Consider the following 53306-nt stretch of genomic DNA (forward strand, 5'->3'; position numbering starts at 1 on the left):
CATGCACAACCTCGCCCTCACCGGATAAACCGGCGGTCCGCACAACGGCCTCCCCCATACCCGAGGCGACCCGAAGATCATTTGCGGGACAACCCTTAGCTCAGCAAACTTCACGACGCGAGCAAATCCGGCGATTTCGCGCCACCCCTCGTACGCGGAGACGATTTTCTCCGCGTGCTGAGCCTCCAGCAGGTTCTGTGTGCGTCCGGCGGTGACCTCCCGATCCGCGTTGATGAAGAGCACGCCGTCGCGTCGACCCTCAGGCGCGCCATCACGGCCACGCAGGACAAGGATGCATGCCGGAATCCCAGTCCCGTAGAAAACATTGGGGCCGATGCTGATGACGGCTTCCAGCCGGCCTTCCTCGACGATCTGTCGGCGGATCTTCTGCTCTTCACCGCCCCGGAACAACACCCCGTGCGGCATGACGGAGGCCGCGATGCCGTCCGCCTCCAGCACTGCCAGCACGTGCTGGATGAACATGAGGTCAGCCTTCTTGCCCGACTCAGGCGTCCAGCCGTACCCCATCCGCTCGGCGAACTTCATGCCCGTCCGCCGGTAGTTCTGCGCGAACGGCGGATTGGTAAGAATGCGGTCGAAGCGCTGGAGCTGCCCGCCCTGCACATGCTGTGGATCGGTGAGGGTGTCGCCGTGGTGGATGACGCCATCGGCTACGCCATGCATAAGCAGATTCATCCGGGCCATCGCCCAGGCGCTGCCGTTATCTTCCTGTCCGTACACCGACAGGTGAGACTCGTCGCCGCCGTGATCCTGCACATACTCCTTGGCGAGGATCAGCATGCCGGCCGAACCGCAGCACGGGTCGTAGACGGACATGCCTGACTGTGGCTTGACCAATTGGTTCATCATGCGAATGACCGAGCGCGGGGTGTAGAACTGGCCGCCCTTCTTACCACCCCCGTCGGCGAACTCGCCGATCAGGTACTCGTAGGCGTAGCCCAGGAGATCGGGGAACTCGAAGTCTTCGTTGCTGAGCCGGTACTCGCTGAAGTGGTCGATGAGCTGCTGGATGACTGGCTTGGTCAGCTTGGTGTTGCCACCGCGGGACTCGGTGAAGCTGATGTACGAGAGCACCCCGTCGAGCGCCTGGTGGTTGTGATTCTCCAGCTGAGCAAGCGCCACGTTCAGGGCCTCGGCCGGCTCAGTCCGAGACTTGCCGACGATCGTGGACCAGCGGGACTCCTCCGGGACGTAGAACTCATGCGCCTTGTAGGCGCCTCGAGCCTCGGAGATCCGTTCCGCCTGCTCCTCGCTTTTCCCTTCCGCAACCAGCTTCTTAACCAGTGCCGCCTGTGCCACATCGAACTGGTCGGAGGCGCGCTTCAGGAACAGCATCCCGAAGATGTAGTCCTGGTACTGCGCCGCGTCCATCTTGCCGCGCAAGATATCTGCGGCGGCGTACAGATGCCGCTCCAGCTGCGGCAACGTGAGCTGCGCCACTCTCGTTTCTCCTCTTACTGCACGTCCCACAAGACATGCGTCCCGTGACAACCAGCCCACCCTAGGGCCTGGCTGTGACATCCGGCTTACGAAGCGAGCTTCGGGCCCCTCCTACATGCAGCGCACCGGTCGGCAGTGAGACAGGCGCACCCAAGACTCGGCTTCTTGTGAAGTGCCTCGCTTGTGGGAACCCCCCAACCGCCACGCCGTCGGTGACTCAAAGCGCACCGTCATCCAGCCCTACCTTCACCGACTCGATGGCCCGCTTCCCGCACGCTCGCCCGCCCACCGTCCAGCACACCCACTGCACGCGTGTCCACCGATTGTCCACCGGCGACCTCAGCCACGGTTCTCGTACTGAGCCGCCACTGCAGCACAAGGCAAAGGGAAAGAAAAAACCCCAGGTCACGGCGAGTGAGTCCTGGGGTAATTCCGAGCCGCCTTCGGGATTCGAACCCGAGACCTACGCATTACGAGTGCGTTGCTCTGGCCATCTGAGCTAAGGCGGCAAGCTGCGGAAGAAGAACCCCTTCGGGTCCCGTCTCCGGGGAAGAGGTTCGCATCTGCAGCGACGTTCAGTCTACAGGGTTCCGGGGAGTGCGACGGACCGGGCCCGGGGCCGGGTCAGCAGCGGGTGCCGTTGTCGGGCGGGGTGCCTTCGAGGAGGTAGGCGTTGATGGCGGTGTCGATGCAGTCGCTGCCCCGGCCGAAGGCGGTGTGGCCGTCGCCGTCGTAGGTGAGGAGGGTGGCGGAGTCGAGCTGGGAGGCGAGGCCGCGGGCCCAGCGGTACGGGGTGGCCGGGTCGCGGGTGGTGCCGACGACGACGATGGGGGCGGCGCCGTTCGCCTCGATGCGGTGCGGGCCCGAGGTGGCGGGGGTGGGCCACTGGGCACAGTTCAGGGAGGCCCAGGCGAAGCCCTCGCCGAAGACGGGGGACGCCTTGCGGAACTCGGGCAGGGCTGCCTCGACCTCCTCGGGGTCGGCGAAGGCCGGGGGGAGGTCGAGGCAGTTGACGGCGGCGTTGGCGGACATGAGGTTCTGGTAGCCGCCGTCGGCGTCGCGCTCGTAGTAGAGGTCGGAGAGGGCGAGCAGGGCGTTGCCGTCGCGGTCCTTGACGGCGCTGGTCAGGGCGGTGCGGAGCTGGGGCCAGCCGGCCTCGTCGTAGAGGGCGGCGACCACGCCCATGGCGGCGAGGGACTCGGTGAGGGCGCGGCCCTGTCCGGCGGGGAGCGGGGCGGCGTCGAGCTTGTCGAAGAACGCGGTGAGGTTCCGCCCGGCGTCCTGGGGGTCGCCGGTGCCCAGGGGGCAGTCCTTCCGCTGTGCGCAGTCCTTGGCGAAGGCGGTGAAGGCGGTGTCGAACCCGGCGGTCTGCTCCAGGTTGAGCCGGCGGGCGTCGAGGGTGGGGTCCATGGCGCCGTCGAGGACCAGGCGGCCGACGCGGTGCGGGTACAGCCCGGCGTAGGTCGCGCCGAGGAAGGTCCCGTACGAGGCGCCGACGTAGGTCAGCTTCTCGTCGCCGAGGGCGGAGCGGGCGAGGTCCAGGTCGCGGGCGGACTCGACGGTGGAGACGTGGCCGAGCGTCTTGCCCGCGTCGGCCTGGCAGCCCTTGCCGTACTTCTGGAAGGCGGAGACCAGGGCCTGCCGCTCGGCCGGGGTGTCCGGGGTGGTGTCGGTGGCGGTGTGCGCGTCCATCGCGGGGCCGTCGAGGCAGGTGACGGGCTCGCTGTCGGCGACGCCGCGCGGGTCGACGGCCACCATGTCGTACCGGGCGCGGACCGGCGCCGGGTAGCCGAGGGCGGCGTACGACTGGAGGTAGCCGATGGCGGAGCCGCCGGGGCCGCCCGGGTTGACGAGGAGGGAGCCGAGGCGGGAGCCGGGGCCGGTCGCCTTCTTGCGGGAGAGGGCCAGGTCGAGGGTGCCGACCGTCGGGTTGTCGTAGTCCAGGGGCGCCTTGAGCCGGGCGCACTCGAACTCCTCCTTGCCGACGCCCTCGCAGGTCCGCCAGGCCGGACGCTGCCCGTAGAAGGGGGTGAGCGCTTCGGGGACCGCCTTGGGGAGGGCCGCGAGGACCTTGTCGCCGGCGGCGTCCGCCGTGGTGCTCTCCGCGCTGCACGCCGGCACGAGGGCGACGGCCGCGGCGAGGAGCGCGGCCGTCAGGGGGCGGCGCGGTGAGCGGCGGACAGGGGGACGGGGTCGGCGGTTCTCCATGCAGCCGACTCTAACGCTTAGGCGCGAGATGACTACTATGCGTGACGAAGGGTGGACGGGAGAAGCCCTTCAGCTCGGGCCCGTGGTCAGCCAAACCACTCGTTCAGGGGACGCGGGGGACGCGTCAGCCGGCTCGTAGCGCCATGGCCATCGCCTCGACGGCGAGGAGGGGCGCGACGTTCCGGTCGAGGGCCTCGCGGCAGGCGGCGATGGCCTCGATCCGGCGGAGGGTGGCCGCCGCGGTGCTGTCCTCGGCGATCCGCTCCAGGGCGTCGCGCAGCTCGACGTTGGCGACGGTCTCCGGGGAGGAGCCGAACTGGAGGGCGAGGACGTCGCGGTAGAAGCTGGTGAGGTCGACCAGGGCCAGGTCGAGGCTGTCGCGCTGGGAACGGGTGCGCCGGCGCTTCTGCTTCTCCTCCAGCTCCTTCATGGCACCCGCCGTGCCGCGCGGCATCCGGCCGCCGCTCTGTCCGCCGAGTGCCGCCCGCAGCGCCTCGGTCTCCTTCTCGTCGGTCTCCGTGGCCGCCTGCTTGGAGTCCTCGCTGGCCGCGTCGATCAGCTCCTGCGCGGCGCGCAGCCCCGCGCCCACGTCACCGACGCGCAGCGGCAGCTTGAGGACGGCGGCCCGGCGCTCACGGGCCCGCTCGTCGGTGGCGAGGCGGCGGGCCCGGTCGATGTGCCCCTGCGTGGACCGCGCGACGGAGGCGGCCAGCGCCGGGTCGACCCCGTCGTGCCGGACCAGGATGTCGGCGACGGCCGCCACCGGGGGCGTACGCAGCGAGAGGTGCCGCGAACGGGACCGGATCGTCGGCAGCACGTCCTCCAGCGAAGGAGCGCAGAGCAGCCAGACCGTGCGCGAGGCCGGCTCCTCGACCGCCTTGAGCAGGACGTTCCCGGCGCCCTCGGTGAGGCGGTCGGCGTCCTCCAGGACGATCACCTGCCACCGCCCGTTGGCCGGCGACATCTGGGAGCGCCGGACCAGGTCGCGGGTCTCCTTCACGCCGATGGAGAGCAGGTCGGTACGGACGACGTCCACGTCCGCGTGGGTGCCGATGAGGCTGGTGTGGCAGCCGTCGCAGAAGCCGCAGCCGGGGGTGCCGCCCGGCAGGGCCCGGTCCGGGCTGGTGCACTGGAGGGCGGCGGCGAAGGCCCGCGCCGCGTCGGCCCTGCCCGCTCCGGGCGGCCCGGTGAACAGCCAGGCGTGCGTCATCCGGGACGCCTCGGGCAGCGGATTCCCCGAGGCCGCCGCCGTCACGTAGGCGTCGGCGTCCCGGGCGGCCGCGTCGAGCTGCCCGACCACCCGCTCCTGGCCCACCAGGTCGTCCCACACCGACATCGGCACGCCTCCATCCACATCCGCCCCGCCGAGCGAGCCCGCCACCGGACTCACCCGCCCCATTCTCCGCGACGCGACTGACAGGGCCCAAATGCCGGGGCGCCGACATGCCCGCACGAGGCGGGAGGGGGGCCGCCACTCCGGAACGCGCCGGCCGGCGGCGCCCTGCCGGCCGGGCGAGGCCGAAACCCCACCCGTAGCGGGCAGGCCCGACGACAGCCGGACCAGCTCGGCAGCGGACTGCCCGCCACCAGGCCGGGACCGGCGGCGAGGCCGCAGGCTCAGCCGATGCGTTCAGCCCCCGCCCCGGTCATCCGGGCACCTGCGGCCCTCAGCCATTTCCAGGCCCGGGAAGCAGCACGCCGACGGCCTCGCCCCGACTCCGGGACGAGGCCGTGCGGACCAGGCCGAGCAGAGGTCGGCCTACCGCCGACCGCGCCCTCCGCGCGAGTCGTCCTCGTCACCCTCGTCGTGTGGTCCGAGCAGCTCGTCCGCCAGGCTGGGGAGGTCGTCCAGGGGAGTCTCCTCCGCCCAGTCGGGGCGCGGGCGCGGGGCGTTCGGGTCGATCTGGGGCATCTCCCGGGTGCGCTCGTTCTCGCCGGGGGCGGAGTCGCGGGCGTCGCGGGCCGGGCCCGTCGCGTCGTCCCGGAAGTAGCCCGGCGGCACGCGGTCGGCGGGCGCGTCCGTGCCGGGGCGGCCGCCCTCGGTGACGCGCGGGAACACCGTGGTCTCCTCGTCGTCCCCGGTGCCCGGCTGCGGGACCTGGGGGATGACGGCGGTCTCCTCGGCGTCGGACGGGGCGGGGGCGGGGGCCTGCGGCAGGACCGCCGTCTCCTCGTTGTCCGAGGGCGAGGGCGCCCGGCCGGTGTGCCGGTCGTCGTCCTTGGTGAAGGAGTAGGAGCCTCGGTCCTCGCTCCGGTCGTCCTTGGTGAGGGAGTGGGCCGGGCCCTGCTCCCCTTCCCCGGGCGACTCGGGCTCGGGCGACTCGGGCTTGCGGAGGGAGTGGACCGGGGTGGGGACGGTCGTCTCGCTGTCGGCCGGGGGCGCTTCGGCGCGCAGCGCCGCTTCCCGCTCGGCCGCGCGGCGGGCCTCCTCCGCCCGGGCCTCGGCCTCCTCCTCGGCACGCAGGCGCGCCTCCTCCTCGGCCTTGCGGCGTGCCTCCTCGGCGCGGAGCAGGGCCTCCTCGGCCTGGCGCTGCTTCTCGCGGCGGCGCTCCTCGGCCTCCTTGCGGAGCCGCTCCTCCTCGACCTTGCGCAGGCGCAACCGTTCCTGCTCGGCGGCGCGCAGCTCCTCCTCGGCACGGAGCCGGGCGCGCTCCTCCTCGGCGCGACGCTCGGCCTCCTCGGCGCGGCGGCGGGCCTCCTCGGCCTGGCGCTCGGCCTGCCGCTCCGCCTCCAGGCGCTTGGCCTCCTCCAGCTCGCGCTTCTTGCGCTCCTCCTCCTCGGCGCGCAGCCGGGCGAGCTGCTCCTGGCGCTCCCGCTCCAGGCGCTCCTCCTCGACCTTGCGCGCGGCCTCCTCCTCGGCCTTGCGGCGGGCCTCCTCCTCGGCGGCGCGACGGGCCTCCTCCTGGGCCTTGATCTCGGCCTCGGAGAGGGGAAGCAGCTGGTCCAGGCGGTGCCGGACGACGGTGGTGACCTCCTCGGGCTGCTGACCGGCGTCGACCACGAGGTAACGGTCCTGGTCGGCGGCGGCGAGGGTGAGGAACCCGGCCCGGACGCGCTGGTGGAAGGCGGCCGGCTCGGACTCCAGCCGGTCCGGTGCCTCGGTGAACCGCTCGCGGGCCGTCTCCGGGGAGACGTCGAGCAGGACCGTGAGGTGCGGGACGAGGCCGCCGGTGGCCCAGCGGGAGATCCGGGCGATCTCGGTGGGCGCGAGATCGCGCCCGGCGCCCTGGTAGGCGACCGAGGAGTCGATGTAGCGGTCGGAGATGACGACGGCGCCGCGCTCCAGTGCGGGGCGGACGACGGTGTCGACGTGCTCGGCGCGGTCCGCGGCGTACAGCAGGGCCTCGGCGCGGTGCGAGAGGCCGGCGCTGGAGACGTCGAGGAGGATCGCGCGCAGCCGCTTGCCGATCGGGGTCGCCCCCGGCTCGCGGGTCACGACGACCTCGTGGCCCTTGGCCCTGATCCACTCGGCCAGCGCCTCGGCCTGGGTGGACTTGCCGGCCCCGTCGCCGCCCTCCAGGGCGATGAAGAAGCCGGTCGCGGCGGGCGCGGTGGCCGGGTCGTCGCCGCGCAGCGCGTCCCGCAGGTCGCGGCGGAGCGGGACGCCCTGCCGGTCGTCGGCCTTGGCGAGGAGGATGGCGGCGACCGGCAGCAGCAGGGCGCCGAGCAGCATCAGGGTGAAGGCGGCGCCCCCGTGGGCGAAGACGAACTTGCCGGCCTCGACCCGGTGGCGGCCGATGCCGCCCGCGATGAGCGGGGCGGCGAGCACGGAGACGGCGAGGGTCAGCCGGACCACGGCCTGGAGGTGCTCGCCCTGGCGCGCCCTGCGGAACTCCTCCGTCTCCTGGTCGATCAGGGTGTGCCCGGCCTGGGCCGCGACGCCCGCCGCGACTCCGGCGAGCAGCAGCAGGAGCAGCACGGTCGTGACGTCGGGGACGAGCCCGGCGGCGAGCAGGGCCACACCGGTCAGCGCGACGGCGAGCGCCAGCAGCCGGCGCCGGGAGAGCCCGGGCAGCACGCGCTGGGCGGAGCGGACGCCGATCCCCGTACCGCCGGTGAGGGCGAGGACGAAGAGGCCGAAGAGGACGGGGCCGCCGTCGAGGTCCTTGGCGTGGATCACGGAGACGGCGACAGCGCCGGAGACGGCGGCGGTGACCGCGGCACAGCCGACGATCAGCAGGCGAATGGCGCCGGTGCGGCCCCGGTCGGCGCCGGCGCCCGTCTTCGGACGGCGCAGCCCTTCGAGCGGGGAGCGGGGACGCGGCGTGCGGGTGCCGGGCAGCGTCAGGAAGTAGACGACGGAGAGCGAGGCGGCGAAGAGGCCGGCCGCGACGTACGAGGCGAGCGCGACCTGGTGGGTGGCGAACCAGTCGATGCCGGTGGCCAGCAGGTTCCCCACCAGGGTGACCGCGACCAGCACGGCGGCGGCCAGCGGCACCCCGGCGAAGGTGGTGCGCAGGAAGAGCCGGTGCAGGGCGTCGGAGCGGTCCGGCAGGGGGCGCACGGCGTCCGCGCCGGCGGCCGGGGCGGGCAGCAGCGCGGGGGCCGCGCTCTCCCGGCAGACCGTCCAGAAGCGTTCGGCGACGCCGAGGACGAAGACCGTCACCAGGAGGGTGGCCAGCGCCGTGTCCGGGGTCCAGTCGATCCAGAGCGGCGCGACGATCAGCAGGGCGGCCCGCAGGCCGTCGGCGACCACCATCGTCCAGCGCCGGTCGAGCGGGCCGCCGGGTGCGGTCAGCGAGCTGACCGGGCCGAGCAGGACCGCGCCGAAGAGCAGGGTCGCGAGGACGCGGACGCCCAGGACGACGCTGACGGTGAAGGCCGCGCCCTGGTACCCGCCGCCGAACGCCCCTTGCGTCAGGGAGGTCTGGAAGGCCAGCACCACCAGGACGAAGAGGGCAAGGACATCGCCGACACCCCCCACCAGCTGGGCGCTCCACAGCTGCTTGAGGGGGCGGAAACGCAGCAGGGCGCGCACGGCGCGCTCTCGGGAATCTGCGACCAGGGCGTCGTCGGGGGCCGGGTTCACGACCGTTGGCTGCTCGGCTCGCGTCATCCCGCCAGCCTAGCCCGCTCGTTCGTCACCCGGTCGGCCCGCCCGAACATACGACCGTCCGGCCTGGTCCAAAACCGCCCGACGCCGACAAACGGCGTCACCCTCGCACTCCACGCCACCCGCGCACACCTCCGCACTCCGGGGGACCGCTGTCCGCCCGTACGACCGCACTTCACCGCTTCACCCCTGTCACCCGTCGCCGCCTCACATGGGCCCCAGCCCCTCCCTCACGCTCCGTGACCACTTGCTGGTGGGCACCTGCCCCTCGTACGCCTGAACGAAAACCGCCCCGCTCCGAAAGATCGCGGAGCGGGGCGGCGCACGAGCGCACTCAACCCGTGGAGGCGCGCACCGCACGCCTCGTAGAACAACAGTTCGCGCCCCGCGCGCCTCCCCCGGCCGGCCGAGCACGGCGCGGTCGCCAGAAGGGGCGGGACGTTTCCGCTCCCGGAGGGGGCGGCGGGAGCGAGGTCGCCCGGACCTCAGCCCCCGCCCGGGAGGCTCACTCCTCGCCGGAGCCGGCCCCGTCCCCGCTCGTGGTGCTCTTCTTCGTCGTCGTCTTCTTCGCGGTCGCGGTGGTCTTCTTGGCCGTCGTCTTCTTGGCGGCCGTCTTGGTCGCCCCCGCGGTCTTCTTCGCGGCGGCGGTCTTGGCGGGTGCCTTCTTGGCCGGGGCCTTCTTGGCGGCCGACTTCTTCGCCGGGGCCTTCTTCGCGGTCTTCTTCTTGACCGGGCCGCGCGCCCGCTTCTCGGCCAGCAGCTCGTAGCCGCGCTCGGGCGTGATCTCCTCGACGCTGTCGGCCACCCGCAGCGTCGCGTTGGTCTCGCCGTCGGTCACATACGCACCGAAACGACCGTCCTTGACCACCACGGGACGCTTGCTGACCGGGTCCTCGCCCAGTTCCTTCAGCGGCGGCTTGGCGGCGGCCCGCCCGCGCTGCTTGGGCTGCGCGTAGATCGCGAGGGCCTCGTCCACCGTGATGGTGAAGAGCTGCTCCTCGTTCTCCAGCGACCGCGAGTCCGTCCCCTTCTTCAGGTACGGGCCGTAGCGGCCGTTCTGCGCGGTGATCTCGACGCCCTCGGGGTCGGTGCCGACGACGCGCGGCAGCGACATCAGCTTCAGCGCGTCCGCCAGCGTCACCGTGTCCAGGCTCATCGACTTGAAGAGCGAGGCGGTGCGCGGCTTGACCGCGTTCTTGCCGGTCTTCGGCGTGCCCTCGGGCAGCACCTCGGTGACGTACGGCCCGTACCGCCCGTCCTTGGCGACGATCTCGTGGCCGGTCTCCGGGTCGGTGCCCAGCTCGAAGTCGCCGCTCGGCTTGGCCAGCAGCTCCTCGGCCAGCTCGACCGTCAGCTCGTCGGGCGCCAGGTCCTCGGGGATGTCGGCGCGCTGGTGGTTCTCGGAGTCCTTCTCACCGCGCTCGATGTACGGCCCGTACCGGCCGACGCGCAGCTTGATGTCGTCGCTGACCGGGAAGGAGGAGATCTCCCGCGCGTCGATGGCGCCGAGGTCGGTGACGAGTTCCTTGAGGCCGCCGAGGTGGTCGCCGTCGCCGTTGCCCGCGGCGGAGGCGGTGCCGGCGGCGGCGTCGCCCTCACCGAAGTAGAAGCGGCGCAGCCACGGCACGGCCTGGGCCTCGCCGCGTGCGATGCGGTCGAGGTCGTCCTCCATGCGGGCGGTGAAGTCGTAGTCGACGAGCCGGCCGAAGTGCTTCTCCAGCAGGTTGACCACGGCGAAGGAGAGGAAGGAGGGGACGAGCGCCGTCCCCTTCTTGAAGACGTACCCGCGGTCGAGAATCGTCCCGAGGATCGACGCGTACGTCGACGGGCGGCCGATCTCGCGCTCCTCCAGCTCCTTGACCAGCGACGCCTCGGTGTAGCGGGCGGGCGGCTTGGTGGAGTGGCCGTCGACGCTCATCGCGTCCGCCGCCAGCGGGTCGCCCTCGCTGACCTGCGGCAGCCTGCGCTCGCGGTCGTCCAGCTCGGCGTTGGGGTCGTCGGCGCCCTCGACGTACGCCTTGAGGAAGCCGTGGAAGGTGATGGTCTTGCCGGAGGCGGAGAACTCGGCGTCGCGTCCGTCGGAGGAGCGGCCGCCGATCTTCACGGTGACCGAGTTGCCGACGGCGTCCTTCATCTGGGAGGCGACGGTCCGCTTCCAGATCAGCTCGTAGAGGCGGAACTGGTCACCGGTCAGACCCGTTTCGGCAGGCGTGCGGAAGCGGTCGCCGGAGGGGCGGATCGCCTCGTGCGCCTCCTGCGCGTTCTTCACCTTGCCGGCGTAGGTGCGCGGCTTGTCGGGCAGGTAGTCCGCCCCGTACAACTGCGTGACCTGCGCCCGGGCCGCGCCGACCGCCGTGTCGGAGAGCGTGGTGGAGTCCGTACGCATGTAGGTGATGAAGCCGTTCTCGTACAGCTTCTGGGCGATCTGCATGGTCGCCTTGGCGCCGAAGCCGAGCTTGCGGCTCGCCTCCTGCTGGAGCGTCGTCGTCCGGAACGGCGCGTACGGCGAGCGGCGGTACGGCTTCGACTCGACCGAGCGGACCGCGAAGGCGGAGTCGGCGAGGGCGGCGGCCAGCGTGCGGGCGCCCGCCTCGTCGAGGTGGAGGGTGTCGGACTTGAGCTGCCCGACGGAGTTGAAGTCGCGGCCCTGCGCGATGCGCTTGCCGTCGACGGCGCTGAGACGGGCGACGAGCTGCGCGGGATCGCTGCTGTCACCGCCCCGGCCGGTGCCGAAGGTGCCGGTCAGGTCCCAGTACTCGGCGGTGCGGAAGGCGATGCGCTCGCGCTCCCGCTCGACGACGAGACGGGTGGCCACCGACTGGACGCGGCCGGCCGACAGGCGCGGCATGACCTTCTTCCACAGGACCGGCGAGACCTCGTAGCCGTAGAGGCGGTCGAGGATGCGGCGGGTCTCCTGGGCGTCGACCAGCTTCTTGTTCAGCTCGCGCGGGTTGGCGACGGCGGCACGGATCGCGTCCTTGGTGATCTCGTGGAAGACCATGCGGTGGACGGGGATCTTCGGCTTCAGCACTTCCTGGAGGTGCCACGCGATGGCCTCGCCCTCGCGGTCCTCATCGGTGGCGAGGAAGAGTTCGTCGGACTCGGCCATCAGCTCTTTGAGCTTCCTGACCTGCGCCTTCTTGTCCGCGTTGACCACGTAGACGGGCTGGAAGTCGTGGTCGACGTCGACGCCGAGCCGGCGGACCTCGCCCGTGTACTTCTCCGGCACCTCGGCGGCGCCGTTCGGAAGGTCACGGATGTGTCCGACGCTCGCCTCGACGATGTAGCCGGGGCCGAGGTAGCCCTTGATCGTCTTCGCCTTGGCGGGCGACTCGACGATGACGAGGCGGCGGCCGCCCTCTGCGGTCTCGCTGGTCGGGGACAACGTGGCTCTTCTCTCCGGTCGACACTGAATCCTTCCCGAGCCCGTGGTTCCGGGATGGGGGCCGGGTTTGCGCTGCGGAGTGTGACGGTACATCCCGCCCCCGTGTCACACGGGAAAAGCCCACCCCGGCCACTGGAACGGTAACCCGACTCCGTCCGTTCCTGCCGCCCGGAGTACCGACCTGGCCATTCACCGCAGATCGGGACGGGGCCGACGGGTATGCTTCCGCGCCGCCGCGAGGACGGGGCACGGCCCGTGGGGGTACGGAACGGGCGGTGCGGGCGGTACGGGTACGCGCCGGTCCCGGCTCAGCCGGCGAAGGCGCCGCCCCGGCCGGTGTCTTCCGGCGCAGGGCCTGCGGTCAGACGCGGCTGAAGCACCACAGACCGAGCGCCAGCGAGGCCACCGCGACCGAGGCCGCGACCGTCGCCGACCTCCCCGGGGCCGCGCCCTCGTAGACCGGCCGGCGGTGCCGCGCCCGCACGGCCGTCCAGACCAGCAGCCCCAGCCCGAACAGGGCGAACACCGCTCCCGCGAAGACGGCCGGGGTGGCCTCGACCAGGTTCCCGAGCGACTGGGCGACCCCGCTCTCCCCGGGCGTGGCGAGCGGCGCGCCCGGCCCCTGCCCGCCCGCCCGCACGACGACGCCGACGGCCCCCTCCGACACCCCGGCTGCCCCGTCCATGACCCGCTCCCCCTCGTCCACGGGGCCGTCCGAGCGGCTCCGGGACCAGGAGGCTGACACCCCGGTACGACGCCCGGGGGAACCCGGGGTGAACTCCCGGCCGGTACCGCGTGTCGCCCGGGCGCGCGGCACGCCAGGACACCCCGGACGTACGACATGGGCGTACGGCATCCGGCGCAAGCGGTCCGCGCGCCCGGACGGACCGGGCGGCTACGCCTGGGCCCGCGTCCCCTCCTCCACCGGCTCCAGGAAGCCCTGCTCCACCAGGAGCCGGATCTGGGCGGGGGTCTGGTCGCGCAGGCGCACCGGGTCCTCGCCGACGAGCTGGGCGATGGCGTCGAGGATGCGCCCGGCGCTCAGCGAGCCGTCGCAGACCCCGGCGAACCCGGCGCCGACCGTGTCGACCTGGGTGGCCCGGCGCATGCCGCGGTGCTGGCGCAGGACCACGTGCTCGGGGTCCTCGGCGCCGGGCAGGCCGATCTGCTCCTGGACGACCTCTGGGGCGAGGGTGAAGTGCCCGGCGAGCAGGGCCGCGTCGTCGTGCGTGCGCAGGTAGTCCTGGCGGGCGAAGTGGGCGCGGACCGTCTCGCCGAGGGGCTGCTCGACGGGGTGCGGCCATTCCTCCACGACGACCGACGGCTCGGCCGCGCCACTGCGGCGCAGCGTGATCCAGCCGAAGCCGACCGCCTTGGTGTTCCGCGCCTCGAACTCGTCCAGCCACGCCTCGTACCTGGCCGCATAGGTCTCCGGGTCGGTGCGGTGGTCCCCGGAGTCGCGCAGCCACAGTTCGGCGTACTGGGTGATGTCCTGCACCTCGCGCTGCACGATCCAGGCGTCGCAGCCCTCCGGCACCCAGGAGCGGAGGCGGTCGCTCCACTCCTCACCGTCGACGTGCTGCCAATTGGCCAGGAAGTGCGCGTACCCCCCTTCGTTGAGCCGGTCCCCCGCCTGCTGAACGAGCGTGCGGCAGAGATTGTCCCCGCTCATGCCGCCGTCCCGGTAGGTGAGGCGGGCGCCCGGGGAGATGACGAAGGGCGGGTTGGAGACGATCAGGTCGTAGCGGTTCCCGTCGACCGGCTCGAAGAGGGAGCCTTCGAGGAGTTCGGCCTCGGGGGCGCCGGAGAGCGCGAGGGTCAGCGCGGTGAAGCTGAGGGCGCGCGGGTTGAGGTCGGTCGCGGTGACCCGGGTGGCGTCGACGGAGGCGTGCAGCGCCTGGATTCCGGAGCCGGTGCCCAGGTCGAGGGCGTCGCCCACGGGCCCGCGCACGGTGAGCCCGGCCAGCGTCGTGGAGGCGCCGCCCACGCCGAGGACGACGCCCTCGGCCGTGCTGCCGATCCCGCCGGCGCCGCCCACCGCGCAGCCGAGGTCCGAGGCGATGAACCAGTCCTGGCCGTCCGGCCCACCGTAGGGGCGTACGTCGATCACGGCGCGGATCGCCTCGTCCCCGGCCTCCCCGGCGGCCTCCCGGCGCAGCCACCCGCCCTCGACGGCGTCGTCGAGCAGCCCGCCGGGCAGCGCGGCCCCGGCCTCGGCGGGGGTGACGGGGCGCTGGAGGAGGAAGAGGCGGACCAGCGTGTCGAGCGGGGTCCCGCCGCGGGTCGCGCGCAACGCGGGCACCGTCTCCGCGCGGGCGAGGGCCGCGTACGCCGGGGCACCCAGCCGTTCCAGGAGCCCGTCGGCGGTGAAGTCGGCGTCGAGGAAGGCGGTCCGCAGGCGCGGGGCGAGGCCGGAGCGGTCGGTCAGGGGAAGGCTGGGGGTACTCACCCGCCCATTGTGGGGGCTGGGGGGTGTGGGGGACGGCAAGGGGCTGGAGGGCCCGGCTCCCGTGCGGCGAGGCCGGGGGCACGTCGTCGACCGGGCCGCACCGAGCGGCGTCAGGACCGGTCTGGGCGCGCCTTCATGACGGTGCGGAACCTGCCACTCCGTCCGACACGGCCGCGGGGCGGTTTCCCCGGGACACGGAGTCCCGGGGAAACCGCCCCGTGGTCACCCGGGGACTCGCCCCCGGGCGTCGGCTCAGGCCCCGGAGGGCGACGGTGCCGGTGACGTGGTGGAGCTCTTGCAGGACTCCTGGTTCTTCATCGCCTCGCCGACCTCGCCGGACTGGAGCTTCTCCAGCGCCTCGTTGCCGCTTTTGCTGATCTTCGACAGCTCGCCGGCGATGTCCTTGAGACCGTCCGCGAACTCGCCCTGGTCGCCCGTGTCGAGGTCGTCGACCTGCTTCTTCAGGTCGCCGTACGCGGTCGAGATGCCGTTGAGTTCCTTCACGGCGTCGTTCTTCGTCTTCTCGCCGTCGTCGACGGGCGGCGCGCCGGCCTTGCTCACCGCGGAACCGATCGCCTTGTAGGCGGCCGACATGTCCCCGAACGCCTTCGAGTCCGTCTTCTGGACATCCTCAGGACTGCTGTTGTCCGAGGTCTGCTCCTGGATCGCGGCGTTCGCGTCCGAGATCTTCTTGGCCTGCGGCTGCACGTCGTCGCAGACCTGCTTGGCCCACGCGTCGAGCTTCTCGGCCTTGTCGTCGCCGCATCCCGTCAGCGCCATCGCCAGTACCGCACCGCCGGACAGTGCGGCTGCGAGCTTCTTGTTCACCGGATTGGTCCCTTCCGTGGCTCTCGGCCCCGGAACTTACACGCCCCCCGGGTACCAACCCTCACGCGAGCGTCCGATACTTCCCCTTTTGAAGCCCTTTGGCCCAAGAGAGACAAGGCTCACGAACCCCGCACATTCCTTCCGGGAACCCTCACTCCGTCAACAACCGCCCGGACACCGGCGGTTGACCGTACGACCGGGACACCACGCAGGTCAGCGCGGGTACGGGGAGGTGCGCGGCGGGGATCAGGCGAGGGTGGTGGTCGGCCAGGACATGCGGATCAGGCCGCCGGACTCACCGGTCTTCACCTGGACGTCGTCGACGAGGCCGCTGATGACGGCGAGCCCCATCTCGTCCTCGCCCTCGGGGTCCTCGGTGACGGGCAGGCCGGCCGTACCGGCCTCGATGTCGGCGGGCACCGCGTGCGGCGCCTCGTCCACGACCTCGATGGAGAACTGCTTCTCGTCCTCGATGAGCCGCACCTGGACCGGCTCGGCCACCTCGTGGAGCTGGTGCAGTCCCACGGCCCGGGTGCACGCCTCGCCGACGGCGAGCCGCACCTCGTCGAGGGCCGCGTCCGCCACCCCGGCGCGGCGCGCCATCGCGGCCCCGACCAGACGTGCCGTCCGCACATGCTCGGGCAGCGGGGTGAAACGGAGCTCAACGGTGGCCATGCGTCCCCCTCGGATGTACGGGAGTGCTCTCCGGGAGAACCGGATCACCGAAGTCCGGCGACTCCCGTCTGCTGTGGGCCCGAGCCTGCCATGTGCCGGGTGAACGGCTGACGGCGGGCGCGGCGAACCACGTCCGCGCACAGCCGCGACCGGGCAGGGACGCGGACGCACCGGACCGGAGCCCCGTACGCGACGCGCGGGCATCGGGCGGGCGGCGGGCGGTCGCGACAGCGCACACCCGCCGACGACGGCGCGCACCGGGGCCTGCCCGGCGCGCGCTCCGCGTCTCAGTCGGTGGCCGCGATGGCCTCGTCGACCGACTGGTGGATCGGGAAGACCTTGGTGAGCCCCGTGATCCGGAAGATCTTGAGGATGCGCTCCTGGTTGCAGACCAGACGCAGGGAGCCCTCGTGGGCCCGCACACGCTTCAGTCCGCCCACCAGGACACCGAGGCCGGTCGAGTCGAGGAAGTCGACGTTCTCCATGTCGACGACCAGATGGAAATTGCCGTCGTTCACCAGCTCGACCAGCTGCTCCCGCAGCTTGGGCGCGGTGTACACATCGATTTCGCCACCGACCTCGACAACCGTACGATCATCGACGGTGTGGGTCGACAGGGACAGGTCCACGAATCCTCCAGCACCTTGCTATCGAGCGGTCATCCCTCGGGACACCTCGGCTTGATCCCCCGGGACGGTTCGCCAGCCGCGTGCGCATTCAATCACTTACCGGCAGGCGCGCACGACGCCTTCGCTCCATTGTCCGTCACGCCAGTGACAGACTCGGAGCCGATGACCGAGTTCTCCCGGCCGAGCCGTCCCGATGGGGGCGGAGCTCCTCGCCCCACGCCTCGCACGGTCCTGGACCGCCTGGTGGCCTCCCGACAGGGCAGCGGCCACGGTTCCGCCGTGCCTGCCGAAGGGGGCCACGAGGGCGGTGGACCGGCCACGACGCCGGAATCCCGCATCACTCATACGGAGCACCTGCCCCCGCGAGCCGCACGTCATGCCGTCTGGCCCGACCGGATTCGCCCGGAGGTGATCGCGGCGGTCCAGAAGGCGGGCATCCCGGACCCCTGGGCGCACCAGGCGGCCGTCGCAGAGCACGCGCTGGACGGGCAGTCGGTGATCGTCGCCACCGGCACCGCCTCCGGCAAGTCCCTCGCCTATCTGGTCCCGGTCCTCTCCAGCCTCCTCGACGGCGCCGAGGCCCCCAACGGGCGCGGCGCCACCGCGCTCTACCTCTCGCCCACCAAGGCCCTCGCCGCCGACCAGCTGCGCGCCGTCAAGGAACTCTCAGCCCCGCTCGGCAACGCCGTCCGGCCCGCCGTCTACGACGGCGACACCCCGGTCGAGGAGCGCGAATGGATCCGCCAGTACGCCAACCTCGTCCTCACCAACCCCGACATGCTGCACCGCGGCATCCTCCCGTCCCACCCGCGCTGGTCCTCCTTCCTGCGCGCCCTGCGCTACGTCGTCATCGACGAGAGCCACACCTACCGGGGGGTCTTCGGCTCGCACGTCGCCCAGGTGATCCGCCGCCTGCGCCGCCTCTGCGCCCGCTACGGCGCCGACCCCGTCTTCCTGCTCGCCTCGGCCACCGCCGCCGAGCCCGCGGTGGCGGCGGGACGGCTGACCGGGCTGCCGGTCAGCGCGGTGGACGACGACGCCTCGCCCCGGGGCGAACTGGTCTTCGCCCTGTGGGAGCCGCCGCTGACCGAGCACCACGGGGAGAACGGCGCGCCGGTCCGCCGTACCGCCACCGCCGAGACCGCCGGTCTCCTCACCGACCTCGCCGTGCAGTCGGTCCGCACGGTGGCCTTCGTCGGCTCGCGGCGCGGCGCCGAGCTGATCTCCGTCATCACCCAGGAGCGCCTGGCCGAGGTCGACCGCTCCCTCGCCCGGCGGGTCGCCGCGTACCGGGGCGGCTACCTCCCCGAGGAGCGCCGCGCCCTCGAACGCGCCCTGCACTCCGGCGACCTCCTCGGCCTCGCCGCCACCACCGCCCTGGAGCTGGGCGTCGACGTCTCCGGCCTCGACGCCGTCCTGATCTGCGGCTATCCCGGTACGCGCGCCTCCCTCTGGCAGCAGGCGGGCCGCGCGGGGCGCTCCGGGCAGGGCGCGCTGGCCGTCATGGTGGCCCGCGACGACCCGCTGGACACCTACCTCGTCCACCACCCGGAGGCGATCTTCGACCAGCCGGTGGAGTCGACCGTCCTCGACCCGGACAACCCGTACGTCCTCGCGCCCCACCTGTGCGCCGCCGCGGCCGAGCTGCCGCTCACCGAGGAGGACCTGGCCCTCTTCGGCCCGGCCACCCGCGAGCTGCTGCCACAGCTGGAGGCGGCCAAGCTGCTGCGCCGCCGGGCCCACGGATGGCACTGGACGCGGCGGGAGTCGGCGGCGGACCTCGCCGACATCCGGGGCGGCGGTGGCAGGCCCGTACAGATCGTCGAGGTGGGCACCGGCCGGCTGCTGGGCACCGTGGACGCCAACGCCGCCCACGGCTCGGTCCACACCGGCGCCGTCCACCTCCACCAGGGCCGCACCTATCTCGTCCGCGACCTGGACCTGGAGGACTCGGTGGCGCTGGTGGAGCAGGCCACGCCCTCCTACTCGACCACCGCCCGCGACACCACCGCCATCTCCGTGCTGGAGACCGACGCCGAGATCCCCTGGGGCGACGGGCGGCTCTGCTACGGCTCGGTGGAGGTCACCAACCAGGTCGTCTCCTTCCTGCGCCGCCGCCTGATCACCGGCGAGGTCCTCGGCGAGACCAAGCTCGACCTGCCGCCGCGCACCCTGCGCACCCGGGCCGTGTGGTGGACGGTCACCGAGGACCAGCTCGACGCCGCCCGGATCAACCCGGAGCAGCTCGGCGGGGCACTGCACGCCGCCGAACACGCCTCCATCGGCATGCTCCCGCTCTTCGCCACCTGCGACCGCCGCGACATCGGCGGCGTCTCCATACCGCTCCACCCGGACACCCTCCTTCCCACGGTCTTCGTCTACGACGGCCACCCGGGCGGCGCCGGATTCGCCGAACGGGGCTTCCACACCGCCCGCCAGTGGCTCGCCGCCACCCGCGAGGCCATCGACGCCTGCGAGTGCGAGGCGGGCTGCCCCTCCTGCATCCAGTCGCCCAAGTGCGGCAACGGCAACGAGCCCCTCCACAAGCGGGCCGCACTCCGGCTGCTCACGGTGCTGCTCCAGGGGGCCCCGCCCGCGCCCTGACCCGCACCGCGAACGGCCCCGCCCCCGCCTCGGCCGTCACGTCGGACACCTCCCCGACCAGGGCGCACCGCACCACCTCGGCCCCTTGCGCCGCCGCCACCCGCCGCGCCCGGGCGCAGGCTCCCTCCTCCCCTTCGCCCCAGTGGTCGGCCGCCGCGAGCGCGGCGAGATCGGCCACGCCGCCCGCCTGATGGCGTACGGCGACGGCATGACCCATCGCCAGCAGCGCGGCGAACACGGCGCAGAGCGCTGCCGAGGCCACCGCCGCCCAGACGGTGGCGGCACCCCGGTCCCGGTCCCGGCAGGACAGGGCTGTGCGGGTGCTGAGGGGGGCGCGTCCAAGGGGCCTCATTCGCCTTCCTCCCCGTTCCCGCCGGTGTCGCCGCCCGCCTGGGCCTCCTCGGTGGGCGGTCCCTCGACCGGGGTGCCCGTTCCGACCGTCTCCTCGGCCAAGGCGACGGCCCGTGCGTGCAGGCCGATCGTGAGCTCGCCCAGGCCGGGCGTCCTCGCCCGTACCTCGACCTGGACCAGGTCGCCGGTGCGGCCGACCGTCACCTCCGCTCCCTCGGGGGCCGCCTGGAGCGCGGCCTCGACGACCGCGGCGGGCGGGTCCTGCCGGGCCGCGGCGCGGGCACCGGCCCGCGCCGCGTCCACGCACTGGATGTGGGCGGCGACCGCCAGCAGGGCCCAGACCAGCGCCAGCAGGAAGACCACCAGTACCGGCAGCACGACCGCCGCCTCGGCGGTCACCGCCCCACGCTGGCCGTCCCTGCGCCGGCCGTCACCCGAGCGCCGGTACCGGCGCCAGCAGGCACCCCCGGCCCACCGGAGCCCCGGCGGCCCCGCCCGCTCAGAACGGCGCATCGAGAGCCTTCTCCACCGCCGACTGCAAGGCGGACGCCACCGCGTCACCCGTGACGATCTTGTACAGCACCCCGGCGAAGGCGACCGCCGCCAGCAGGGCCATCGCGTACTCCGACGTGGCCATCCCGGCGTCCCGGCGGGTCCGCGCCCGCGTCGTCCGCCGCCGGTGCCGCCGGGTCCCCTCGTCCCCGCGTGACCCGGGCCGGCGCCCCGCCGTCCTGCGCGGCCCGAACTCGTCGTCCGGCCTCGAAGAACGGCCGCGTGCTGACGGCTCCGGACCCTGGCCGCTCTCCACCACGACCAGCCGCACCGGCACCGCCTCGGACGACGCCCGCGCTCCGTGCCCGTTCCGGGCCGCCTCCCTGCGCCGGGCCCGATCCTGAGCCCGCAGCCGGGCCAGCGCCTTCCCGGGCACGAGGACGGGCAGAGCGGAGGGTGAGGCCGTCGGCGGGGCCGCTCCCCCTCGGGGCAGCGCCCCGGCCACCAGGTCGCCCGGCCCCTGCCCGGCCGACGCGGCTTCCTCGGCCGGGCGCTCCTCCGCGGCCTCGGGGGCCACTCCCTGACCACCCGTCACGATCGCCCCTTCCACAGCCGACCCCTTCGTCCCGGAACCGCTCATCCCTGCACCGCTCATCTCGGAACTCCTCACGTCAGCACTCCTCCTGTCAGAAACCGTTCGCCTTACTCCGGCGGGGCCATCGCCCCTGCCGTTCCGCACCGCCGACCGGACCGGCCGCCGACGCTCCTACTCCGCCGGACCGCGAGGGGCGGCCCCCGCGCGCCGGAGGCGCTCCCGCCCGTCACCTCAGCCCCCGCCCCTCAGCAGCCCGCTCGCCAGGCCGATCACCACCGGAGCGACTCCGAGAGCCAGGAAGGCGGGCAGGAAGCAGAGCCCCACCGGTGCCGTCACGGCGACCGCCGCCCGCCGGGCGCGTTCGGTGGCCGCTCGGTTCCCGTCGGCCCGTGCCTCGGCGGCGATCCGGGCCAGCGGTTCGGCGGCCGGAGCGCCGGAGGCGGCCGCGCGTCGCAGGCAGCGGGCGAGTGCCGAGGCCCCCGGGACCTCGGCGACGTGGCGCCAGGCCGCCTCCGGGTCCCCGCCGAGCCGGACGTCGGCCGCCGCCCGGGCGAGCCCCTGTCCCACCGCCCCGCCGACCGAGGCGCCGACCGCACGTGCCGCCTCCACCGGCCCCGCCCCGGCCGCGACACAGGCGGCGACCAGATCGGCGGCCAGGGGAAGCCGGGCGTCCACCGCCGGCCGGGCCGCGCCCCGCGCCCACGCCGGCCGCCCGGGCAACGATCGCCGTCCCTGACCAGGCATGCTCCGGGTGCCCCGTCCCGCCTCATGCCGGGCCATCCACCGGTGGGCCCACCAGCCCGCCGCACCCCCCGCGAGTACCTCCAGAACCCCACCGCCGACCAGCCACCCGGCGGCCGTTCCGGTGACCATGCAGGCACCGGCGGCCCGCCGCCCCTCGGCCCACGCCCGAGCCGGTGACGGCCCGCCCCGAGGCACGGCCCCGTACAGCCCGCGCCACCGCGCCCGCGTCGCACGGCGTGCCCTGGCCGACGCGGCCCAGCCCGCCAGCAGCACCAGGACCCACAGGGTTGCCCCCAGCCTGTGGACAAGGTCGGCGCTCATCGCGGCACCCCCGCCCGCCGCACGATCCCCAGCGCCCACCACAGCCCCGCCGACTCCAGGGCCGAGCCCATTAGCAGACAGGCCAGCCCCGCCGGCGTGTGGAGCAGCACCCGGAGCGGATCGGCCCCCATCGCCCAGCCCAGGACCAGGCCGAGCAGGGGCAGCGCCGCCAGCATCAGCACCGTCGATCGGGCCCCGGCCAGCTGTGCCGCCAGGTCGGCCGCCTGGTCCCGCTCGGCCCGGAGCGCCGCCGCCAGCCGTTCGACACCGGACGCCAGGCCCGCACCCCGGTCGACCGCCACCTCCCAGCAGGCGGCGAGCCCCGAGAGCCCCTCGGCGCCGGGCGCGCCCGCGGCCTCCCGCAGCGCGCCCGCGACATCCCCGCCGAACCGCGCGGCCGCCGTCACCCCGGCCTCGGCACCGCCCAGCCCCCGGGCCTCACCGACCGCGTGCAGCAGGGCCGCCACCGGCTGACGCCCGGACCGGACCTCCTGGGCCAGGGCTCCGCAGAGTTCCCGTACCGCCTCGGCCCGCCGCTCGCGGGCCCTCGTCGCCGCCCGGGCCGCCAGCCTCCGTCGCGCCAGCGGTACCGCCGCGCACCCGGCGGCCAGGGGCAGGAACGACTGGCCCGCGGCGGCCAGCACCGCCCCGGCCACCAGGCAGGCCCCTTCGGGCCGGGACGCGGCCCGGCGGCGTAACGCCTTTGCCGTCCACCGGTTCTCCGCCGGTGCCGCGCCCGCGATCCGGGCGGCCCGGCTCCGCAGCCTCGTCCGCCCGTGGACGCGGCGCGCGACCGCCTCCGTGCCCCAGAGCAACCCGCCCACCGTCACCGCACCGACCCCACTCACGCTCATCGCTCCGTCTCCTCGCTCACCCGCACTCGCCCGTCGTCAGATCCCCAGCAGTTCCCGCAGTCGTGGCCAGCCCTCCTCCCCGGCGAACCCGTCCGGGCCCCAGCGCAGCGCCGGGACCGTCACCACGAGCCCCGTCGACTCCCGGGCCAGTACGTGGATCGCGGCCAGCCGGCGCCTGCCGTCCCGGTCCCGGGCCAGGTGGAGGACGGCCGACAGGGCAGCCGCGACCTGGCTGTGGAGTGCGGCCCGGTCGAGCCCCGCCGCCGTCCCCAGCGCCTCCAGCCGGGCCGGGACGTCGGCGGCGGCGTTGGCGTGGACGGTGCCCGCGCCGCCCTGGTGACCGGTGTTGAGGGCGGCGAGGAGGTGCAGCACCTCGGCGCCGCGGACCTCGCCGACCACCAGCCGGTCGGGGCGCATCCGCAGGGCCTGGCGGACCAGGTCGTCGAGGGCGACGGCGCCCCGGCCCTCCTGGTTGGCGGGCCGGGTCTCCAGGCGGACCACGTGCGGGTGGTCCGGGCGCAGCTCCGCCGAGTCCTCGGCGAGGACGATCCGCTCGGCCGGTCCGACCAGCCCGAGCAGGGCCGAGAGCAGCGTCGTCTTGCCGCTGCCGGTCCCGCCGCTGATCAGGAAGGAGAGCCGGGCCTCGACCAGGGCCGCCAGCAGGCGGTCGCCGCCCGGCGGCAGGGTGCCCGCCGTCACCAGTTCGGCGAGCGTGAACGCCCGGGGGCGGACCACCCGCAGGGAGAGGCAGGTGCAGCCGACGGCGACCGGAGGCAGCACGGCGTGCAGCCGGGTGCCGTCGGGGAGCCGGGCGTCGACCCACGGCCGGGCGTCGTCCAGCCGCCGCCCGGCGACCGAGGCAAGCCGCCGGGCCAGTCCGCGCACCGCCTCGGCGTCGGCGAACCGCACCCCGCTGAGTTCCAGCCCGGCGCCCCGGTCGATCCACACCCGGTCGGGGGCGGAGACCAGGACGTCGGTGACCTGCGGGTCGGCGAGGAGGGGTTCGAGCGGGCCGGCCCCCGCGATCTCCGAGCGCAGCCGGGCCGCCGTCCGCAGGACCTCCGCCCCGCCGAGCATCCGGCCCTGTTCGCGCAGTGCCTGGGCCACGCGCGCCTCGGTGGGTTCCGCGCCTTCTTCGGCGAGGTGGCGCCGGACCGCGTCCAGCAGACCCGCCTCGGCGGCCATCGCGCTCATGCGGCCGCACCCCCGGGAGCCGGGGCCCACGCGTCACCGAGCGCGGCCCGGAACAGGTCGCCCCGGCGGACCGGCTCCTCCCGCCCCCGCGCCTCCGCCTCTCCCTCCGGCACCGGACCGGGGCTCGCGACGCGTCCCCACAGCTCGCGGCAGAACCGGGCCAGCGGGCCACGCGGCCCGCTCCCGGGCGGCGTGCCGGTCTCCTGTGCCTCGACGGCGGCCGGGTCGTACGGCACCACCCCGGCGAGGTCCAGGCCGAGCAGGGCGGCGACCGCGTCGGGCGCCAGTCCGCCACCGGGCGCCCCGGGCGTCCCCGCGGGCCGGACGGCGACCCGCAGGTCCCGCACCTCCGGAGCGAGCACGGCAGCCATGCGCCGGGCGGCCGCCACCGCGCGCAGCTCCGCCGGGACGACGAGCAGGGCCAGATCGAGCTGGGCCAGCGCCTCGGCCACCTCCCCGCCGGCCCGGCGCGGCAGGTCCACGACGACCGTGCCGCCGCCCCGCCGGGCCGCGCCGAGCACCGCCCGTACCGCTTGCGGCGGCACCTCGGCCGTGTCGCTCCGGTCCCAGCTGAGCAGCCGCAGGCCGTGCAGTTCCGGCAGCGCCTCCTCCAGCGCGCGGCGCGCCATCCTGCCCCGGGACCGGGCGAACGCCGGCCAGCGCAGCCCCTCGGCCTGTTCCCCGCCGAGCAGCACGTCGAGTCCGCCGCCCAGCGGATCGGCGTCGACCAGGACGGTGCGGCTGCCGCCGGCCGCCGCGGTCACGGCCAGCGCGCACGCCAGGGTCGACGCACCCGCCCCGCCGCGCCCGCCGACGACCCCCACGGTGCGGGCGCTGCGCCCCGCCCCCTCGACCACGTCGGCGATCCGGTCCACCAGCCACGCCTCGGCGTCGGGCAGCCGCAGCACGTGCTCGGCGCCGATCCGCACGGCCCACTGCCAGACGGCCGGCTCGCCCTGATTCCGCCCGACCAGGAGGACGCCCGGCCGGCGCGGAGCCCGCTCCGTCCGTGCCGCCGCGTCGTCCCCGACCAGCACCAGCGACGCGGCCTCCCACTCGCCCCGCCGCTCCGGCAGCGCGGCCAGGACCAGCGGCCGGGCCCCGGCCGCGGCGCACAGCCGCAGCAGGTCGTCCAGAAGCACGGGGTCCTCGGTCACGATGAGCGGCCCCACCGGCCCACCCGGTCCGTCGCCCGGCCCGCCACGCACTCCCTGGGCCCGGACGTCCCCACGGGCGCCCTCACCCCTCCCCTGCCACAGCTCCCGTTCCACGTCCGCGCCCTCTCCTCGCCGCCCTGCCGTCGCCGCCATACCGATGCCTCCTCGTCCCGCCCTCACGACCTCGTCCCGACCTCGCACCCCGCGCCTCCGCTCCCCGGCCAGGGCCCGTCCCGCGCACGCCACTTCCCGCCACGCGCCCGACCGGCGCCGCCAAGCCATCGCCCGTCCACGCCCGTACTCCCCCGCTCCCTCGCCATCGCTCCGCCGTCCTTCCTCTCCGGCCCCGGGGCCGTCGGTCTCCGCGCAGCGGGACGCGCGTCCATCGCGTCGCCCCGGGCCGCCCGTGACCGGTCGGGCCGCTCGGGTGCACGCCGGCCCCGTGGTCCGCATCCGGCCAAGGAAGAAGCCGTGCCGGCTGGGCCTCTGACGGGCAATCAGCGGAACCACTGCTTCCTCCTGGCCGAAAGTCGACGCACTGGTCCGCGTTCACAGAGAACTCGGCCTCGCGTCGACCCGAACTCCGGGCGAAGTCACGTGAACTCGCGCCCGAACTCCGGTCACGGCATTCACCTTGCAGAAGCCTGGGAAATGATGTGGATCTTGGTCGAAAACCGTGGACTACTCGCAGGTTGTGAATAACTCCGTCACCCGGACGAGAACCGTCCGGCGGGAACTTCTCGAGAACCCCCGAAGAGAGGGGCGGAGATCTCCATGAACATGGCGGAAGAACTCCTCAACGGCCGGCCCTCAGGCGGGAGAGGAGAGGCGGGAGGAGACAAGAGTGACGAACCCGAGCATGTCGTCCGCAGGCCGCCGTCCTGACGGTGCGTAATCGAACGTCAGGCGGGGCGGGCATATGCCGAAGGCGCCTCGCGCGGCTCGCGCAAGACGCCTTCGGTGGGTCCGGGCCCGTCAAACGTGCCCGGACATGCGACGACCCCCGCCGGGGGGGAGAGCGGGGGTCGTCCCCACGGCCGACTCGGGGGGGGAGGAGCCGGACCGGGGTAGCACGGTCGCGAACGATCCGTGACGTCCATGGTGTACCCGAGGGCCTTCTCAGGCAAACCCACGCGCCACACCTTACGCCGAATGGTGGGCGCCTATGCTCGACCCCGTGGAAAACCGCTCCTTGCCCCGCACCGCAGCCTTCTTCGACCTGGACAAGACGGTCATTGCGAAGTCGAGCACACTCACCTTCAGCAAGTCCTTCTACCAAGGCGGGCTCATCAACCGCCGCGCCGTACTGCGCACCGCGTACACACAGTTCGTGTTCCTCGCGGGCGGCGCCGACCACGATCAGATGGAGCGCATGCGCGCCTATCTCTCCTCCCTCTGTCGTGGCTGGAATGTGCAGCAGGTGAAGGAGATCGTCGCGGAGACCCTGCACGATCTGATCGACCCGATCATCTACGACGAGGCCGCCTCGCTGATCGAGGAGCACCACGCCGCCGGGCGGGACGTGGTGATCGTCTCGACCTCCGGCGCGGAGGTGGTCGAGCCCATCGGCGAGCTGCTCGGCGCCGACCGCGTGGTGGCCACCCGCATGGTGGTGGGCGAGGACGGCTGCTACACCGGCGACGTGGAGTACTACGCCTACGGCCCGACCAAGGCGGAGGCCGTGCGCGAGCTGGCCGAGAGCGAGGGGTACGACCTGGCGCGCTGCTACGCGTACAGCGACTCGGCGACCGATGTGCCGATGCTGGAGGCGGTCGGCCACCCGCACGCGGTCAATCCGGACCGGACGCTGCGCAAGGAGGCGGTGGCCCGCGAGTGGCCGATTCTCGACTTCCACCGGCCGGTCCGGCTCAAGCAGCGCCTCCCCTCCCTCTCCCGGCCCCCGCGTCCGGTGCTGGTCGCCGCGGCGGCCGTCGGGGCGGCCGCCGTCACCGCCGGGGTCGTCTGGCTGACCGCCCGCTCCCGGCGGAGTTCGGCGGCCGCCCAAAGAAGTGGCCGCCCGGGTTCCGCTTCGGCCTGAGGAGGAGTACAAAGGAAGTAACGGCCCGCGAGACCAGGGACATCCGAGAGGATGACCTTTCACGCAGCAAGGCCCCACGGACCGCACAGGACCGCCGAGTACCCACGCCACGCAGGACCCGACGAATCGGGTAAGCCGTTCCAGGCACCGGGCAAAGACTCCGGCCGGGCGGCACATCGCGAGGGACGCTTGGTAACCCGACGGCCCTGTGAAGCAGCGGTACGCGTACGCGTACCGCTGCTTCTTCGTTCTCCCGGGCTTCGGCCCCCCGCTCAGGCGGCTCCGCGCTGGAGCGCCTCGCAGACGGCGGTGGATTCGCGGGCGCCCAGTTCGAGGGCCTTGCCGCAGTGGGTGATCCAGGCGGCCATCCCCTCCGGCGTGCCGGAGACGTAGCCGTCGAGGGCGGCGACGTAGGCGGCCCGGCCCAGCTCTGCGTGGCCGACCTCGGCCGGGCAGATGGACTTGGGGTCGAGACCGCTGCCGACCAGCACGATGCGCTCGGCGGCGCGGGCGATGAGGCCGTTGTGCGAGGTGAAGGGGCGCAGCGCCAGCAGTTCGCCGTGCACCACGGCGGCGGTGACCAGCGCGGGGGCGGCCGAGCCGGCGAGGAGCAGCGAGTTGAGGCCGTCGAGGCGGCCGGCGACCTCGTCCGCGTCGGGCTGGGCCAGCTCGATCAGCGGCTCGTCGGCGCGCTCACCCGCCTTGCGGGGACGGCCCACGGTGTCGTCGCTGTCGGCGGCGGCGACCAGGTGGAGGCGGGCGAGGACGCGCAGCGGCGACTGGCGCCAGATGGAGAGGAGCTGGCCCGCCTCGGCGGTCAGCCGCAGCGCGGCGCCGACGGTCCGGTCCTCGCCGAGGCTGAAGTCGCTGCGGCGGCGCAGTTCCTCCAGGGCCCAGTCGGCGCCCGCCAGCGCGGCGGAGGCGCGGGCTCCGCGCAGCGCCGCCTCGGAGGTGATCTCCGTGCTGCGCCGGCGCATGACGCGGTGGCCGTAGACCCGGTCGACCGCCTTGCGCACGGATTCCACGGCTTCGGGCACCCCGGGCAGCTCGCCGAGCGCGACCAGGGGGTCGGCCGGTCCTGCGGCGGGCGTGGGGCCTGCGGACGCACGTGACGTACTCATGGGTACGACAGTACGCAACGCGCACCGTCACCCCACGATGGAGTGGTCTTCTTCACGCCGGTTCGCCACGCACCGCACCGGGCGCACTACGCTAGGTGAACATGAAGATCGGTTTCGTTGGGAAGGGCGGCAGCGGCAAGACCACGCTGTCCTCCCTGTTCATCCGCCACCTGGCCACCACCGGCGCGCCCGTCGTCGCCGTGGACGCCGACATCAACCAGCACCTCGGCCCCGCCCTCGGGCTGGACGACGCCGAGGCCGCCGCCCTGCCCCCGATGGGCGGCCACCTCCCGCTCATCAAGGAGTACCTACGCGGCGACAACCCCCGCATCGCCTCCGCCGAGACCATGATCAAGACCACCCCGCCGGGCCGCGGCTCCCGCCTGCTGCGGGTGGACGAGGAGAACCCGGTCTACGCGGCCTGCGCGCGCCCGGTGCGCCTGGACGGCGGCGAGGTCCGCCTGATGGCGACCGGCCCGTTCACCGAGTCGGACCTCGGGGTGGCCTGCTACCACTCCAAGGTCGGCGCCGTGGAGCTGTGCCTCAACCACCTGGTCGACGGCGCCGGCGAGTACGTCGTGGTCGACATGACGGCCGGCTCGGACTCGTTCGCGTCGGGCATGTTCACCCGCTTCGACATGACCTTCCTGGTCGCCGAGCCGACCCGCAAGGGCGTCTCGGTCTACCGCCAGTACCGCGAGTACGCCCGGGACTTCGGCGTCGCCCTCCGCGTCGTCGGCAACAAGGTGCAGGGCCCCGACGACCTGGAGTTCCTGCGCGAGGAGGTCGGCGAGGACCTGCTGGTGACGGTGGGGCACTCCGACTGGGTGCGCGCGATGGAGAAGGGGCGCCCGCCGCACTTCAGCGCGCTGGAGGCGGAGAACCGGGCCGCGCTGGAGACGCTGCTGGCCACCGCGGACGCGGCCTACGGGCTGCGCGACTGGGAGCGGTACACCCGGCAGATGGTCCACTTCCACCGGAAGAACGCGGAGAGCTGGGGGAACGAGCGGACGGGGGCCGACCTGGCCGCGCAGATCGACCCCGAGTTCCTCCTCAGCGAGGACGCCGTCCTCGCCCTGCCGGGCTGACCGGCACGGGGGCCCGGTCGTGTTCACCCACCGGGCCCCGGACCGGCTACGCGCCCTCGGCCTCGTCCTTGCCGGAGCCGCCGGACTTGGCGGGCGCGGCCGGGGTCTTCGCCGGGAACTTCGCCCAGCCCTGCTTCGGCTCCTTGCCGACCTTCAGGTCGCGGAGCTGGGCGAGGACCTTCGGGTCCTGGGCGTCCAGCCAGTCGACGAGCTGGCGGAAGGAGACGCACCGCGTCTCGGGCTTGGTGCAGACGTTCTCGATCGTCTCCTCGATGGCGCGCATGTAGGCGCCGCCGTTCCAGGACTCGAAGTGGTTGCCGATGATCAGCGGCGCGCGGTTGCCCTGGTAGGCGCGGTCGTACGCCTGGATGAGGCCGTCGCGGAGCTGGTTGCCCCAGGTGTCGTGCATGGCCGGGTCGCCCTGGGTGGTGGTCCCGGACTGGTTGACCATGAAGTTGTAGTCCATGGAGAGCGTCTCGAACGCGCGCCCCGGCAGCGGCACGAGCTGGAGCGGGATGTCCCACAGCCCCTTCTTCTTGCCGGGCCAGACCTGGTTGCCGATGCCGCTGGAGTCGTAGCGGAAGCCGAGGTCGGCGGCGGCGCTGATGAAGTTCTCCTGGCCTTCGAGGCAGGGGGTGCGGGCGCCGATCAGCTCCTTGTCGTAGTCGAAGGGGAGCGGGGCGGCGTCCTTGAGGCCGCTGTGCGACTTCCAGGTCTTGACGAAGCTCTTGGCCTGGGCGATCTCGCTCTTCCACTCGCCGACCGACCAGGTGCCGACACCGCCCTCCGGGCCGCAGAAGTGGCCGTTGAAGTGGGTGCCGATCTCGTTGCCCTCCAGCCACGCGCCGCGGACCTCGCGGACGGTGTCGGCGATGCCCTCGCGGTCGTTGAAGCCGATGTCGGAGCGGCCCGCGCCGTGCTGCGGCGCCTGGTACTTCTCCTTCAGCTCCTCCGGCAGCAGATAGACGCCGCTGAGGAAGTAGGTCATGGTCGCGTTGTTGGCCTTGCCGACCTTGCGGAAGTGCGAGAAGAGCTTCTGGCTGTCCTCGCCGGCGCCGTCCCACGAGAACACGACGAACTGCGGCGGCTTCTGGCCGGGCTTCAGCCGCTGGGGGCGCGGCTGGAGCGGCTGGGCGCCGGTGTGGGCGGTGGAGCCGTCGCCGATGAGGCGTACGGCGTTCTCGGGGGCCGGGGCGGGGGACGCCTGGTCGCCGGGCTGCTGCCCGGCGCCGGTGCCGCGCTCCGTACCGCAGCCCGCCAGCCCCGCCGCGCAGACCGCTGCGGTGACGACGCCGACGGTGATCCTCCTGGTGGCGGCCATCTCGGCACACCTCTTCCTTGGGTCGGGGTCTCCGGCTCGCCCGCGCTCGTCCGGCCGCGCCGCCGGGAAGTGCCGACCCCGGGACCGCCGGGACCTCCAGGCCCAGCCGCATGCGCCGTCAAGGTCGCACGGGCGGGTTCCGGCCCCTCCAAGACAAGCCGCATATAAGCGCACTATTCGCTCGCGCGGGTGAATCGATCACCCATTCACGGCTTTTGCCCCACCATGCTCTTTACTCTGCATTACGATCCGTTTACTCAGAGTTGATAGACGTGAGCCAGGCCCCGGCGTCGTCGCCCGCACCGCGACGCCGTTCCCGCGCCAAGGACCCCCACCCACCTCCGTCAACCACAGCCCGTCCGGACCGGCCCGCACCCGCCCCGGAACCAAGGGCGCGGTCCGGCGGTCGGCGGTGGTGATCCGCGGCGTCCGACCGCTCCGTGCCGCCCGGCCGCACCCGGGGGCAGCGAGGGCGGGACCGCCGTCCGAGGTGGGCGCGCGGTCGTCAACACACAGGTTCCGCCCGGCCGGGTCGCCGGGCGGCAGCCCAGGGGTCCCAGACGGCCCCGGTTCCTCCATCCCGGGGGCCGGAGCCTCACCACCGGGGCGGGCAGCCCGCACCCGGCACCACCACCGCAGGACAGAGACGGACGAGCGCGCCCGAAGGTGCCCCGGACCGGCACCCGAGGCCCCGGCACCCCGCACTCCGCCCCCGGCACACCCAGGTCAGGGCGGAGACGACAGCCAAGACCGAGCCGCCACGCCCGCGACCTTGGCGGGCCCGGACCCGTCAGCCGGCCCGCCCCACAACCACGCGACCCCACACGCCAACACCCGACAGGAACCGACGACATGGAGACGGGCGGTACCAGCGACCGATGAGCGACCAGTACGCACCGGGACCCGATCCCGCACCCGGGCGGCGTCCCCCACCCAGGCCGGCACGGGCCCGCCCCACGGGCACGCCGCCCGCCTCCCCGACGACCACCTCCCCAGCGGCGAGCCCCGACGCCCCCGCGCACCTCGGCGCGGAACCCGCGCCGAGGACGGCACCACCTGAGGAAGTACGCATGAAAGGACGGTCCATGACCTCCTCCACCTCCACCATCAACCCCCACGACACGGCGGACCTGTCGCCGCCCTCCCGGGAGCAGGAGCCGCACGGGCCGCCGGGCGGCGGCCGGTTCCGCATCAGCGGTGCCGATCTCTCCGCCTCCATCGCGGTCTTCCTGATCTCCCTGCCGCTCTCCCTCGGCATCGCGCTGGCCACCGGCGCCCCGCTCCAGGCCGGACTGGTCGCCGCCGCCTGCGGCGGGCTGATCGCCGGCCGCGTCGGCGGCTCCGCGCTCCAGGTCAGCGGCCCCGCCGCCGGCCTCACCGTGGTCACCGCCGACCTCATCGTCCAGTACGGCTGGCGGACCACCTGCGCCATCACCGTGCTCGCCGGACTGGCCCAGATCGGCCTCGCCGCGCTGCGGGTCGCCCGGTCCGCGCTCGCCGTCAGCCCCGCCATCGTCCACGGGATGCTGGCCGGTATCGGCATCACCATCGCCGTCGCGCAGGTGCACATCGTGCTCGGCGGCACCCCCCACAGCGCGGTCGTCGACAACCTCCGCGACCTGCCGGCCCAACTCGCCGCCGTGCAGCCCGAGGCGCTCCTGGTCAGCGCGCTCACCCTGGGGCTGCTGCTGGCCTGGCCGCGGCTGCCCGGCCGGGGCGCGCGGCTCGCCAAGGTCCTCCCCGCCCCGCTGGTCGCGGTCGCCGGGGCCACCGCCGCCGCGCAGCTCGCGGGGATGAACCTGCCCCGGGTCGACCTCCCCTCGTGGAGCAGCCACGCCCTGGCCGGCTTCCCGACCGGGCCGGTGACCGGACTGGTCACCGCCGTCGTCGCCGTCACCCTGGTGACCAGCGTGCAGTCACTGCTCGGCGCGGTCGCCGTGGACAAGCTGATCAGCGCCCGACCGGGGGACGACTCCCACATCCCCCGCTCCGACCTGGACCGTGAACTGGTCGGCCAGGGCGCCGCCAACGTCGTCTCGGGCGCCCTCGGCGGCCTGCCCGTCTCCGGCGTCGCCGTCCGCAGTTCGGCCAATGTCGCCGCCGGGGCGGTCAGCCGGGCCTCGACCATGCTGCACGGCCTCTGGGTGATCATCGCCGCGCTGCTGCTCGTCCCCGTGCTGGACCTGATCCCGCTGGCCGCGCTCGCCTCCCTGGTGGCAGCGGTCGGCGTGCAGATGGTGAGCCTCAACCACATCCGCACCGTCACCCGGCACCGAGAGATCGCGGTCTACATCGTGACCACGCTCGGCGTGGTCCTCTTCGGCGTCCTGGAGGGCGTGGCCCTCGGCATCGCCGTCGCCGTGGGGGTCGCCCTGCACCGGCTGACCCGGACCCGGATCACCCACCGCGAGACGGAGGACGCCCACCACATCCGGGTGCGCGGCCAGTTGACCTTCCTCGCGGTGCCCCGGCTCACCCGTGCCCTTCACCAGGTGCCGCGCGGCAGCCGGGCCGTGGTCGAGCTCGACGGCTCGTTCATGGACCACGCCGCCTACGAGGCGCTCCAGGACTGGCAGACCACCCACACCGTCCAGGGCGGCGAGGCCGAGATGACCGGCCGCGCGGGTGCCCGGATCGCCGAGCCCACCTCCCCGTCCCACTCCTGCTGCCGCCCGTGGACCCCGTGGCGCAACCACCACTGCGGGGAGCCCGCCGCGGCCCTGCTGCCCGGCGGCCCGTCCGCCCCGGTCCGCGTCCACGAACTGGCCGACGGCCTCGGTGCCTTCCAGCGCGACACCGCACCCCACGTGCGGGGTGAGCTGGCGAGGCTGGCCCGTGAGGGGCAGCGGCCCTCCCAGCTCTTCCTGACCTGCTCCGACTCGCGGCTGGTCACCAGCATGATCACCTCCAGCGGCCCCGGCGACCTCTTCACCGTCCGCAACGTCGGCAACCTCGTCCCGGCCCCGGGCACCGAGTCGGCCGACGACTCGGTGGCGGCGGCCATCGAGTACGCGGTCGACGTGCTGAAGGTCCGCTCGATCACCGTCTGCGGCCACTCCGGCTGCGGCGCGATGCAGGCGCTGCTCAACGCCCCGCCGGCCGAGGCGGAACCGGCGACCCCGCTCGGCCGCTGGCTGCGGCACGGGCTGCCCAGCCTGGACCGGATGGCCGCCGAGGGCAGCTCCTGGGCCACGCTCAAGGGTCGGCCCCCCGCCGACGCCGCCGAACAGCTCTGCCTGGCCAACGTCGTCCAGCAGCTGGAGCACCTGCGGGCGCACGAGGCGGTGGCCCGCAGGCTGGCCGAGGGCACGCTCACCCTCCAGGGCATGTACTTCCACGTCGGCGAGGCCCAGGCGTACCTGCTGGCCCCCTCGCAGAACCTCTTCGACCGGGTGGTCGCCTCTCCCGCGCCCGGCGGCCCGCACGAGGTGCCCGGCGAGGTCCCTGGTGAGGAGGTGGCCGACGCGGTGCGCTGAGCCGGTGGAGCCGGGACCGCCCGGGTGAAGACGGGCGGTCCCGGCCACCGGGCCGGAGCGCTTTCCCGCCGGGCGCGGATACGCGGCCGGGGCGTGGGGTACGCGCCCGGCACCGTTCGCCGGGACCGGGCCGGCCGGCCGGGCGGGGACACCCGCCCAGGTCAAAGGCCCGGTCCCGTTGAACCCGACCCGTCCTCGGCCCGTGTCAGGGAGTACCCCCCGCACGACCGGGGGCCGTACCGCGTACCGCACGTCGACCGGGCACACAGGTCTAAACCAATTCGCCGACACCCCTTGTCACCTGGGGCCGCGGATGATGAGCTGTGGCCTGGGACACAACGGACACCCTGGGAAAGGGAGATGTCGTGAGCAACGAAAGCCTGGCCAACCTTCTTCGCGAGGAGAGGAGGTTCGCGCCCCCCGCCGAGCTGGCGGCCGCCGCGAACGTCACCGCGGAGGCGTACGAACAGGCCAAGGCTGACCGGCTCGGCTTCTGGGCCGAGCAGGCCCGCCGCCTGACCTGGGAGACCGAGCCGACCGAGACGCTGGACTGGTCGAACCCGCCGTTCGCCAAGTGGTTCGCCGACGGCAAGCTGAACGTCGCGTACAACTGCGTGGACCGTCACGTCGAGGCGGGCAACGGTGACCGCGTCGCCATCCACTTCGAGGGCGAGCCGGGCGACAGCCGGGCCATCACCTACGCGGAGCTGAAGGACGAGGTCTCCCGCGCCGCCAACGCCCTCACCGAACTGGGCGTGCGCAAGGGCGACCGGGTCGCGGTCTACCTGCCGATGATCCCCGAGGCGGTCGTCGCGATGCTGGCCTGCGCCCGGATCGGCGCCGCCCACTCCGTGGTCTTCGGCGGCTTCTCGGCCGACGCCATCGCCGCGCGCATCGCCGACGCCGACGCCAAGGTCGTCATCACCTCCGACGGCGGCTACCGCCGGGGCAAGCCCTCCGCGCTGAAGCCGGCCGTGGACGACGCGGTGGGCCGCTTCGACTCCGTCGAGCACGTTCTCGTGGTGCGCCGCACCGGGCAGGACGTCGCCTGGACCGAGGGCCGCGACCAGTGGTGGCACGAGGTCACGGGCCGTCAGCCGGCCGAGCACACCCCCGAGGCGTTCGACGCCGAGCAGCCCCTCTTCATCCTCTACACCTCGGGGACGACGGGGAAGCCCAAGGGCATCCTGCACACCTCCGGCGGCTACCTCACCCAGGCCGCCTACACCCACCACGCCGTCTTCGACCTCAAGCCGGAGACCGACGTCTACTGGTGCACCGCCGACATCGGCTGGGTCACCGGCCACTCGTACATCACCTACGGACCGCTGGCCAACGGCGCCACCCAGGTCATGTACGAGGGCACCCCGGACACCCCGCACCAGGGCCGGTTCTGGGAGATCGTCCAGAAGTACGGCGTGACGCTGCTGTACACGGCGCCGACCGCCATCCGGACGTTCATGAAGTGGGGCGACGACATCCCTGCCAAGTACGACCTCTCCAGCCTGCGGGTGCTCGGCTCGGTCGGTGAGCCGATCAACCCCGAGGCGTGGATGTGGTACCGCAAGAACATCGGCGGCGACCGCTGCCCGATCGTCGACACCTGGTGGCAGACCGAGACCGGCGCCATGATGATCGCGCCGCTGCCCGGCGTCACCGAGACGAAGCCCGGCTCCGCCCAGGTCCCGCTGCCCGGCATCGCCGCGACCGTCGTCGACGACGAGGCCAACGAGGTGCCGGACGGCGGTGGCGGCTACCTCGTCCTCACCGAGCCGTGGCCGTCGATGCTCCGCACCATCTGGGGCGACGACCAGCGGTTCCTCGACACCTACTGGTCGCGCTTCCCCGAGAAGTACTTCGCCGGGGACGGTGCCAAGAAGGACGACGACGGTGACATCTGGCTGCTCGGCCGGGTGGACGACGTGATGCTCGTCTCCGGGCACAACATCTCGACCACCGAGGTCGAGTCCGCGCTGGTCTCGCACCCGAAGGTCGCCGAGGCGGCCGTCGTCGGCGCCGCCGACGAGACCACCGGCCAGGCCATCGTCGCCTTCGTGATCCTGCGCGGCACCGCCTCCGAGGACGAGGGCCTCGTCGCCGAGCTGCGCAACCACGTCGGCTCCGCGCTCGGCCCGATCGCCAAGCCCAAGCGCATCCTGCCGGTGGCGGAGCTGCCGAAGACCCGCTCCGGCAAGATCATGCGCCGCCTGCTGCGCGACGTGGCGGAGAACCGCGAGCTGGGTGACGTCACCACGCTCACCGACTCCTCCGTGATGGACCTCATCCAGACGAAGCTCCCGAGCGCCTCGTCCGACGACTGAGCCCACCACCGCCGTACGGCACCGGGGCCCGGCCACGCAGCACGCGCGGCCGGGCCCCGGTGCGTACACGGCGGCGCCCCAGGTCAAAGGGGTCGCGCGGCATCCGTCGCTCCGGTCGGTCACCCGGTAGGGTGACGGTCGGGAGCGCGAGGCACACGTCTCGCACGCCCCACAACCTCAGAGGGGACGCCGGGAAGTCTGGTCGGCACGGCATCGCGACGCGATGCCCGCTCCGCCGTACCCGGACCCTGACGAAGGACCCTCATGACCGGCTCCACGCCCACCGGCCCGCCCGGCGCCTTCAGCCGCCCCTCCCTGCGCGAGCGCACCCGCCTCGCCGACGCCCTGCGCACCGAGACGGTCGGCGGGATGCTGCTGCTGGCCGCCGCCGTCGCCGCCCTGATCTGGGCCAACACCGGCTCCGGCAGCTACGCCGCGGTCCGCGACTTCCACTTCGGGCCGGCCGCCCTCGGCCTCGACCTGTCGGTCGGGCACTGGGCCGCCGACGGCCTGCTCGCCGTCTTCTTCTTCGTCGCCGGCGTCGAGCTGAAGCGGGAACTGGTCGCGGGCGAGCTGCGCGACCCGCGCCGCGCCCTGCTCCCGGTGGTCGCCGCCGTCTGCGGCATGATCGCCCCCGCCCTCGTCTACGTGGTCGTCAACGTGGCCGGCGGCGGCGCGCTCACCGGCTGGGCCGTCCCGACCGCCACCGACATCGCCTTCGCGCTGGCGGTCCTCGCGGTCATCGGCACCTCGCTGCCCTCGGCGCTCCGCGCCTTCCTGCTGACCCTCGCGGTGGTCGACGACCTCTTCGCCATCCTGATCATCGCCGTCTTCTTCACCAGCGACCTGAACTTCCTCGCTCTCGGCGGCGCCGTAGTGGGCCTCGCCCTCTTCTGGCTCCTCCTGCGCACCGGGGTCCGCGGCTGGTACGTCTACGTGCCCCTCGCCTTCACCATCTGGGCGCTGATGTACAACAGCGGCATCCACGCCACCATCGCCGGTGTGGCCATGGGCCTGATGCTCCGCTGCACCACCCGCGAGGGCGAGGACCACTCCCCCGGCGAGCACGTCGAACACCTGGTACGCCCGGTCTCCGCCGGCCTCGCCGTCCCGCTCTTCGCCCTGTTCGCGGCGGGCGTCTCGGTCTCCGGGGAGGCGCTGGCCGACATCTTCACCCGGCCGGAGACGCTCGGCGTCGTGCTCGGCCTGGTCGTCGGCAAGGCCCTCGGCATCTTCGGCGGCACCTGGCTGACCGCCCGCTTCACCCGGGCCTCGCTCAGCGACGACCTGGCCTGGCCCGACATCTTCGCCGTCGCCGCCCTCGCCGGGATCGGCTTCACCGTCTCCCTCCTCATCGGCGAGCTGGCGTTCAGCGACGATCCGGTGCTGGCCGACGAGATCAAGGCCTCCGTGCTGGTCGGCTCGCTCGCCGCGACGCTGCTCGCCACCGTGCTGCTGCGGATGCGGAACGCCAAGTACCGCAAGCTCTGGGAGGCCGAGGAGCGCGACGAGGACGGGAACGCGATCCCGGACATAGACGAGCAGGACGATCCGGCCCACCACCGTCGCCTCGCCGACCGGTACGCGAGGCTCGCCGCCGAGCACCGGGCCCGTGCCGAAGCCCTGGAGGCGGACGACACGCCGAACCGCGCGCCCGGCACCTGACGGACCGCCACCCGGCACCCCCGCCGACGAGGGTTTCCCCGTCCGGACAGGCATGTTCCGCGCCCGGACGGGGATGCGCGGAGGCGGAGGACGGGGCGTACGCCGGTGGTGTGCGGGCCGGACTCCCGCACCGCGAGGAAGCGCTGGGCGCCGCCGTCCGGCATGATCTGACGGAGCAGTAACCACAAGAACCGGACGCGCGGGACGGCCCCGGGGCCATCACCGTGCGGCCGGGCCGGAGCGGAAGACGCCGGAGCGGACGTCGGACGAGATGCCGGTGGGGACACCGGGAGAGAAGAGGGAGATCGCGATGAGCGCACCCGTAGGCGCAGACCGCAGCCTCGGCCAGCTGGTGGCCTCGGCCACCGCCGAGCTGTCCGCGCTGGTGCACGACGAGATCGCGCTGGCGAAGAAGCAGCTCAAGCAGGATGTGCAGCGGGGCCTGATCGGCAGCGCGGCGGGGATCGCCGCCCTCACGGTGCTGATCTTCTCCCTGCCGATGCTGAGCTTCGCGCTCGCCTACGGCTTCCGCACTTGGACCGGCTGGAACATGGCGATCTGCTTCCTGCTGTCCTTCGCCGTCAACGTGCTGGTCGCGTTGTTGCTCGGCCTGATCGCGCTCGTCTTCGTGAAGAAGGCCAAGAAGGGCAAGGGCCCGCAGAAGACCGTGGCCTCCGCCAAGCAGACGGCCGCCGTCCTCCAGAACGCCAAGCCGCACCCTCGCCCGGAGCCCGCCGGCGCCCTGCCCACCGTCTCGGGCCGCCCCTACCCCGCCGCCGCCGTGGAGGCCAAGGGCGCTCACCTGGACCGTGGCGGTGAGGGAGGCACGGCTGTGGCACGCTCGTCCTCATGACGGACCCCGCCACCCATCCGGCCCAACCCGCCACCATCATCCGGCCCGACGGCCCCTGGACCCACCGGGACGTCGCGGCCAACGGCGCGCGCTTCCACATCGCCGAGGCCGGTGAGGGCCCGCTCGTCCTGCTGCTGCACGGCTTCCCGCAGTTCTGGTGGAGCTGGCGGCACCAGCTGACGGCGCTCGCCGAGGCCGGGTACCGGGCCGTGGCGATGGACCTGCGCGGGGTCGGCGGCAGCGACCGCACCCCGCGCGGCTACGACCCCGCCAACCTCGCCCTCGACGTCACCGGCGTCATCCGCTCCCTCGGCGAGCCCGACGCCGCCCTGGTCGGCCACGACCTCGGCGGCTACCTCGCCTGGACCGCCGCCGTGATGCGCCCCAAGCTGGTGCGCCGGCTGGTGGTCTCCTCGATGCCGCACCCCCGCCGCTGGCGCTCGGCGATGCTGACCGACCTGCGGCAGACCCGGGCCGGGTCGTACATCTGGGGGTTCCAGCGGCCCTGGGTCCCCGAACGTCAGCTGGTGGCGGACGAGGCGGCGCTGACCGGGCGGCTGATCCGCGAGTGGTCGGGGCCGAGGCTCCCCGACGACGAGGCGGTCGACACCTACCGGCAGGCCATCAGCATCCCCTCGACGGCGCACTGCTCGATCGAGCCGTACCGCTGGATGGTGCGCTCCATGGCCCGGCCCGACGGCGCCCAGTTCAACCGCCGCATGAAGCTGCCCGTCCGCGTCCCCACGCTCCACCTGCACGGGGCGCTCGACCCGGTGATGCGCACCCGCAGCGCAGCCGGTTCCGGGGAGTACGTGGAGGCGCCGTACCGCTGGCGGCTCTTCGAGGGGCTCGGGCACTTCCCGCACGAGGAGGACCCGGAGCTGTTCTCGCACGAACTGATCAGCTGGCTGAAGGACCCCGAGCCGGACCGCTGAGACCCCGGCGCGGTATCCGGGGCGACGGGGCGCCCACGGCGCGTCCGCGCGCTCTCCGGCACACCCCTTCGCTCCGGCACGACTTGCCCCGCGCATACGCCAATTGGGCGCCCCCGCCGCGGTTACCGACCATGGGGCGCGGGCACACGTCCGGGTATGGGCTGGACGCACGACTACAACGACGTAGCACGCAACCGCCGCCTGGCCGCCGCGCCGGGCACGCGCCGCCGGGGTGATCTCCGGGACCGGGGGCTCGAACCCGATTCCCGGGAGATCGGCATTCCCCGCATCCTCCGCCGCCGCGCCCGCTGGGTCTCGGCGCGACTGCGGCACACGCGCGACTGAGCCGGTCTCCGTGGCCTGACTGCCTCACCGAGGCGCCTGCCCACACCGCTCCGGACGCACACACCCCTTTCCCGACCCGACACCCGCGCCCCACCGAGCCCGCCCCCGACACAGGGCGGGCTTGCTCATGGGCGCACGAGGACCGGCCGGGCGGGCCCTACATGGCGCAGGCGTCGCTGGAGACCGGCTGGCTGGCCCGGCGGCCCTCCCGCACGTCCTCGCGGACCTCGTCGGCGGTGAGGGCGTAACCGGTGTCCTCGTCGTCCAGGGACTTGGCGAAGATGACGCCGTAGACCTCGCCCTTCGGGGTGAGGAGGGGGCCGCCGGAGTTGCCCTGGCGGACGGTGGCGTAGAGCGAGAAGACGTCGCGGCTGACGGTGCCGCGGCGGTAGATGTCGGGGCCGTCGGCGGTGATGCGGCCGCGGACGCGGGCGGCGCGCACGTCGTACCCGCCGTTCTCCGGGAAGCCGGCGACGATGGCGCTGTCGCCGCGCTCGGCGTCCTGGGAGGCGAAGTTGAGGGCGGGCGCCTGGAGCTCGGGGACGTCCAGGACGGCGATGTCCTTCTCCCAGTCGTAGAGGACGACCGTGGCGTCGTAGCGGCGGCCCTCGCCGCCGATCTGGACGGTCGGCTCGTCGACCCCGCCGACGACGTGGGCGTTGGTCATGACGCGCCGCTCGTCGAAGACGAAGCCGGTGCCCTCCAGGACCTTGCTGCAGCTCTGCGCGGTGCCGACGACCTTGACGATGGAGCGCTTCGCCTTCTGCGCCACGGGACTGGCGGCGAGGCCGGAGTCGGGCGGCTGGACCTCGGTGATCGGCTCGTTGGAGAAGGGGCTGAAGACCTGCGGGAAGCCGTTCTGCGCGAGGACCGAGCGGAAGTCGGCGAACCAGGAGCCGGCCTGCTCCGGCAGCGCCCGGTCGACGCCCTGGAGCACCTTGGAGCCGCGCACCTCCTTGCCGACGGTCGGCAGGGTCGTGCCGGCCAGCAGCCCGCCGATCAGCCAGGCGACCAGGAGCATGGCGACGACGTTGACCACGGCGCCGCCGGTGGCGTCCAGCGCGCGGGCCGGGGTCCAGGTGATGTGGCGGCGGAGCTTGTTGCCGAGGTGGGTGGTGAGGGCCTGGCCGACCGAGGCGCAGACGATGACGATGACCACCGCGACGACGGCGGCGGCCGTACTGACCTCCGCGTCGTCGGTGACGGCGTCCCAGAGGACGGGCAGCAGCAGCACGGCGGCAAGGCCGCCGCCGAGGAACCCGATCACCGACAGGATGCCGATGACGAACCCCTGGCGGTATCCGACCACCGCGAACCACACGGCGGCGATCAGCAGCAGGATGTCCAGCACGTTCACCGAATCTGCCCTCTCCTTAGTCGTGCCTGGGCACCTGGTCGTTGCCTGGAAGCTGCTGTCCGGTCGGCACCGGATCACGCCGCCGCGTCCCGTGGGTTCGGTCACACGACGGCGCCGGGCGCGCGGCCTCCGCCACCACGGCGGTGCACCACGCACCCGTGCCCACGCGACCGGCCGGAATCCGCCGGTGGCCGCGCCCCCGTCACCTTGTCATGCGTGCCGGTCGAGCGTGACCTGCTTTGTACGGTCCCAGGGCTGCTCCCAGCCTGCGTAGTGCAGGATGCGGTCGATCACGCCGGCGGTGAATCCCCAGACCAGGGCCGATTCGACCAGGAAGGCGGGACCGGCGTGGCCCAGCGGGTGGACGGCGGTGGCGCGGTTGGCCGGGTCGGTGAGGTCGGCCACCGGCACGGTGAAGACGCGGGCCGTCTCGCCCGGGTCCACCACCCGGACCGGGGTCGGATCGCGCCACCAGGCGACCACCGGCGTCACCACGAAGCCGCTCACCGGGATGTACAGCTTCGGCAGCACGCCGAACGGCTGGACGCCCAGCGGGTCGAGGCCGGTCTCCTCCTCGGCCTCCCGCAGGGCGGCCCGCAGCGGGCCCGTGGTGAGCGGGTCGCCGTCCTCCGGGTCGAGCGAACCGCCGGGGAAGGAGGGCTGCCCGGCGTGCGAGCGCAGCTTGGCGGCGCGCTCTATGAGCAGCAGTTCGGGCCCGCGCGGCCCCTCGCCGAAGAGGACCAGGACCGCCGACTGGCGGCCGGCCCCGCTCTCGGGCGGGAGATAGCTGCTGAGCTGGCGCGGGCGCACCGTGTCCACGACGTGCGCCACCGGCCGCAGCCACTCGGGCAGGCCCTCGTCGCTCACCGTCACGCGCTCCTCGCGCTCCTCCTCGCGGACGCCGCTGGGGACGTCCTGGTCGATTCCGCCGGTCTGGGTCATCGGCACCCCCGTCTCTGTGAGCACAACGCGGCGCGCACCGCGGATCGTTCCGGCCGGCCGCCGCCGGGCCCGGGGCCGGGTAAGCCCGTCATCGCGGACCCGCCTCGGGGGCGGCGAGGCCCGGGTAGTCCGGCGGGGGCTTCAGGCGCTGGCCGGGGAAGCCGCCCTTCTCGTACTTCAGCAGCTTCCTCGCCTTCTCCGGGTCGGTCTCGCCCTCGCCGTACGACGGGCAGAGGGGGGCGATCGGGCAGGCTCCGCAGGCGGGTTTGCGGGAGTGGCAGATGCGGCGGCCGTGGAAGATGACGCGGTGCGAGAGCATCGTCCAGTCCTTCTTCGGGAAGATCGCCGCGACGGCCGCCTCGACCTTCTCGGGGTCGGTCTCCTCGGTCCACTTCCAGCGGCGCACCAGCCGGCCGAAGTGGGTGTCGACGGTGATTCCCGGGACGCCGAAGGCGTTGCCCAGCACGACGAAGGCGGTCTTGCGGCCGACGCCGGGCAGCGAGACCAGGTCGTCCAGCTTCCCCGGCACCTCGCCGCCGAACCGGTCCCGCAGGGCGGCCGAGAGGCCCAGCAGCGAGCGGGCCTTGGCACGGAAGAACCCGGTCGGCCGGATCAGCTCCTCCAGCTCCTCGGGCGGCGCCGCGGCCAGGTCCTCGGGGGTCGGGTACGCGGCGAAGAGCGCGGGCGTCGTCTGATTGACCCTCAGGTCGGTGGTCTGCGCCGAGAGGACGGTGGCGACCAGGAGCTGGAAGGGGTTCTCGAAGTCCAGCTCCGGGTGGGCGTACGGATAGACCTCGGCCAGCTCGCGGTTGATCCGGCGGGCCCGGCGGACCATGGCCAGGTGCGACTCGTGCCAGGGCCTGCCGTCGAGGGCGGCTCCCTGGACGGACTTGGCCGCGCCGCGCATCGCCGGGGCCGGGGGCACGGCGGGCTCGCGGACGACGGGCGGCTTCGCGGCGTCGTCCGGTTTCTTCGCGGCGGGCTCCCGCCCGGTGCTCTTCGCCATGGCACGAAGGCTACGCCGGACGACCGACACCGGGCGGGAACCTCACGAGAGCCCCACCCCCTCCCACCCGCCCCTCACCTGCGCACCCACGCCGCGCCGCCCACCAGCTCGTACACCCGTACGTGTGTACGAGATGACGGCGCGTGTACGCGACCGACGGGCGGGTAGGCCGTCCGGGCGGCGGTCGGGACGCCGTCGGCGCGGTGCGCGCGTTGCGCTGTTCGGTGACGCGCGTCCGCCTATCGGACGCACCTGGGAAAGGGGGCCGTTTTGCCGTTCCTTTACCTCCGGCACCCCCGGAAGCGGGGGCGTTCGCCCACAGCGCAACGGTAGGCCGTGCCCTCCCGCGACACCGCCGTGGCCTGCGCTCCAGCCGCTTCCCGCAAGGGTTCCGGGTCCGTCGGGGCCGTCACCCGGACGGCCGCACCTGGGCCCTGGGACCCTCCGATCGGCCCCCTGCCGCACGGAACGGCACACCCGTCCGGCATCCTTGTGATTGATCGCACTGTTTGACCCGTCCGGCAAAATGGGGACCACGGTTCCCTGAGCAGGTCGACATAGGAGAGAACTCGTGGACGATGTTCTGCGGCGCGCGCCGCTCTTCGCGGCGCTCGACGACGAGCAGGCCGCGGAGCTCCGCGCCTCCATGAGCGAGGCGACCCTCGCCCGTGGCGACGCGCTGTTCCACGAAGGCGACCCCGGCGACCGCCTGTACGTGGTCACCGAGGGCAAGGTGAAGCTCCACCGCACTTCCCCCGACGGCCGGGAGAACATGCTGGCCGTGCTCGGCCCCGGCGAGCTGATCGGTGAGCTGTCGCTCTTCGACCCCGGCCCCCGTACGGCCACCGCCAGCGCCCTGACCGAGGTCAAGCTCCTCGGCCTGGGCCACGGCGACCTCCAGCCGTGGCTCAACGCCCGGCCCGAGGTGGCCTCGGCCCTGCTGCGCGCCGTCGCCCGGCGCCTGCGCAAGACCAACGACCAGATGTCCGACCTGGTCTTCTCCGACGTGCCCGGCCGCGTGGCCCGGGCCCTCCTGGACCTCTCCCGGCGCTTCGGGGTGCAGTCCGAGGAAGGCATCCACGTCGTGCACGACCTGACCCAGGAGGAGCTGGCCCAGCTCGTCGGCGCCTCCCGCGAGACGGTCAACAAGGCCCTGGCGGACTTCGCCGGCCGCGGCTGGCTGCGCCTGGAGGCCCGCGCGGTCATCCTGCTCGACGTCGAGCGCCTGGCGAAGCGCTCGCGCTGACCCACCCGGAAGGGCCGGGCAGGGCCGCACCCAGGACCGGTGCGGGCCCGCCCGGCCCTTCGGCTTGCCCGGGCTCAGCCGCCGAGCAGGTACTCCAGCTGGGCCCGCACCGACAGCTCCGCCGCCGGCCACAGGCTCCGGTCCACCGCCGCGTAGACCAGCGCGACGACCTCGCCCGGCTCCGTGACCCCGGCCTCCACCGCCGCCCTGACCTGGTCGAGGCGGGCGGAGCGGTGGGCCAGGTAGAACTCCAGCGCCCCCTGCGCGTCGTCGAGGACCGGCCCGTGGCCGGGCAGGACGGTGCTGACGCCGTCGTCGGTGGTCAGCGAGTGCAGCCGCCGCAGCGAGTCGAGGTACTCGCCGAGCCGCCCGTCGGGGTGGGCGACCATCGTGGTGCCGCGCCCGAGGACGGTGTCCCCGGTCAGCACGGCCCGGTCGGCGGGCAGGTGGAAGCTGAGCGAGTCGGAGGTGTGGCCGGGCGTCGGCACGACCCTCAGCTCCAGCCCGCCGGTGGTGACGACATCCCCGGCGCCGAGCCCCTCGTCGCCCAGCCGCAGCGCCGGGTCGAGCGCGCGCACCGTGGTCCCCGTCAGCTCGGCGAATCGGGCGGCGCCCTCGGCGTGGTCGGCGTGGCCGTGGGTGAGCAGCGTCAGCCCGATCCGCCGCCCGGCCGCCTCGGCGGTGGCCACCACCGCCCGCAGGTGCCCCTCGTCCAGCGGCCCCGGGTCGATGACCACGGCCAGCTCCGAGCCGGGCTCGGCGACGAGCCAGGTGTTGGTGCCGTCCAGCGTCATCGCCGAGGGGTTGGGCGCGAGGACGTTGACGGCGCGGGCGGTGGCCGGGCCCGCGACGGCGCCCCGGGGCTGCCCGGGCAGCGCGGCGGCGTCGGTCATGACTGCCCGCCCTGACGCGGTATGCGCGGCCCGGTGGGCACGTGCTTGGTGAACTCCTCGTGCCCCGGCCAGGTCAGCACGACCTCCTCGCCGCGCAGCTCGGCCTCGGCCACCACCGGGGTCAGATCCTGCTCGGCGGCGGCCGCGAGGGCCTCGGCCGCGCCCGCGTACGGCAGCAGGGCGCGCAGGGTGGCGATGGTGGGCGGCATCATCAGCAGCTCGCCCCGGTCGTAGCGGGCGGCGGCGTCGGCGGGCCGGGCCCATTCGGTGCGGTCGGCCTCGCCGGAGGTCTCGACAGTGACCTGCCCGGCGGGCAGCACGGCGGCGAAGAACCAGGTGTCGTAGCGGCGGGGCTCGAACTCCGGGGTGATCCAGCGCGCCCAGGCGCCCAGCAGGTCGGAGCGGAGGACGAGGCCGCGCCGGTCGAGGAAGTCGGCGAAGGACAGCTCGTGCGCCTCCAGCGCGGCCCGGTCGGCCGCCCACGCCTCGCCCGTGGTGTCGGCGACGACGCTGTCGGGGCCGGGGCCGGCCAGCAGCACCCCGGCCTCCTCGAAGGTCTCCCGCACCGCCGCGCAGACCACCGCCTGCGCCTCGGCCGGGCTCACCCCCAGCCGCTCGCCCCAGCTCGCCGGCGAGGGCCCGGCCCACCGCACGGGGCCCTCGTCGCGCGGGTCGACCCCGCCGCCCGGGTAGGCGTACGCGCCGCCCGCGAAGGCCATCGAGGCGCGCCGCCGCAGCATGTGGACGCGGAGCCCCGTGCCACCGGGCTCGTCGCGCAGGAGCATGACCGTGGCGGCCCGCCGGGGGGTCGCCGGGGTGAGTTCGCCGCTGGCCAGGGCCCTGATGCGGGCGGGCCACTCGGGCGGGTACCACTGACCGTTCGCCATGGCCGGAGGCTATCCGCTGCGGCCGGAATCTTCGAGAGCCGGCCGCCCGCCCCCGCGACGCGGAACGCGCCGCTCCCCGAGGGGAACGGCGCGTACGCGTGCGGAGATGGAGCGGGGTCAGGCGGAGACCAGCTCCACCTGGATCTCCACCTCGACCGGGGCGTCCAGCGGCAGCACGGCCACGCCGACGGCGCTGCGGGCGTGCACGCCCTTGTCGCCGAGGACCTCGCCGAGGAGTTCGCTGGCGCCGTTGATCACGGCGGGCTGGCCGGTGAAGTCCTGGGCCGAGGCGACGAACCCGGTGACCTTCACCACGCGGGCGACCCGGTCCAGGTCACCGGCGACCGATTTCACGGCGGCCAGGGCGTTCAGCGCGCAGACCCGCGCCAGGTCCTTGGCGTCCTCGGGCGTCACCTCGGCGCCGACCTTGCCGGTCAGCGGAAGCGCGCCGTCCACCATGGGCAGCTGGCCCGAGGTGAACACGTACACCCCGGAGGTCACCGCGGGCTGGTACGAGGCGAGCGGCGGCACCACGTCGGGCAGGGTCAGCCCCAGCTCGACGATGCGTGCCTCGACCGCGCTCACGCCTTCTCGCGCTTGAGGTAGGCGACGAGCTGCTCGGGGTTGGGGCCGGGCACGACCTGCACCAGCTCCCAGCCGTCCTCGCCCCAGGTGTCCAGGATCTGCTTGGTCGCGTGCACGAGGAGCGGCACCGTCGCGTACTCGAATTTCTTGGTCATGGGGCGAGCGTAACGGCTCCCGGGACCCACCCCGCGCGGGCGGTCTCATGCGTACCGCGACGCCCCAGTGGTTAGGCTCGATGGCGTGAGCAGGCTCCAGGTCGTCAGTGGCAAGGGCGGGACCGGTAAGACGACGGTCGCCGCCGCACTCGCGCTCGCCCTCGCCTCGCGGGGACGGCGGACCCTGCTGGTCGAGGTCGAGGGCCGGCAGGGCATCGCCCAGGTCTTCGAGACCGAGCCGCTGCCCTACGAGGAGCGCAGAATCGCGGCCGCGCCCGGCGGCGGCGAGGTGTACGCGCTGGCGATCGACCCGGAGCTGGCCCTCCTGGACTACCTCCAGATGTTCTACAAGCTCGGCGGCGCCGGCCGCGCCCTCAAGAAGCTCGGCGCCATCGACTTCGCCACCACCATCGCCCCCGGCCTGCGCGACGTCCTGCTCACCGGCAAGGCGTGCGAGGCGGTCCGCCGCAAGGACAAGAAGGGCCGGTACGCCTACGACCACGTGGTCATGGACGCCCCGCCCACCGGCCGCGTCACCCGCTTCCTCAACGTCAACGACGAGGTCGCGGGACTCGCCAAGGTCGGCCCGATACACCATCAGGCGCAGGCGGTCATGGGGGTCCTGAAGTCCCCGCAGACCGAGGTCCACCTGGTCACGCTGCTGGAGGAGATGCCGGTCCAGGAGACCGTCGACGGCATCGCCGAGCTGCGCGGGGCCGGTCTGCCGGTCGGCCGCGTCGCCGTCAACATGGTCCGCCCGGCCCTGCTCGGTGACGCCGCCCTGCGCACCGCGCTCCAGTCCCCGTCGCACACCGCCGTCGCCAAGGCGCTCTCCACCGCCGGACTCGGCGGCGCCCGCCGCGGCGGCAAGGCCGAGCGCCTGGTCGACCCGCTCCTGGAGCAGGCCGGCGAGTACGCCGAGCGGCACACCCTGGAGCGCGCCCAGCGCTCCGTCCTGACCGGCCTCGGCCTCCCCCTGCACGAGCTGCCGCTGCTCACCGAGGGCATGGACCTGGCCGGCGTCTACGAACTGTCGGCGCTCCTGCGCGAGCAGGGCGTCGGGGCCACGGCCTGACCCGGTGAGCCCGGAGCGAGGAGGACCCCAGGTGAGTCTGGAACCGGCGAATCCGCTCGCCGTCGATCCGCTGCTGGACGACCCGGAGACGCGGATCGTGGTCTGCTGCGGTTCCGGCGGCGTCGGCAAGACGACGACGGCCGCCGCGCTGGGCCTGCGCGCCGCCGAACGCGGCCGCCGCGTCGTGGTGCTCACCATCGACCCGGCCCGCCGCCTCGCCCAGTCCATGGGCATCGACTCGCTGGACAACGTCCCGCGCCAGGTCCCCGGCATCGAGGGCAAGGGCGAGCTGCACGCGATGATGCTGGACATGAAGCGGACCTTCGACGAGATCGTCGAGGCCCACGCCGACCCGGAGCGGGCCCGCGCGATCCTGGAGAACCCCTTCTACCAGTCGCTGTCGGCCGGGTTCGCCGGGACGCAGGAGTACATGGCGATGGAGAAGCTCGGCCAGCTCCGCGCCACCGACGCCTGGGACCTCATCGTCGTCGACACCCCGCCCTCGCGCTCGGCCCTGGACTTCCTGGACGCCCCCAAGCGGCTCGGCTCGTTCCTCGACGGCAAGCTCATCCGGCTGCTGATGGCGCCCGCCAAGGTCGGCGGCCGGGCCGGGATGAAGTTCCTCAACGCCGGGATGTCGATGATGACCGGCGTCCTCGGCAAGCTCCTCGGCGGCCAGCTCCTGCGCGACGTCCAGACCTTCGTGGCCGCCATGGACTCCATGTTCGGCGGCTTCCGCACCCGCGCCGACGCCACGTTCCAGCTGCTCCAGGCGCCAGGGACGGCCTTCCTGGTGGTGGCGGCGCCCGAGCGGGACGCCCTGCGCGAGGCCGCGTACTTCGTCGAGCGCCTCGGCGCGGAGAAGATGCCGCTGGCCGGGCTGGTCCTCAACCGCGTGCACTCCAGCGGCGCCGCCCAGCTCTCCGCCGAGCAGGCACTGGCGGCGGCGGAAAATCTTGACGGCGGCGGCATTGTGGATCAGCCGCCCGGGAAAGCTGGACTCGTCGGTAACTCCGCCCCCGAGGCCGCCACCGACCGCGCCACCTCCTCCGGTCCCGGCTCCCCCGCCGACCAGGACGGCGTACGCGCGGACACGGCGGCCGGGGCAGAGCAGGAGAAGGATGCAGACGAGGAAGTTCCGGTTCCGGTCGAGGAGTTGACGGCGGGCCTGCTGCGCCTGCACGCCGAACGCATGCGGCTGCTCGCCCGCGAGCAGCGCACCCGCGACCGCTTCACGGCCCGGCACCCCGAGGTACCGGTCGCCGAGGTGCCCGCCCTGCCGGGCGACGTCCACGATCTCGCGGGCCTGCGCGCCATCGGCACGTACCTGGCCGAGGCCGGCACCGGCCCGGCGGACGAGACCTGACCGCACGCGCGGGCACGCGTACGGCGAGAGCCCGGCCGCGGGCATCCCGCGCCGGCCTCCGTCCCCGTGACGGCGCACTCCGTGCCCCGCCCACGTCCGGGATCAGGCGCCCGGCCGTCATCGGCCCGCGCCCGGTTCCCGTACTCCTCGCTCGCCCTTGCCGGCCGGTCTAGCCGACGGCGAGCAGCCGCGCGTAGACCTCGCGGTCGTCGGCGGTCAGTGCGGAGCTGTCGTTCACCTCCGCGTCGGCGGGCAGCAGGCCCACCCCGCGCTCGTACTCCACGCGTGCGGTCTCCAGCAACCGTCGCCACGACGTGACGGTGGGCCGCCGGCGCAGCAGCGCTCGGCGCTCCCGCTCGGTCATGCCACCCCACACGCCGAACTCGACGCGGTTGTCCAGCGCGTCGGCCAGGCACTCCGTGCGCACCGGGCATCCGGTGCACACCGCCTTGGCCCGGTTCTGCGCTGCTCCTTGCACGAACAGTTCATCCGGATCGGTAGTGCGGCAGGCGGCCTGCGCACTCCAGTCGGTCACCCAGCCCATACCGGCGCCGTCCTCTCCCGAATCGAGGCTCCCCCACGGCGGCAGCGGCATATTCACCGCAGCCAGTTGAGGACGTTACGGAAGCCGGGCACAGCACAACACCCCCAGCGGGCCCAATCTTGAATGGCCCGAACGGACTATGCGTACGCGGCAGATCACCCAACGGAGTGACCTGAGGACATGCGGGACCTTCCCGGCGCATGGGGACGTACCGCCGGGGACAGGAAGGACATCAGCACACGGACCCCCGCATAGCGCCGCCGGGCGGCGGTGACGGGGCGGGTGGTGCCACCGGTCCTCGGGTGTCAGATGTTCGAGAACGCGACCGGCGGGGCGGTGCCGGGAGTTCGGGGCTCCGGGCGCCGGACCGGTGTGCGGCTCGGTCTCCGACTCTGGTCATGCGCGTTCCACGCTCGCGTCGTGCACGGGGGCTTGCTACGGCAGTGCGGTGCTGTGACAGTTGTGGATACCTTAGGCCAAGGTTTGCGCCCCTGTCCGGCGAATCCCAACCTCCGCGACGGGAGTTGCCCGCCTGCCCGGAGCCGCGCGTTCCGGTCGGTCTGAGCCAACCGGATGTCACAGTCCGGTACCGCCCTTCTCCCAGGGCCCCGCTCCCTCGGAACAGCACACTTGACGGATTAGGCTGCCTCTCATGGGAAACAAGCGCTCGGGCGGCGGCCTGTCTCCGGCCCAGCAGGCCGCCAAGTTCCTCGGGGTCAGCGTGGTCGCCGGCGCGGTGCTGGCGGGGATCGCCCTGCCCGCCGCCGGGGCCCTGGGCCTGGCCGCGAAGGGCTCCGTCGAGGGATTCGACGAGCTGCCGGCCAACCTCAAGACACCACCGCTGAGTCAGCGCAGCACCATCCTGGACGCGGAGGGCGGCAAGATCGCCACCGTCTACTACCGCGACCGCACGATAGTCCCGCTCAAGGACATCTCGCCCTACATGCAGAAGGCGATCGTCGCCATCGAGGACTCGCGCTTCTACGAGCACGGCGCGATCGACCTCAAGGGCATCCTCCGCGCGGTCAACGAGAACGCGCAGAGCGGCGGCGTCTCCCAGGGCGCCTCGACGCTGACCCAGCAGTACGTGAAGAACGTCTTCGTCGAGGAGGCCGGCGACGACGCCGACAAGGTCGCCGAGGCCACCCAGCAGACGATCGGCCGCAAGGTCCGCGAGCTGAAGTTCGCCATCCAGATCGAGGAGGAGCTGGGCAAGAAGGGCATCCTCGAGAACTACCTGAACATCACCTTCTTCGGGCAGCAGGCGTACGGCATCGAGGCAGCCGCCCAGCGCTACTTCTCCAAGCCGGCCAAGGACCTGAACATCCAGGAGTCGGCCCTCCTCGCGGGCCTCGTCCAGTCGCCCAGCCGGTACGACCCGGTCAACGACGAGCAGGAGGCGGTCAAGCGGCGCAACACCGTCATCCAGCGGATGGCGGCGGTCCGCGACATCACCCCCCAGGAGGCGGCGGAGGCGAAGAAGGCCCCCCTCGGCCTGAAGATCAGCCGCCCCAGCAGCGGCTGCATCACCGCCGTCAAGGGCGCCGGCTTCTTCTGCGACTACGTGCGGCGCGCCTTCCTCACCGACCCGGTCTTCGGCAAGACCGCCGAGGAGCGCCAGAAGACCTGGGAGCGCGGCGGCCTGACCATCCGCACCACCCTGGACCCGAAGGCCCAGGAGTCGGTGCAGGCGGCCATAGAGAACGGGGTCTACAAGGACGACGAGGTCGCCACCGCGGTCGCCCTGGTCGAGCCCGGCACCGGCAAGATCACCGGAATGGGCCAGTCCAGGCCGTACGGCTACGGCAAGAACGAGACGGAGATGAACCTCTCCGTCAACGCCTCCATGGGCGGCGGCGCCGGCTACCAGCCCGGCTCCACCTTCAAGCCCATCGTGGCCGCCGCCGCCCTGGAACGCGGCATGCCGGTGACCAAGACGTACTCCTCGCCGTACGAGATGCCGTACCCGAGCCCCGTCGCCACCTGCTCCGGGAACTACGTCAACACCTCCTCCGAGGAGCTGGCCAACGAGAACGAGAAGGAGGTCGGCCCCTACTCCATGAAGGAGGCGACCGCCCTCTCGGTCAACACCTACTTCGTCCAGATGATCAGCGAGATCGGCACCTGCCCGGTCATCGAGCTGTCGAAGAAGATGGGCATCGAGCGCTCCGACGGCAACGACTTCGGCCAGGGCCCCTCCATCGCGCTGGGCACCCAGGAGGTCTCCCCGCTGACGATGGCCTCCGCGTACGCCACCTTCGCCACCCGGGGCACGTACTGCTCGCCGATCGCCATCGCCTCCATCACCGGCCCGGACAAGAAGTCGATGCCGGTGCCGAAGTCGACCTGCACCAAGGTGATGTCGGAGAAGACCGCCGACACCGTCAACACCCTGCTGCGCGGCGTGGTCGAGGACGGCACCGGCCGCCAGGCGGGCCTCCAGGGCCGCGCCAGCGCCGGCAAGACCGGAACCACCGACTTCCGCTACGCCGCCTGGTTCGCCGGCTACACCCCGAACCTCTCCGGCGCCGTCTGGGTCGGCGACCCGCAGCACAAGCGCCAGATGACCAACATCACCATCGGCGGCCGCCCGTACGACAAGGTCTTCGGCGGTGAGGTCCCCGGACCGATCTGGAAGACCGCGATGGCCGGTGCCCTGGAGGGCAAGGAAGCCCCCGGCTTCAACCTGGTCGACATCCCCGAGCCCGACAAGCCCGGCAAGAACAAGCCCAACCGCCCCGGCGGCGGCAACGGGAACGGCGGGGGCGGGAACGGCGGCGGCGACAACAAGCCCGGCGGCAACCGTCCCGGCGGCGGCGACAACCCGCCCCCGGACATCCAGCTCCCGGGCGACTGGTTCGGCGGCGGCCAGGGCCGCTGACGGACCCCTCGACACACCACGACACGAGAAGGGCGCCCCCACCATGAGGCGAATTCCGGGGGTCGTTGCAACACGAGTGATCAACTGGCTGTTGTCAGGAGCTTAGTGAGACGCTCGGCTGGGGTTTCCCAGCCGAGCGTTTTGCGTGGGCGGCTGTTGAGTTCGGCGGCGACGGTGTCCAGGTCCTCGCGGCTGTGGCGGGCCAG

Annotated in this window: 40 protein-coding genes, 1 tRNA gene and 1 pseudogene; 13 read left to right on the top strand and 29 right to left on the bottom strand. The window is 73.4% G+C overall.

Annotated features, from left to right (window positions below; genetic code table 11):
* The 11 genes from IF45_RS0125715 to IF45_RS0125765 form a co-directional block, all read right to left on the bottom strand.
* The coding region (locus IF45_RS0125715; protein ID WP_169749602.1) for a type I restriction-modification system subunit M at positions 1–1461 on the bottom strand (1461 nt) is incomplete at its 3' end.
* 435 nt (positions 1462–1896) lie between these two features.
* Positions 1897–1970: transfer RNA gene (locus IF45_RS0125720), tRNA-Thr, on the bottom strand.
* A gap of 115 nt (positions 1971–2085) precedes the next feature.
* Positions 2086–3669, bottom strand: coding sequence for an alpha/beta hydrolase (locus tag IF45_RS0125725; RefSeq protein WP_030309834.1), 1584 nt, complete (start codon positions 3667–3669; stop codon positions 2086–2088).
* 124 nt (positions 3670–3793) lie between these two features.
* Positions 3794–5005, bottom strand: coding sequence for a DNA polymerase III subunit delta' (locus IF45_RS0125730; RefSeq protein ID WP_030309836.1), 1212 nt, complete (start codon positions 5003–5005; stop codon positions 3794–3796).
* Between the two features lie 423 nt (positions 5006–5428).
* Positions 5429–8725 (bottom strand): dTMP kinase, encoded by a 3297-nt coding sequence (gene tmk / locus IF45_RS0125735; protein ID WP_030309837.1) that lies wholly within the window; start codon positions 8723–8725, stop codon positions 5429–5431.
* Between the two features lie 502 nt (positions 8726–9227).
* On the bottom strand, positions 9228–12107 hold the full coding sequence (topA, locus tag IF45_RS0125740) for a type I DNA topoisomerase (protein ID WP_030309838.1): 2880 nt from the start codon (positions 12105–12107) through the stop codon (positions 9228–9230).
* A 361-nt stretch (positions 12108–12468) separates the two neighbouring features.
* On the bottom strand, positions 12469–12792 hold the full coding sequence (locus tag IF45_RS32645) for a hypothetical protein (RefSeq protein ID WP_030309839.1): 324 nt from the start codon (positions 12790–12792) through the stop codon (positions 12469–12471).
* Between the two features lie 210 nt (positions 12793–13002).
* A complete protein-coding gene (locus IF45_RS0125750; RefSeq protein ID WP_030309841.1) occupies positions 13003–14556 on the bottom strand; it encodes a DUF7059 domain-containing protein in 1554 nt (517 codons plus the stop codon).
* A 252-nt stretch (positions 14557–14808) separates the two neighbouring features.
* Entirely contained in the window at positions 14809–15384 is a 576-nt protein-coding gene (locus tag IF45_RS0125755; protein ID WP_003949662.1) for a hypothetical protein, read from the bottom strand.
* A 246-nt stretch (positions 15385–15630) separates the two neighbouring features.
* The gene (locus tag IF45_RS0125760; protein ID WP_008417402.1) at positions 15631–16059 is read right to left on the bottom strand and encodes an ATP-binding protein; all 429 of its coding nucleotides are present in this window, start codon (positions 16057–16059) and stop codon (positions 15631–15633) included.
* Between the two features lie 287 nt (positions 16060–16346).
* Positions 16347–16688, bottom strand: coding sequence for an STAS domain-containing protein (locus IF45_RS0125765; RefSeq protein WP_003949660.1), 342 nt, complete (start codon positions 16686–16688; stop codon positions 16347–16349).
* Between the two features lie 162 nt (positions 16689–16850).
* On the opposite strand from IF45_RS0125765, the gene IF45_RS0125770 reads away from it, so the two are divergent.
* Entirely contained in the window at positions 16851–19292 is a 2442-nt protein-coding gene (locus tag IF45_RS0125770; RefSeq protein ID WP_234479801.1) for a DEAD/DEAH box helicase, read from the top strand.
* Here the strand turns inward: IF45_RS0125770 and IF45_RS0125775 are convergent.
* The 7 genes from IF45_RS0125775 to ssd all read right to left on the bottom strand — a co-directional run bounded on the left by IF45_RS0125775 (position 19255) and on the right by ssd (position 25015).
* A complete protein-coding gene (locus IF45_RS0125775; RefSeq protein ID WP_018470355.1) occupies positions 19255–19644 on the bottom strand; it encodes an Rv3654c family TadE-like protein in 390 nt (129 codons plus the stop codon). The two genes, IF45_RS0125770 and IF45_RS0125775, sit on opposite strands and share 38 nt — an antisense overlap.
* On the bottom strand, positions 19641–20042 hold the full coding sequence (locus IF45_RS0125780; protein WP_030309843.1) for a TadE family type IV pilus minor pilin: 402 nt from the start codon (positions 20040–20042) through the stop codon (positions 19641–19643). The genes IF45_RS0125775 and IF45_RS0125780 overlap by 4 nt, the downstream gene beginning before the upstream one ends.
* Before the next feature lie 100 nt (positions 20043–20142).
* On the bottom strand, positions 20143–20730 hold the full coding sequence (locus tag IF45_RS0125785) for a DUF4244 domain-containing protein (RefSeq protein ID WP_226660268.1): 588 nt from the start codon (positions 20728–20730) through the stop codon (positions 20143–20145).
* Positions 20731–20961: 231 nt separating this feature from the next.
* A complete protein-coding gene (locus IF45_RS34465; RefSeq protein WP_313906411.1) occupies positions 20962–21450 on the bottom strand; it encodes a type II secretion system F family protein in 489 nt (162 codons plus the stop codon).
* A gap of 341 nt (positions 21451–21791) precedes the next feature.
* Positions 21792–22649, bottom strand: a complete 858-nt coding sequence (locus tag IF45_RS0125795) for a type II secretion system F family protein (protein ID WP_003949654.1) — start codon at positions 22647–22649, stop codon at positions 21792–21794.
* A gap of 36 nt (positions 22650–22685) precedes the next feature.
* Complete coding sequence (locus IF45_RS0125800) at positions 22686–23843, bottom strand: TadA family conjugal transfer-associated ATPase (RefSeq protein WP_008417489.1); 1158 nt, start codon at positions 23841–23843, stop codon at positions 22686–22688.
* Positions 23840–25015 carry a septum site-determining protein Ssd gene (gene ssd, locus IF45_RS0125805; protein WP_030309848.1) on the bottom strand — a complete coding sequence of 392 codons (1176 nt, stop codon included), beginning with the start codon at positions 25013–25015 and terminating at the stop codon, positions 23840–23842. Before ssd ends, IF45_RS0125800 begins: the two co-directional genes overlap by 4 nt.
* Positions 25016–26165: 1150 nt before the next feature.
* Between ssd and IF45_RS0125810 the strand changes: the two genes are divergently transcribed.
* Positions 26166–27038, top strand: a complete 873-nt coding sequence (locus IF45_RS0125810) for an HAD family hydrolase (RefSeq protein WP_018470348.1) — start codon at positions 26166–26168, stop codon at positions 27036–27038.
* Between the two features lie 272 nt (positions 27039–27310).
* Here the strand turns inward: IF45_RS0125810 and IF45_RS0125815 are convergent, their stop codons facing one another.
* Positions 27311–28159, bottom strand: coding sequence for a Fic family protein (locus tag IF45_RS0125815; protein WP_003949649.1), 849 nt, complete (start codon positions 28157–28159; stop codon positions 27311–27313).
* A 101-nt stretch (positions 28160–28260) separates the two neighbouring features.
* On the opposite strand from IF45_RS0125815, the gene IF45_RS0125820 reads away from it, so the two are divergent.
* Positions 28261–29247: an ATP-binding protein gene (locus tag IF45_RS0125820; protein ID WP_030309851.1), complete on the top strand. Its 987-nt coding sequence runs from the start codon at positions 28261–28263 to the stop codon at positions 29245–29247.
* Positions 29248–29293: 46 nt separating this feature from the next.
* Here the strand turns inward: IF45_RS0125820 and IF45_RS0125825 are convergent, their stop codons facing one another.
* Complete coding sequence (locus IF45_RS0125825; RefSeq protein ID WP_008417477.1) at positions 29294–30568, bottom strand: polysaccharide deacetylase family protein; 1275 nt, start codon at positions 30566–30568, stop codon at positions 29294–29296.
* A gap of 1085 nt (positions 30569–31653) precedes the next feature.
* On the opposite strand from IF45_RS0125825, the gene IF45_RS0125830 reads away from it, so the two are divergent.
* The 6 genes from IF45_RS0125830 to IF45_RS34090 all read left to right on the top strand — a co-directional run bounded on the left by IF45_RS0125830 (position 31654) and on the right by IF45_RS34090 (position 40163).
* Positions 31654–34044, top strand: a complete 2391-nt coding sequence (locus IF45_RS0125830) for a SulP family inorganic anion transporter (RefSeq protein ID WP_030309854.1) — start codon at positions 31654–31656, stop codon at positions 34042–34044.
* Positions 34045–34367: 323 nt separating this feature from the next.
* Positions 34368–36365 (top strand): acetate--CoA ligase, encoded by a 1998-nt coding sequence (gene acs, locus IF45_RS0125835; protein ID WP_100750349.1) that lies wholly within the window; start codon positions 34368–34370, stop codon positions 36363–36365.
* Between the two features lie 264 nt (positions 36366–36629).
* Positions 36630–38030: a Na+/H+ antiporter NhaA gene (gene nhaA / locus IF45_RS0125840; RefSeq protein ID WP_030309855.1), complete on the top strand. Its 1401-nt coding sequence runs from the start codon at positions 36630–36632 to the stop codon at positions 38028–38030.
* 310 nt (positions 38031–38340) lie between these two features.
* Positions 38341–38883 (top strand): phage holin family protein, encoded by a 543-nt coding sequence (locus IF45_RS0125845; protein ID WP_008417469.1) that lies wholly within the window; start codon positions 38341–38343, stop codon positions 38881–38883.
* The gene (locus IF45_RS0125850) at positions 38880–39818 is read left to right on the top strand and encodes an alpha/beta fold hydrolase (protein WP_003949642.1); all 939 of its coding nucleotides are present in this window, start codon (positions 38880–38882) and stop codon (positions 39816–39818) included. Before IF45_RS0125845 ends, IF45_RS0125850 begins: the two co-directional genes overlap by 4 nt.
* A gap of 156 nt (positions 39819–39974) precedes the next feature.
* Positions 39975–40163: a hypothetical protein gene (locus IF45_RS34090; protein ID WP_003949641.1), complete on the top strand. Its 189-nt coding sequence runs from the start codon at positions 39975–39977 to the stop codon at positions 40161–40163.
* A 157-nt stretch (positions 40164–40320) separates the two neighbouring features.
* On the opposite strand, the gene IF45_RS0125860 is transcribed toward IF45_RS34090, so the two are convergent.
* From IF45_RS0125860 to nth, 3 genes are all read right to left on the bottom strand, one after another.
* On the bottom strand, positions 40321–41520 hold the full coding sequence (locus tag IF45_RS0125860) for a MarP family serine protease (RefSeq protein ID WP_003949640.1): 1200 nt from the start codon (positions 41518–41520) through the stop codon (positions 40321–40323).
* A gap of 210 nt (positions 41521–41730) precedes the next feature.
* A complete protein-coding gene (locus IF45_RS0125865) occupies positions 41731–42462 on the bottom strand; it encodes an NUDIX hydrolase (RefSeq protein WP_003949639.1) in 732 nt (243 codons plus the stop codon).
* A gap of 88 nt (positions 42463–42550) precedes the next feature.
* On the bottom strand, positions 42551–43468 hold the full coding sequence (gene nth / locus IF45_RS0125870; protein ID WP_030309857.1) for an endonuclease III: 918 nt from the start codon (positions 43466–43468) through the stop codon (positions 42551–42553).
* Positions 43469–44039: 571 nt separating this feature from the next.
* Between nth and IF45_RS0125875 the strand changes: the two genes are divergently transcribed.
* Positions 44040–44714, top strand: coding sequence for a Crp/Fnr family transcriptional regulator (locus IF45_RS0125875; protein ID WP_003949637.1), 675 nt, complete (start codon positions 44040–44042; stop codon positions 44712–44714).
* 74 nt (positions 44715–44788) lie between these two features.
* On the opposite strand, the gene IF45_RS0125880 is transcribed toward IF45_RS0125875, so the two are convergent.
* The 4 genes from IF45_RS0125880 to sp36 form a co-directional block, all read right to left on the bottom strand.
* Positions 44789–45607, bottom strand: coding sequence for an MBL fold metallo-hydrolase (locus IF45_RS0125880; RefSeq protein ID WP_008417464.1), 819 nt, complete (start codon positions 45605–45607; stop codon positions 44789–44791).
* Positions 45604–46494: an NUDIX hydrolase gene (locus IF45_RS0125885; RefSeq protein WP_030309859.1), complete on the bottom strand. Its 891-nt coding sequence runs from the start codon at positions 46492–46494 to the stop codon at positions 45604–45606. Before IF45_RS0125885 ends, IF45_RS0125880 begins: the two co-directional genes overlap by 4 nt.
* Before the next feature lie 117 nt (positions 46495–46611).
* Entirely contained in the window at positions 46612–47079 is a 468-nt protein-coding gene (locus tag IF45_RS0125890) for a RidA family protein (protein ID WP_003949634.1), read from the bottom strand.
* Positions 47076–47234, bottom strand: coding sequence for a Sp36 family protein (gene sp36 / locus IF45_RS33460; protein WP_003949633.1), 159 nt, complete (start codon positions 47232–47234; stop codon positions 47076–47078). The genes IF45_RS0125890 and sp36 overlap by 4 nt, the downstream gene beginning before the upstream one ends.
* A gap of 85 nt (positions 47235–47319) precedes the next feature.
* On the opposite strand from sp36, the gene bagA reads away from it, so the two are divergent.
* Both bagA and bagB read left to right on the top strand, forming a co-directional pair.
* On the top strand, positions 47320–48309 hold the full coding sequence (bagA, locus tag IF45_RS0125900) for an ATPase BagA (protein WP_018470339.1): 990 nt from the start codon (positions 47320–47322) through the stop codon (positions 48307–48309).
* A gap of 31 nt (positions 48310–48340) precedes the next feature.
* Complete coding sequence (gene bagB, locus IF45_RS0125905) at positions 48341–49675, top strand: ATPase BagB (protein ID WP_008417459.1); 1335 nt, start codon at positions 48341–48343, stop codon at positions 49673–49675.
* Positions 49676–49844: 169 nt separating this feature from the next.
* Here the strand turns inward: bagB and IF45_RS0125910 are convergent, their stop codons facing one another.
* Positions 49845–50219: a WhiB family transcriptional regulator gene (locus IF45_RS0125910; protein ID WP_010643923.1), complete on the bottom strand. Its 375-nt coding sequence runs from the start codon at positions 50217–50219 to the stop codon at positions 49845–49847.
* A gap of 652 nt (positions 50220–50871) precedes the next feature.
* Here IF45_RS0125910 and IF45_RS0125915 point away from each other — a divergent pair.
* Positions 50872–53100 (top strand): transglycosylase domain-containing protein, encoded by a 2229-nt coding sequence (locus IF45_RS0125915; protein ID WP_015507464.1) that lies wholly within the window; start codon positions 50872–50874, stop codon positions 53098–53100.
* An 80-nt stretch (positions 53101–53180) separates the two neighbouring features.
* Here IF45_RS0125915 and IF45_RS32995 read toward each other — a convergent pair.
* Positions 53181–53306 (bottom strand): annotated as a pseudogene (locus IF45_RS32995) (IS30 family transposase); the annotation flags it as partial.

This window comes from Streptomyces albidoflavus (assembly GCF_000719955.1).
GTDB classification, from domain to species: Bacteria; Actinomycetota; Actinomycetes; order Streptomycetales; family Streptomycetaceae; genus Streptomyces; species Streptomyces albidoflavus.

Coding starts and splice junctions, on each gene's coding strand:
- IF45_RS0125865 (WP_003949639.1), bottom strand. CDS start 42,462: ATGACCCAGACCGGCGGAATCGACCAGGACGTCCCCAGCGGCGTCCGC.
- IF45_RS0125775 (WP_018470355.1), bottom strand. CDS start 19,644: ATGAGGCCCCTTGGACGCGCCCCCCTCAGCACCCGCACAGCCCTGTCC.
- IF45_RS0125830 (WP_030309854.1), top strand. CDS start 31,654: ATGACCTCCTCCACCTCCACCATCAACCCCCACGACACGGCGGACCTG.
- nhaA (WP_030309855.1), top strand. CDS start 36,630: ATGACCGGCTCCACGCCCACCGGCCCGCCCGGCGCCTTCAGCCGCCCC.
- IF45_RS0125725 (WP_030309834.1), bottom strand. CDS start 3,669: ATGGAGAACCGCCGACCCCGTCCCCCTGTCCGCCGCTCACCGCGCCGC.
- IF45_RS0125850 (WP_003949642.1), top strand. CDS start 38,880: ATGACGGACCCCGCCACCCATCCGGCCCAACCCGCCACCATCATCCGG.
- IF45_RS0125910 (WP_010643923.1), bottom strand. CDS start 50,219: ATGGGCTGGGTGACCGACTGGAGTGCGCAGGCCGCCTGCCGCACTACC.
- IF45_RS0125880 (WP_008417464.1), bottom strand. CDS start 45,607: ATGACCGACGCCGCCGCGCTGCCCGGGCAGCCCCGGGGCGCCGTCGCG.
- IF45_RS32645 (WP_030309839.1), bottom strand. CDS start 12,792: ATGGACGGGGCAGCCGGGGTGTCGGAGGGGGCCGTCGGCGTCGTCGTG.
- IF45_RS0125815 (WP_003949649.1), bottom strand. CDS start 28,159: ATGAGTACGTCACGTGCGTCCGCAGGCCCCACGCCCGCCGCAGGACCG.
- IF45_RS0125885 (WP_030309859.1), bottom strand. CDS start 46,494: ATGGCGAACGGTCAGTGGTACCCGCCCGAGTGGCCCGCCCGCATCAGG.
- IF45_RS0125770 (WP_234479801.1), top strand. CDS start 16,851: ATGACCGAGTTCTCCCGGCCGAGCCGTCCCGATGGGGGCGGAGCTCCT.
- IF45_RS0125730 (WP_030309836.1), bottom strand. CDS start 5,005: ATGTCGGTGTGGGACGACCTGGTGGGCCAGGAGCGGGTGGTCGGGCAG.
- IF45_RS0125810 (WP_018470348.1), top strand. CDS start 26,166: ATGCTCGACCCCGTGGAAAACCGCTCCTTGCCCCGCACCGCAGCCTTC.
- IF45_RS0125825 (WP_008417477.1), bottom strand. CDS start 30,568: ATGGCCGCCACCAGGAGGATCACCGTCGGCGTCGTCACCGCAGCGGTC.
- IF45_RS0125915 (WP_015507464.1), top strand. CDS start 50,872: ATGGGAAACAAGCGCTCGGGCGGCGGCCTGTCTCCGGCCCAGCAGGCC.
- IF45_RS34090 (WP_003949641.1), top strand. CDS start 39,975: ATGGGCTGGACGCACGACTACAACGACGTAGCACGCAACCGCCGCCTG.
- IF45_RS0125795 (WP_003949654.1), bottom strand. CDS start 22,649: ATGAGCGTGAGTGGGGTCGGTGCGGTGACGGTGGGCGGGTTGCTCTGG.
- IF45_RS0125820 (WP_030309851.1), top strand. CDS start 28,261: ATGAAGATCGGTTTCGTTGGGAAGGGCGGCAGCGGCAAGACCACGCTG.
- tmk (WP_030309837.1), bottom strand. CDS start 8,725: ATGACGCGAGCCGAGCAGCCAACGGTCGTGAACCCGGCCCCCGACGAC.
- sp36 (WP_003949633.1), bottom strand. CDS start 47,234: ATGACCAAGAAATTCGAGTACGCGACGGTGCCGCTCCTCGTGCACGCG.
- IF45_RS0125800 (WP_008417489.1), bottom strand. CDS start 23,843: ATGAGCGCGATGGCCGCCGAGGCGGGTCTGCTGGACGCGGTCCGGCGC.
- IF45_RS0125845 (WP_008417469.1), top strand. CDS start 38,341: ATGAGCGCACCCGTAGGCGCAGACCGCAGCCTCGGCCAGCTGGTGGCC.
- IF45_RS0125760 (WP_008417402.1), bottom strand. CDS start 16,059: ATGGCCACCGTTGAGCTCCGTTTCACCCCGCTGCCCGAGCATGTGCGG.
- nth (WP_030309857.1), bottom strand. CDS start 43,468: ATGGCGAAGAGCACCGGGCGGGAGCCCGCCGCGAAGAAACCGGACGAC.